A 55,573-nucleotide genomic window follows, 5' to 3' on the forward strand; every position below is an offset into this window, starting at 1 on the left:
TCTTTCTTCTCTCCTATTTTGCGAAATCTTCGACATACTCTATCGCTGGCGCGAAGACTTCATCTTCAAGGCCGAGCGTAGCTCCTCGTGCCTCAGGACAATAACCTGAAGGGTGAGCCGCGCTCGAGCATAGCTCGAGCGGACAGCCACTCGACTGTCCCAAGCAACAAACGTCGCAAAGAGGGCCAACAAAACCGACTCAAATTGCCAAGTCGCGCAGATCGGCCGCCCAATGAGGCGGCCTTTTTGCGTTCGTGAGCTCTGATGGTTGCGCCCTCCTCACTCATATCGCTCGGGCGTTTCGTCCGAGCTTCGCGGCCCCGACCGCAAGGCCGCCTATGGCGATACATGCGAAGGCGAAGCCACACATACCGTTCCAACCTTGTGCCGCCCACATGATGCCAGCCCCCGCGCTCCCGCCCGCTCCGCCGGCGAAGGTGAAGGCCATGTAGATCGTGTTCAGGCGACTGCGAGCTTCAACACCGAGGGAAAAGATGCGCGCCTGGTTGGCGATCTGCCCGGCGGACAGCGCGAAGCTCAGGAGGTTTCCGCCGATGACCAGAGCCAGATAGCTGTCCGGCTTGACGAGGACGACGCCGAAACTGACAGCAGCGAGCAGGATCGCTCCGGCGCTTACGCAATCCTCCCCGAAACGGTCGATCAGCCCGCCCGCGAACAGGGATGCCAACCCTCCGATACCGCCCCAGAGGGCGAACAGGCCGACACCCGCAAGGTCGAGACCAAATGGCGGCTGGCCGAGCCGGAAAGGAATCGTCGTCCAGAACGCCGAGAAGGCTGCGAACACTGCCGCGCCAAGCAGGCACGACAGGCGCAGATCCCTTTCCCGCCGAAACAGTCCCCACAAGGAACCGAGCAGTGACACGTAGGGCATGGTTGCGGAAGCCGCCCCACGTTGCGGCAACACTGCCGGAAGGATGACGGCTGACGCAGCCATGAAACCGGCGGCGATCCCGTAGATCGGCCGCCACCCGAAGCTGTTGGCGCCGATGCCTGCCAGCGTGCGCGACAGGAGAATGCCGACGACGAGGCCGGTTTGCACCGATGCAACGACGTGGCCACGCCGCTCGGGGCGGGTCAATCCGGCCGCCAGAGGCAGGACGATCTGCGGGACGCAGGTTCCCATGCAAATGACGACGCTGAGGCCCGCCAAGATGCCGAGCTTCGGGGCGAAGGAAGCTGCTGCCAGGGCGATGGCAACGCCGATGAGCAGGATGCGCACCAGCGAACGCGGCTCGCTGCGGTCGCCTAGTGGAACGATCAGCAGGATGCCGAGGGCGTAGCCGAGTTGGGATAGGGTGGCGATAAGCCCGACATCTCGCGGGCTGACGCCGAAATCCGCCGCGATCGCGGTGAGCAACGCCTGATTGAAGTAGACATTGGCGACAGTAAGCGCCGCCGCGACCGCCATGACGACGATCGCGGTCGTGCCCAGTTCGCGTGTAGGCGATGGCGTGGTCATGCGTTTGCCCCGTCTGCGGTCGTATCGGCCTTCGGCATGACCTGCGCCGCCGTCGTGATGGCCGCCAGCGCCGTGGGAATCCCGGCGACGATCGCCACCTGGATCAGCGTGCCGAAGATTTCTGCGCGCGTGGCCCCGGCCCGGAGCGCATTTGGGACATGGAATTTGATAACGTCGATTCCGGTTGCGCCCAGCGCCGCGCCGGCAGCGATAATGATGAGTTCCCGCGTCTTCAGGTCGAGATCGTCGCGTCCGTACACATCGGCGAAGACCCACTCGATGAGATAACGCCCGAAGTCGGGAGAGCTTTCGGCCAGGCCGTCAAAGAAAGCCTGAGCGGGAAAGCCGGTCACGGCTGCGAAACGCTCGCAGCCTTGCATGAAACGCGCGTCGGATGGGGAAATGGTGGAAATTGTCTCTGGCATCCTGTATCTCCTATGCACTGCACAGTGCAGTGTCATTCAATTACACTGCACTGTGCAGTGCAGTCAACGGGAGAAAAATGCCTTGGCAGATCCGCGTAGCCGTGTACCGAAAACAGTGCCTTCGGACAGCGAGCCGGCTGTGCGCGCCGACACGCCCAAGCGCGACGCCATTCTGGACGCGGCGACGCGCGTGTTTCTCACGCATGGTTACGAGGGGGCGAGCATGGACCTCGTGGCGAAGGAATCCGGCGCGGCGCGGCGCACGGTCTACAATCAGTTCGAGAGCAAGGAAGCATTGTTCTCGGCCGCCGTGGAACGGGTCTGGCGGGATTTTCCTGTCGTAGAAATCACCGCCGACGAGCAGGCGCTACGCGATCCTTCTGTCGGCCTCGGCAGGATCGGGAAGGCGATCGTCGATTTCTGGGAGCCGCCGATCGCGGTGGCGTTCCTTCGCATGGTCATCAGCGAGGGCGCGCGCTTCCCCGATCTGCCGCGCAACTTCTTCGAGGCCGGTAAAGCCCCTGCCATGCGGGCGCTTGTCGGCTATCTGAAACAACTCGATCAGAACGGGGCACTCGTTCTTCCCGACGCCGAACTTGCCGCCCGCCAGTTCCTCGGCCTGCTCAACGAACCGCTGCTCTGGCTGCGAGTGGTTGGTGTTGGCGAAGCCTCTTCGGTCAGCGAGCGCCAGCGCGTCGTTGACGAAGCCGTGGCGATGATGATTGCGCGGTATGCGAAGAGATAAAAGGCGATGCAAGGGCGCGCTTACGCCGCCCGTCGGGATCTTCCAAGCCGGCAACGGTGAAACCATGTGATCCGCCTCGCAGCACATTCGCGAGCAGAGGTGGGGGTCAATTAGCCACCGGCTCGATCTGCGGTAATGATCCATGCGCGGGAGTCGAAGAGCACGCCTTCGGAGGTCATGTGTGCCTCCAGCAGATCATGCAGACGCTGCAGTGATTGGTCGGCTGTCCCGTCTGTGTGCGAGAGCGCGTCCTTTACCATATACAGGTTACTCAAGGCATCGACGGCGGAATCGACGTCAGGTCCATAGAAGACCGGTTCGTGCACATCGATAAAGTCGATCGCGGTGAAGCCAGCGGTGCTCAATAGCTTCGTGGCTATGGCGGGATCGCCGAGCGAAAATGCCTTGCCGGCTTTTTCAGAGATTGTGCTTCCTGGAGCCAGCGCCTGCCTGATGGCGCTGGACCATTTGTTGTGCTCTTCGCTTTGCCATACCATCCAGGCAATGCGTCCAGCCGGACGCATCGTGCGGGCGATATTGGCAAATGCTACCGGCGGATCGGCGAAGAACATGACGCCAAAACGGCTGATGCATAGATCAAAGGCGGCAGCTGGAAAGGCGTAGGTTTGTGCGTCGCCCAACTCGAAGCTGACGTTGCGTAATCCCGCTTTAGCGCTGCGTTGACGCGCAATCTCAAGCATCTCGGCGGAAGTATCCACGCCGACCGCGCTGCCTTGTGTTGCGGCAAAAGCTGCTTGCCGGCTGGTTTGCCCGGCGCCGCAGCCGATGTCGAGTATCCGGTCATGCGTCCGGACGTTGGCGGCGGCTCGTAAATGCCGGTTATGCCGCGAGAGTTCAGCGTCGTAAAAATCAGCACATTGCAGCACTACAAGCCTCCCTCATCTCGGAATTTCTTTGACGGAAGTCGATACCCGGTGATGTAGCTTCCTCATAAACTGATTGCACAATAAGATCAGTCATGCAATATGGATTCCAGTTGCAATTTGCAATCGGATGGATTTGTCATGGAACGAATGGAATCATTCGCCGCCACCGAGACGTCAATCGAGGTCAAGGGAGCGAAACTGCAGACCCAGGCTTTCGGTGATCCCTCCAGCCCGCCCATCATATTGATCATGGGAATGATGGCTTCGATGATGTGGTGGCCGGACAGGTTCTGCGAGACACTTGCCGCCCGCCAACGCTATGTGATCCGGTACGACCAGCGCGATACCGGCCTCTCGACGCATTATCCGCAAGGCGAACCCCATTATTCGTTCAGCGACTTAGCCGACGATGCCATCGCAATTCTCGACGGCTACGGATTGGAAACGGCGCATGTGGCGGGCATGTCGATGGGCGGCGCCGTTGCGCAAGAAGTCGCGTTGCGCCATCCCCGGCGCGTGCGGACGCTTACGCTGATCAGCACATCACCGCTCGGCGTCGAGGGCTTGCCCTCTTCGACGGAGGCCTATCAGGAGCATTCCAGGTCGGCCGAAGCAGTCGACTGGTCGAATCTTGAGGTTATTGCCGATTTCCTGCGCCGCGAGACGGCCATGCTTGCCGGCACCAGGCATCCGCATGATCCTGACGCTGCAAGTGCCTTGATCGCCCGCGACATGGAACGGGCGCCGTCATTTGCCAGTGCTACGAACCATTTCACGCTCGTGAGCGAGGAAAGGCCTGCAAGGCTTCAAGCCTCCGATATCAAGCTGCCGGTCCTTGCGATCCATGGCACAGCCGATCCGTTGTTTCCCATAGGGCACGGAGAGGCCTTCACCAAGGTGGTGCGGAATGCGCGGCTGCACCGAGTCGAAGGTGGAGGGCATGAAATCCACGAGCGCGACATTGACGAGATCGCGCAGGCCATCATCGATCATACAGGCTGACAGACGACCGGCCCGACAGACAACCAGAAAGCCAGGCATGACCTCGCTTTCCGGTTCGTTAGAGCAATTGCAGGAAAAGTGCGTAGCGGTTTTCCGTCCGGAATTGCGAGACAACAAAGAGATAGAGCGGTTCAGAGATTCCGTGAAAAACTGAACCGCTCTAGAAATCAGCTTCTCGGCTTCAGGTTCTCCGCGTCATAGAGCGGCTTGTAGCCGACGCCGGCGACTTCGACCGGGTAGGTTTCGCCAAAATATTCGACCGTCAGCTTGCGGCCTTCCTGGGCATAGGACCAGGGGAGGTAGGCGAGTGCGATATTCTTGCCGATGGTGGGGCCATAGGCGATCGAGGTGGTGAAGGAGCGGCGGCCGAGCTCATCGACGAGGGTTTCGCCGGTTTCGGGATCCATGACCGGCAGGATGCCAACGGGGTAGCGGGCAATGCCGTTGGAGTCGATGTTATCGGTCACGACGAGCGTGCAGAGCATAGCCGGCTGATGCTCGCGGGCGCGATATTCGAGGTGCTTCGCCTTGCCGCGGAAATCGGCGTCCTTGACCTTCGGGCGGGCGAGATCGGCTTCGAGGAGGTTATATTCCGTCAGCAGGTCGGCATTCTGCAGGCGCAGGCTCTTTTCCATGCGGCGGCTGTTGGCATAGGTCTCGACGCCGACGGCGATCGCGCCGGTCGAGCGCAGCGCATCCCAGACGGCCAGCGCGTCACCATAGGCCATGTGCAGTTCCCAGCCCTGTTCGCCGACATAGGAAATGCGGAATGCGGTGACGTTCTTGCCGGCGATGCGGATCTGCTTGATCGCGGCGAAGGGGAAGTTTTCGTGCGCGAGGTTTTCCGGGCTTTCGACCACCTTCTGCAGGTTGGTGCGAGCATTCGGTCCCCAGATGCCGATCGTGACATAGCGTTCGGTGACATCGGTGAAGGTGACGTCGAAGCCCTTATCCTGGGCAACACGGCGCATATAGTGGAAATCGCGCGGACCGGCATCGGCGCCGTCGATCAGACGGCAGCGGTCAGCCATGCGGATGACAGTGAAGTCGGCACGCACCATGCCCTCGTCGTCGAGGAAGTGGGTGTAGATGCCCTTGCCGATATTGGCGTCGCCACCGATCTTGGCCGCGCAAAGCCATTCCAGCAGTTCGACATGGTCAGGGCCTTCGATGTCGTACATGGCGAAATGCGAGAGGTTGATGATGCCGCAATCCTCGCTCAGTGCCAGATGCTCGGCATTGGAGACGCGCCAGAAATGGCGGTTGTCCCATTCGTTTTCACGCACAGGGATGCGATCGCCGTATTTCTCGAGCAGGTGCTCGTTGGCGGCATAGCCATGAGCACGCTCCCAGCCGCCGAGCTCCATGAAATAGCCGCCGAGCTCTTTTTCTCGTTCATAGAAAGGCGAGCGACGGACATTGCGGCCGGTCGCATAGGGTTCGCGCGGGTGGACGGCGGGATTGTAGATCTTCTGCGCAGCCTCGGTGCAGCGGCCTTCGATGAACTTTTCTTCCAGCATGTGCGGATAGAAGCGGGAATAATCGATCCTGTTGTGATCGATCGGCGTGCGGCCGTCCGTCATCCAGTCGGCGACGAGCTTGCCGAAGCCGGGACCGTCCTTCACCCAGATGGCGACGCAGTACCAGAGACCGCGGACCTTCTGGCTTTCGCCGACGGAGGGGCCGCCATCGGTGGTAACCTGCAGCAGGCCGTTGAAGGAATGGCCTTCATTGTAACCGAGTTCGCCGAGGATCGGCGTCAGTTCCATTGCGCGTTCGAGCGGCTCGATGATCTGTTCCATGTCGAGATCGCGCTGGGAAGGCGAAAGGCGGGCCTCATGTTTCTCGAGGAGATCGCGGGGATGGCAGAGGCGCGGGTTCTTCTCTTCGTAGTAACCCCATTCGATCTGGCCGCCTTCGGCGGTCTTCGGGTCGCCGGTGTCGCGCATATAGGCGGAGTTGCCCTGATCGCGCATCAGCGGGAAGCCGATTTCCTTGCCGGTATTGGCGAATTCATTGTAGGGGCCAAAGAAGGTCAGCGGATGGTCTACCGGCATGACCGGCAGGTCTTCGCCGACCATTTCGGCGATCAGGCGGCCCCAGAGGCCAGCGCAGACGATGACATATTCGGCTTCGATCGTGCCGCGATGCGTAACAACGCCGGAGATGCGGCCGTCTTTCACGATCAGCGACTGGGCCGGCGTGTTGGCAAAGGATTGCAGCTTGCCGCTCTTTTCGCCCTGGTCGATCAGCTTGCCGGCAACGGTCTGAGAGCGGGGGATGACGAGGCCGGCATCCGGGTCCCACATCCCGCCCTGAACCATGCTTTCCTCGATCAGCGGGAATTTTTCCTTGATCTCGGCGGGGTCGATCAAGCTCACGCGCGTGCCAAAGGCCTTGCCCGAGGTTACCTTGCGCTTGATTTCGGCCATGCGGTCGTCATCGCCGACGCGGGCGACTTCGAGGCCGCCGACGCGGGCATAGTGGCCGAGCTTGTCGTAGAAATCGATGGAGTAGAGGGTCGTCCAGCAGGAGAGGAAATCGTGGCTGGTCGTGTAGCAGAAGTCGGAGGCATGGGCCGTCGAGCCGATATCCGTCGGGATGCCTGATTTGTCGATGCCGACAATATCGTCCCAGCCGCGCTCGATCAGATGATGAGCGATCGATGCGCCGACGATACCGCCAAGCCCGATGATGACGACCTTCGCCTTTTGAGGAAATACTGCCATTGCGTGCGACCCTGATTGATACTGAAAACGGATTTTATGATGTGTGCGGCGGCGACCAGAGCCTGTCTACGACATATTCAAGATGCTTGCACGACGACCATCACGCTGTCCTATCAGGAAATGGCTGGGTTTGTCGGCGACATATGCTGATCGGAGATGTCGCAAAGGCGATGGCATCTCCTGAATGCGCTTATTGCGGGATCGACTGCATCATGATCTCGCGTCGCAGGATCGGGCCTTCCTGGCCGAAATAGGTCGTCAGCAACTTCGCGAAATCGTCCGACTGGTAGGTCTCGGTCAGCGTCTGATCGACGAGCAGCCGGAAGGCAGAGTCATCCTGCCGGAGGGCTATGCCATAGGGCTCATGCGTGAAGAGGCGGTTGCCGATCGCGAGCGTGGACGGACTATGGGCATGGGAAGCGAGATCGAAGAGCAGGGCGCGATCGGCGAAATAGGCATCGATCTTATGGTTTTCGAGCGCGACCAGACCGTCCTGATGCGTGGCGAAATCGGCGATCCGCGTCTTCGGCACGTCGGAACCCAGCGCCTCGCGCAGCGTCGCGCCCGTCGTCGTGTCGGCGCGAACGCCGATCGTGCTCGTCGCGGGGGCCGGCTTGGCGGAGACCTGCGCCAGCCGCTTGTCGAGGAACAAAGCCATTAGATAATCGGGCGAATCCCTGCGCAGTAGAGCGCTGGCACCGGTGATGAAGATCGGCTGGGAGAAATCGACATTCTGGCGTCGGCCGAGACTGATGGTCAGCGCGCCGCAGAGAAGATCGACCTGGCCGCTTTTGACTGCGTCGAAGCCATCGGCAAGCGTGGTTTCGACATAGTCGCGCTTGAGATCGGTGACCTTGCGCCCGACGGCATCGGCGATCTTGCCGCAGAGATCGATGGCGTATCCCGCCGGGTTGCCATCCTTCTTCTTGAAGGAGAAGGGTGCTTCGTCGCTGATATAGCCGATCCGGATCGTGCCCTTTTGGGCGATGAGATCCAGCGTTTGCGCGGCCGTAGCCGTATAGGCGGATATGCCGAGGATAATGCCTGCCAGAACCAGTCGTCTCATGCAATGTGCCGGCATGATCCTGATCTCCAAAAGAAAATTGGGCAATCGCAAAGGCTTAGGCGCAGATTATGGCCTGACGGTTTTTTGTCAACGATGGATTGTCCTTGATCGCCTGCCGTCGAGCAGAGGTGGCGGCCTTTCCTGTCGCGAAGATCGGCTTTTCAGCGAGACAGACTATGACTCGCGGTCCAGCTGGAGATGGCGGCCGCAATCGCTTGGGGCTGATCTTCCGGCGCGATGTGCCTTGCCGGTCCGCAATTTTCGATCGCCAATCCGGCAATATTCTCGCGGCACCAGTCTATCATCCTTTCGCCGACCAGCAGCGTCTCCGCCGGACCATCGAAAGTCAGCAGCAGTTTCGGGATATCTTTGCTGCGGGCAAGCCAGGCATCATAGGCTTCGATGCGCGCGACGACATCGGCGGGTTCGCCTTCGATCGGCATCGCGCGCGGCCAGGCAAGCAGCGGACGGCGGCTTTCGCGCGTCGGGTAGGGCGCGCGATAGACGCCATGATCCTCGGCGCTCAATTCGTTCAGGACCGTGGCTTTCAGTGCCTGCTCGATGAAGAAATTCTCGTCCAGAACCTTCGCTTCGCCCGTGCCCGGTGAGCGCAGCAGTTCATAGCGAGCCCGTGCATTCGGCAGGTCGTTCCAGGTCAAAGGCCTGATGATCGTTTCCATGAAGGCGATGCCGCGCACGCGTTCCGGATGGCGGGCGGCCCAGTCGAATGCGAGTGCGCCGCCCCAATCATGGCCGATCAATACGACATCATCGAGCGCGAGTTTGTCGAACCAAGCTTCGAGATAGCGTGCATGGTCGTCAAATGAATAAGCGATATCAGGTTTGCCGGACTGGCCCATGCCAATGAGGTCGGGAGCCAGGCGGCGGGCACGCACGGCAAGGGCCGGGCTGATATGCCTCCACAGGTAGGATGAGGTCGGGTTGCCATGCAGGAAGACGAAGGGTGTTCCCGTTCCGGCATCCTCGTAGAAGATCGACGAGTCAAGCACATTGAGGGAGGGCATGTGGGTATCCTTTCGTGAAATAAAATGGTAAGGTACCTGTCTATTTAACATAATAGTCAGGTACCTGTCTATATCATGGAAGATTGTGTTCCCACTCGCCCGTCCCTGGGCCTGCTGCTGCGGCTCGTGCATCAACATTGGACACAGGATGTCGAAGCCGCGCTGGAAGAGGCCGGTTATGGCGATATCCGACCACCGCATGCCAATGTGTTTACCTTCATGCGTCCGGAAGGAATTCAGGTGAGTGAGCTCACTCGGCTTGCCCATGTCCGCAAGCAGACGATGACGCAGGCGGTGGAGGAGCTGGAGCGCCTGGGTTATGTCGAGCGCCGACCGGACCCTGACGATCGACGTGCAAGACTTGTGTTTCTGACCGAGCGCGGCAGAGGCGTGCGGCCAATAGCAGCGGCAACAGGCCGCCTTGTAGATCAGCGCTGGTCTGATATCGCCGGTTCTGAGGAGATTAATGCGCTGAAGCAGGCCTTGCAGGAGGTGCTCGGCAAGCTCCGAAGCGACGGGGATTCCGCAGGGCTGATAGACGAGGCGGCGACATAGGAGGTGGGTTGATCCGCCTCTGGTATGGGAACCCCGTGCTTCGGAGTGTTATCACGAAGAGTTTCGTTACCCCGTCCTGGTTTATGGCCTATTTCTCGTGCACGACCGTCAGCCGAAAGGGATGCGCCGATGCAGGAGTGGAACTTGATCAGGAAGACAACGGGTTGGATCCGGAAAGCTAGTCTTGCTTTCGGCTTCGGTTTTTCTGTTCTTTGTGGGACCTTTGGTTTCGCGGTGACCTCGCCGGCAGCAGCGCAGACGATCATCGATGATTGGCAGAAGGTGAAGCCGCCAGCGGCGCCGGAGCTGAAGATAGTTACCGTCGATCCGAAGACGACGGCGTTGCTGGTCCTCGATTTCAACGGTGCGCAGGACCCGACCAAGGGACCGTGTAACGTGAAGACCAAGCCTCGTTGCTTGGCATCCGTCCCGAAGGTGAAAACTCTGCTCGATCAGGCGCGCGCCAAGGAGATGCTCGTCGTCTTCAGCCTGGCCGGCGTTGGCGAGCCGCAGGATATCGCAACGGCGCTGGCGCCCCTGGCGAGCGAGCCGATCGTCAAATCCGGGGCGGACAAGTTCATCGGTACCAATCTGCGCAGTATTCTCTCGGACAAGGGCATCAAGACCATCATCGTGACAGGCACGGCCTCGGAGGGGGCGGTGCTCGATACGGCGACGGATGCGGCGCTCAACGGCATGAACATTGTCCTGCCCGTCGACGGCATGTCATCGACAGAGCTTTACGGTGAGCAATATGTGGCCTGGCACATGGTCAATGCGCCCGGCGTTTCGCAGAAGACGACGCTGACCAGCATCGACAGGATCAAGTTCTGATTTGCTGCAGCCCGCCGGCCAGCACGCCCTCAAGCGCGCCATTCTCCAGAAGTGCCACGACCGATAATCCATCGATCAACATCTCTTGAGTTTCGGCGCTTGTCGTCTGTGACATAGTATCGCCGGCAACGACAGCTATGCGATGATCCCTTTGGAGGATGCGTTTCATGTCTTTTCGCCAGATGGTTCCCGGCCTGGCGCTGGCCCTTTCGCTGATATCGGCAACGGCATCCGCCGCTCCGCCCGAGCAGGGCCACGGCGCGCCTGCCAGTGCGAGCGGCGTGCTCTCGCTCCTGCCGCCCGATGCCGTGAGCGACCATGTGCTGACTACGGATGGCAAGACCATTCCCTATACGGCGACTGCGGGTACGCTCGATCTTTTCGGCCAGGATGGCCAGCGCAGCGCCGCGATCTTCTACACCGCCTATGTCGCCAAGAGCCGGGATGCGAACCGGCCCGTGACCTTCGTGTTCAATGGCGGGCCGGGTGCTGCTTCGGCCTTCCTCAATCTCGGGCTCGTCGGTCCGCGGATCGTCGATTTCGGCGCAGACGGGCGCGATGGCGCCCATGCCAAGCTGGTCGACAATCCGCAAAGCTGGCTGGAATTCACCGATCTCGTGCTGATCGATCCGATCGGCACCGGCTGGAGCCGCGCTGCCAAGCTCGATGATCAGAATGATTTCTACAGTGTCGACAGCGATGCCGAAAGCCTCGCCAAGGCGATCGCCCTTTACGTTGCCCATAACAGCCGGGCGTCGTCGCCGAAGTACATTCTTGGAGAAAGCTATGGCGGGTTTCGCTCGGTCAAGATTGCCAACAGCCTGCGCGAAGATCAGGGCATTCTGATTTCCGGCATCGTCATGCTGTCGCCGCTGCTGGAGGGCCGGTTCGTCTTCGGGGGCGGTGAGGATGCTCTTGGTGCAGCCCTGCAGCTGCCGTCACTGGCGGCGGCCGAACTGGAGCGTCAAAACGCCTTCAGCGAGAAAGCAGTCCAGGATGCCGAGGCCTTCGCCTTCAACGAATATCTGCCGACCCTTGCCAGACGGCCGCCGTCGGGAGATTCCGGCCAGGCCTTCTACGGGCGCGTCGCGAAGCTGACGGGCATACCGCAGGATGTCGTTGCCAAGAACCAAGGTTTTCTCGGCGGGGTCTACCGCAAACATTCCGATGGTGACGGCGCGGACGTGGCGAGTGCTTATGACGCCTCGTTTCTGGCGCCGGACCCCTATCCGCAGTCGGAGGCCGAGCATGGCGGCGACCCGATCCTGGATGGCTTTGTTCGCGCCTATGGCGGTGCCTTTTCGGGCTATGCCCGTGACGAGCTGGGCTTTCATACCGACATGACCTACACGCTTCTGTCGACATCGGTGAACAGGGAGTGGAAATGGGGCGGGCACAATGGCGGCTCGCGCGGGACCGCCGGTGTTGGCGACGATCTCAAGGAGCTGTTATCGCTCTCGCCATCCTTCCGCGTGATGATCGGGCAGGGTTACAGCGATCTCGTCATCCCCTTCGGCGTGAACAAATATGTGCTCGACCACATGCCCCCCGCCTTTGCTGATCGCGTGGCGATGAAGCTCTATCGCGGCGGCCATATGTTCTACACGCGGCCGATGTCGCGCGAGCAGTTCACGGGTGATGCCAAGGCGTTTTATGCCGGGCAGATCAAGGCAGCGCCGGCAGCGCAATCGAACTGACTGGTTGGCCTCGATGCGCAACGTGGACGGCGGGGTGCGAGACCGGCCTCTACTTGTTTCTCGCGACCATGGCCTTGATGGTTTCGCAGAGCTCGTCCTTCGCCTGCTGCGGGCTGATGTCGCCCGTCGTGGCGGCATAGGACAGCGCTTCGGCCGCACCCAGCATTGCCCAGAGGCCCGCTGATTTGACGGAGCCTGCATCGGCGAAAGGAGCGAGCAGCGCGCGACACTTCTCGATGAAAGCCGTGTCGTATTCGCGTTTGATTTTTTCGAGCTCCGGCGAGCCCGCGAGCGCGGCGATGATGCCGGGTATTTCGCGCCCCTGCAGCAGCACGCAATCGACATAGGAGGCGGCTATCACCTCAGCCCTGCCTGCCAGCGTCGCGCTGCTTGCATCAAGCGCCTTGTCCATCACTGCGGTCTGTCTGATATCGTATTCGCGATAGAGCGCAGCCAGTAGGCCGGAACGAGTTGTGAAGTGGTCGTAGACCACGGGTTTCGTCACGCCGGCACGCTCCGAAAGCTGTCCCAATGTCAGGGCTTCCGTTCCCTCTTCGCCGATGATTTGCCAGGCAACCTGGATGAGCTGCCGGTATCGCTCCTCCCGCGTCAGACGGGTGCGGGGCTCCGGTTTATTTGTCTGCGCGCTTGACATCGCTATATACCAAAAGTAACTTACTAAAAGTATATAAGATTGAGCCGCCGCTCACAATGAGCCAGCAGGAGTTTTTCACATGCATGCGCTTATCGTCGTCTCCAATCCGAATCCCGATTCGTTCAGCCACGCCGTCGCGGCCAAAGTCGCCGAAGGTATAACGGCTTCGGGCGCCACGTTTGAAATCGCGGATCTTACGGCGGAAGGTTTTGATCCGAGGTTCAGCGCCGCCGATATCGCCGCTCATCTCAGAGAAGGCCCATCGCCTGATGACGTCGTTGCCGAGCAAGCGCGAATCGATCGTGCCGATGCGGTGGTGCTGGTCTATCCCGTTTATTGGTGGTCCATGCCCGGCCTGCTCAAGGGGTGGATCGATCGGGTGTTCACCAATGGCTGGGCCTATGACGACATGCCCGGTGACAGGCCGATCAAGAGATTACGCCATCTTCGCGTCCATCTGATCGCTATCGGCGGTGCGACCATGCGCACCTATGCGCGCCACGGTTATTTCGGCGCCATGAAAATGCAGATCGATCATGGAATTTTCGGATATTGCGGGGCTCCCGTCGCGACCTCCGAATTGCTGTTGACGGAAGCACAGGATATGAGTTCCCATCTCGATACCGCCCGCGCCATCGGGCAAAATCTCTTTGCCACTTCACGATCAAAGAAGGCGGCGGATGCGACCTAATGGTGCTGCTGGAGCGGTTCAGTTTTTCAGGGAATCTCTGAGCCGCTCTATCTCTTTGTTGTCTCGTAATTCCGGACGGACAACCGCTGCGCACTTTTCCTGGAATTGCTCTATAGCTGAAAGAGATGCCTGATGCGCGAGCTCAGCGTGCTGACTGGATTGCCGTGTGCCAGCATGTCGGCATTGGCGAAGAGATGCTCCTCCTCCTCTATGCGTTTTGCCAGGATGGCGCCGAGCTCTTCGGCAAGGGTCGGCCGGTCGTGCAGCAGCGGCGCCAGGCACTCATCGCCGATTTCGTAGGTGACGACGAAGGTGAGGGCGCGAACCGTGCCGACCTCACCGGATCCCATCAGCAGCCCGTTCTCACCGAAATAATCGCCTGGGGCAAGGCGCGTCAGCTCGATCTGGCGATGCCCTTCGCGGCGGGTGATGCTGACGACGCCCGAGCGGACGATCGTGAGCGCCCGCATGCGGGCATCCTGTTCGGCGATGACGGCATCCTTGCGATAGGTTCGGCGCTGCATATGCGATGCCAGATGTTCCTTTTCATCCTCGGTCAGTGAAGAGAACAGCGGGATATTGCTGACAAGCCGCCAGGGCGTTCCAGGTGCATGTTGCTTCTCCTCGGCCGCTTCGGGCTTTTGCTCCATGGGAAGCATGATCGTGCCGGGAGAATCGGCGAATTTCAGGTTTGCTGCCTTGGCGTGACGAAATAGCAGATCATAGATCTCGTTCTTTGCGGCTTGTGTCAGCGACATATCGCGCACGCGAAAGGACAGCTGCAGTTCGATCGCCTGCCCATCGATGGAAGTGATGGCGACACTGGGTTCCGGGTTCTTCTGGATCGAGTTGCAGCTGAGCAAGACGTTTTGCATCACATCCGCGATGATGCGTGGCAGGGTGGTGGGCTGAATGCGTACGGTGACGGTTGCACCGTGGCTTTCGTCAGGCGAGGAAAGATTGGTCAGCCGCGTCTTGGCAAGGATACTGTTCGGAATGACGATCAGATCGTTGGTGCCGCTCAGCAGTTGCGTGGCGCGCCAATTGGTTTCGACGACGCGGCCCTGGACATCATTTTCGAGGACGATCCAGTCGCCGACGGAGTAAGGACGGCCGAGATTGAGGGCGATCCCGGAGAAGACGTCGCTCAAGGTGCTCTGCAAGGCAAGGCCGAGAATGATGGCGAAGACACCCGATGTCGCGATCAGTGTACCGATCGGGACGCTGAAGACATTACCGACGATGGAGAGAATGGCGCCGAGATAGATCACGCCGACGATCAGATCCTGCAGCAGCCGGCCCTCGCGGGGCTTGCGCTCGAAAATCAGGAACAGCCGCACGCAGGCAATCAGCACCCAGGCGCCGTTGACCCACCAGACGATCTTGGCAAAGCCCGTGAAGGTGCGCAGCGTCACCGATTCCAGCGGCGGGCTCGGTTCATAGGGCACGATGCCGTGATAGAATAAAAGTGCAGTCAGGCAGACGAAAAAGGCCATCTGACCGATCAGGCGGCCGGCCCGCTGATGACGCAGCATGACGCGGCTGACGAATGTGCCGACGACAACCAGAATGAAGAACTGGACGATCGGATCGCCAAGAAGCGCAATGGACATGGGATTCGGTCGCACTCGATCTTTCGGATGGGGCTAAATTGGCATGAAAGAGGCCGCAGCGCCATATGCAGAAAAAGTATGATTAATTGACGTTGCCGCCTTGATCTCAGGACATGCACCTTGATAATTAGATGACGATTATCATCTTATATCTGTCATCCCATCCTGCTATCTGCTCTCGCAGCGCAACGCCCTAGCGCTCCGACATCCTTAAGGAATACCCATGACACAGTCTTTCGAGATTCGCGGCGATCTGTTGATCGGCTCAGATTCTACCGGCGGCAACAGAACCGTGCGTGCGATCAACCCGGCAACCGGCGCAAATCTGGAGCCGGCCTTTGCGGTCGCCAGCGAGAGCGATGTTGCTAAAGCCTGTGAGTTGGCGGCCCAGGCGTTCGACGTCTACCGCGCCACCAGCCCCGAGCAGCGCGCAGCATTTCTCGAAAAGATTGCCGACAACATCATGGAGATTGGCGATACCCTGATCGAGCGCGCGACGGAAGAGACCGGCCTGCCGGTGGCGCGCCTCCAGGGCGAGCGCGGCCGTACCGTTGGCCAGCTCCGGCTCTTTGCGCAGGTGGTTCGCGCCGGCGAGTGGCTCGATCTGCGCGTCGATCCGGCCTTGCCGGAGCGCAAGCCGCTGCCGCGGCCGGACCTGCGCCTGCGCCAGATTCCGCTCGGCCCGGTCGCCGTTTTCGGTGCCAGCAATTTCCCGCTCGCCTTCTCGGTTGCCGGCGGTGATACGGCGTCGGCACTCGCCGCCGGCTGCCCGGTCGTCGTCAAGGGCCACCTTGCCCATCCCGGCACGGGCGAGCTTGTCGGCCGCGCCATCCGCGCCGCCGTCGCCCAATGCGGCCTACCGGAGGGCACATTTTCGCTGCTGACCGGTGCCAACGAGACCGGTGCCGCGCTGGTGCGCGATCCCCGCATCAAGGCCGTCGGCTTCACCGGATCGCGCGGCGGCGGCCTGGCGCTCGGCGCCATTGCCGCGGCTCGTCCGGAGCCGATCCCGGTCTATGCCGAGATGAGCAGTGTCAACCCCGTTTTCCTGTTCCCCGCCGCTCTCGCAGCACGCGCCGAGGCGATCGGGACGGGCTTCATCGATTCCCTGACGCTCGGCGCCGGCCAGTTCTGCACCAATCCGGGCCTGCTTTTTGCGATCGAGAGCCCTGATCTCGACCGTTTCGTCCAGGCAGCCGGCGACGCCCTGAGCGGCCGCGCGCCAGCGCCGATGCTGACACCGGGCATTCACGCCGCCTTCGACAAGGGCGTTGCGGCATTGGCGGAACATGAGTCTGTCAAGACCGTCGCTCATGGCGCTCCGGCCGAAGGCGTCAATCGCAGCCCGGGCATCTTCTTCGAGACAGAAGCGGAGGAGTTCCTGGCGGACGAGCGCTTGGGCCACGAAGTTTTCGGCGCGGCAAGCCTTTTGGTACGCTGCAAGGATGTCGACCAGATGATTGCCGTTGCGGAAAAGCTCGAGGGCCAGCTGACCGCGACCCTGCAGATCGAAGCGGATGACTATGCCACGGCCGCCAAGCTTGTGCCGGTGCTGGAACGTAAGGCCGGGCGCATCCTCGCCAATGGCTGGCCGACCGGGGTCGAAGTCAGCCATGCCATGGTGCATGGCGGGCCTTTCCCGGCGACCTCGGACAGCCGCACGACCTCGGTCGGCACGCTCGCCATCCGCCGCTTCCTGCGTCCGGTCTCCTATCAGGATCTTCCGGAAGGGCTGCTGCCGGCGGAATTGCGCGATGATGGCGTCAGGGCGCTGCCGCATCTGCTGGATGGTGTGCGCAAGGGTAACTGAGTTACCGTCCCGATGGGATGGAATAATATCCTTGGAGCGGGCCATCTTGGCCCGCTTTTTCTTTGCGCTGTTCTAGGCGGCGGAGCCTTGAAGACGGGCGTCGAGATGCGCCTGGTAATGTTGAAGGGAGAGTTCCGCGCCGAGATGGGAGAGTTCTGTGGCGACGGCTTCCGCAGCATCTTCGGCCGCCGCGACGACGCGTTCGAACATCTCTGCTTCATAGGCTTTGACGGCGCCTTTCCAGTCATCGTTTTCGAGAAGCTGACGGCCAAGCTCCGCGGCATCCAACATGGCCATATTGACGCCCTCGCCGCCAAAGGGCGACATGACATGCGCGGCATCGCCGAGAAGTGTGATGCCGATTCGATTTTGCCAATGGTGGCCGACCGGCAGCGCATGGATCGGCCGCGGGACGATATGGTCGTTGCCGGCTTCGATAAGGCCGACGATTTCCGGCGCCCAGCCTTCGAATTCGGCGGCAAGCCGTGCGCGAGCCTTTGCCGGTTTTGCAAAGTCGAAGGTTTTCTCGGCCCAGTCGGCCGGCACGCGAAAGATCGCATAGGCGCGCAGATGGGCGTTGCCGTTGCGCTGGACGATCAGGCCACGTCCGTCGGCCTCGACGCTGATCTTGCCGCGGCCGACGAGGGTCGCAAGATCGGGGTGACTCGCGTCGACATCGTCGATGCCGAATTCGATGAAGGTGATGCCGCTATATTGAGGGCGGTACGACGACACCAGCGGTCTGACCTTGGACCAGCTGCCATCGGCGCCCACAACGAGATCGAAGGGACCGGCCGTGCCGCTTTCGAAGAGCAGCTCGTATGTGCCGTCGTCGAGCGGACGCACCTCACGCAGAGCATGGTTCCAACGGACGGTTTCAGCCGGCAGGGAGGCGAGCAGCGTTTGCCGCAACGCCGTGCGATCTACCTCCGGCCGGTCGGATGTCTCAGCATCGTCATCCGCAAAGATAAGCGTGCCGTCTTTGGCGTAGAGTCGGCTTCCTTGGTCTTCATAGCGTGCGATCTGCAGGAATTCTTCGTAGAGGCCGGCGCGGTGCATCGCCAGTTGGCCGGATTCGACATGCAGGTCGAGCGTGCCGCCCTGCGGCCGGGCAAGGGCATGTTCTTCCCGTTCGAAAACGGTCTTCGGCACGCCGGCCTGGTGGAGGATGCGGGCCAGCGTCAGGCCACCGGGCCCGGCGCCGATAATGGCAATGCGGGGATAAGATCTCATGGACAGTGCTCTCATAATTTTGTACATAGGTGCCTATATAAATTAATATAGGTACCTATTCAAGTGATGGGGAAATGACAGATTGGGATTTGTTCGATACGCCGGCGCCGCTGATCAACATGGCGGCGCGCGCCTTTTCGCGACTGGGCGAGCGGCGGGTGAAGGCGCTAGGTTTCAACATCGGCCAGCTGCCGGTGCTGTATCTGCTTCGGAATGGGGCGCAGATGTCGCAGAAGGATTTGGCGAAATTTGCCAAGATCGAGCAGCCATCAATGGCGCAGATGCTGGCGCGGATGGAGCGGGACGGATTGATCCGGCGCACGCCTGATCCGGCCGATGGCCGCAGTAGCCTCATATCACTGACGGATGCGGCAGTTGCCAAGCTCCCGGCTGCGCGCCAGGCTCTGGAGGAGGGGCGAGAGCAGGTTCTTTCGGGCTTCAGCGCCGATGAAGTTCAGGCGCTGGTTCAACTGATGCGCCGGCTGAACCAGAATCTGGATCGGATGGTGGCAGACGAGGATGGGATGTAGACGCGCCTGCCTGCGCGCCTACATCGATCCGCTACTCAGGTTTCGGCGTAAACAATCCCCGTAAAGGAGCCGGCATGGTGCAGCAGCTCGCGCTCGCCTGAACCATCGAGGCTTGCGGAATAGAGATTGCCGCCGATGTCGGTGAAGAACATGCGGTTGTTGGGTAGATCGAGCGAGAGGCCGATGCCTTCGTCCAGACCTTCGAGGACCACTTCGGACGTTGCGGCGATATCGTCCATCGCTGCGCGGTTGACGGTATTTCCGCGGGGGAGATTGCCACGGTCCGTCCAGTAGATCGTGCGGGTGGCGAGATCCAGCTCAAGATCGATCGGTTCCGGCAGCTTATCCAGCAGAATTTCGATATCGCTGCGGTTTGTTGCGGTTTCGCCGGCCGGGATATTGATGCCGGCACGGAAGATGCGGCCGAGGCCGGCATCCGGCGGCCCTTTCTGGGTCCAGTAGATCTGGCCGAGCGGCAGGTCGAGGGCGATGCCGACGCACCAGCGTTCGATATCGGCGCTGTCTCCCGGGCTGTCGCCGTTCTGCACCAGAGTTTCGATGTTGCTGCCATCGATATTGGCGCGCATGACGCGCATGCCTTCGCGGTCGCACCAATAGAGCTTGCCGTTGTCGCGGTCGAACTGGATCTGCTTCGGCGTGACGAGCGTGCTGCCCGGCGGAATCAGCGTGATATGGTTGCCGCCGTCGAGGTCCATGCGCTCGATGGAGCCGTCATGGGCGTTGTAGTCGTTGCCCATTTCGGTCCAGTAGATCCAGCCGTTCTCGCTGTCGACGAGAATGCCGTCGGGGCTGCGGCCCGCCCGCTGGACGATGAGCTTCAAATCGGTGCCGTCGATGGCGGAGGAGAGGATTCGTCCGTCGTTGATATCGAGGAAAAACAGTCTTTCGGTCTTGTCGTTGGTGGTGGCAGGCGTCCGTGCTTCTGACATGAGAGCATCCTTTCGAGGGGCGGATCTGCGGATCACAGCGCGGCAATCATGGCATCGGTTGATGACAGCATCATTCGCCGCTGCGATCGGACGAGCATCTGCTGCGCTGCAGCAAAGATCAAGGGCCGGAATGTCGCGGTGTGCGGGGAGGGCTGTCAAATAAGTGTCATCGGCCTGATATAAATCCCGGACATTTCCATAAGACTGCGCCAGTCCAGGGCTGAAACCGAAGCCGGAGGTGATTGATATCATGTCGACGCTCCAGCAGATCGCCTTTCGCGCCGGCTGTTCGGTTGCGACCGCCAGCCGGGTCATGAATCGCAGCGGTCCGGTCAGCGACGAGATGGTACGGCGCGTGCGCCGGGCGGCGGCGGAGCTCGGCTATCGGGCAGGTGGGCGTAACGGCACCGGGCGGCCGGCGATCGGCGTGCTCATTCCGAGCATCACCAATCCGGTTTTCGCGGCTTCGCTTTCCAGCATCCAGAACCGAGCTCTTCACGCGGGGCACAGCGTGCTGATCGCGCAATCAAATTACGATCCGGCACAGGAGGTCGATGCCGTCGCCTCGCTGCTCCAGCAGCAGCCGACTGGGTTGATCCTGACGCTCTGCGATCCCGAGCGCAGTCTTGTTCTGTCCTCCGCCCTGCCGCCGACCGTATTGCTCGGTAACCTGCCGACCGCCCGCTTTACCGCCGCGGTCGCGACCGATAATTTCGGCGCGGGCCGGGATCTGACCGATCACCTCCTAGGCAAGGGTCATCGCCGCATCCTGTTCATATCAGGCCACTTCTCCGCGTCGGATCGGGCCAAGCTGCGCCATCTCGGCTATATCAGGGCGATGGAAGCGGCGGGGCAACAGCCCCTCGATGTGCTCGAAATTTCCTTCGTGAACAGCCTGGAACAGCTCGATCTTTCGGATGCGATTTCGCGGTTCGACCCGACAGCGATCATTGCTTCCAACGATCTTCTGGCGCTCGGTGTCATGGGCGCGCTTCGGCGTCAGGGTTTTTCGATTCCGCGCGATATTTCGGTCGCCGGCTTTGACGGGATTTCCCTCGGTTTTCTGGGTGAAGTGTCCCTGACGACGGTGGAAATTCCGGATGGAACCATGGGGGCGGCTGCCGCCTCGTTGCTGCTCGATATGGCTGAAAATGCCGCGCCGCCGCGTCATCTGACCGTACCCTATCGGATGCGTGCGGGCGGTACAGTGCGCGACCTTGCCATTCAATGCTGACCCTGCCTGCGAATGAAAACGCCGCCTCTTGTTGGGAGGCGGCGCGGATTGTTCAAATCGGTCCGAAAGATCAGCTGCGCGGCAGCAGGCCTTCGATGTCCGAAGCGGCATCATCGAGCGCTTCCTTCGGAGCGGCCGAACCATCGACAATGCGCGAGAGATTGTCGACGATGGTCTGCGTGACCTTGACGCCGTTGGCGCCCGGGAAGGCATACCAGGGAACCATGATCGACATCTGGCTGAGGCCAGCCTGGAACAGCGGGTTCTTCTTGTAGAAGTCACCGAGATATTCGGCCGACTTGGCGGCAAGCTCGTTGTTCGGAACATAGCCGGTGCCGGGAACGACGACCGAGGCGCCATAGGGGCCGGCGGCGAACTTGGCGAATTTCCAGGCGGCTTCTTCCTTGACCGGATCATGAGTCAGGATGACGACGGCGTTGCCGCCTGTCGGCAGGCGGCCGTTGACCGGGTCGATCAGCGGCAGCTTGGCGGTGCGCAGATCGAACTTGGCGCCGACATTCTTGATGGTGTTGACGAGAGCACCGGTCGTCTGGAATTCGAAACCGACCTTGCCGGCAGCGAAGGCCTGCTCGCCGGCAGCCTTGGTGAAGACCGGCATGCCGCCTTCCTTGACGAAGCGCTGGATCAGTTCGACAGCCTTCTGGCCCTCGGGACCGTTGAAGGCAACCTTGCTTTCGTCGTCGTTCAGCATCTTACCGCCGGCGCCGAAGAGGAGGGCGGAGAACATCCAGTCGTCACCCTGCCAGCGGAAGTCCATGCCATCGACGCCGTTGCCGAGCGCCTTGATCTTGCCGGCGAGCGCAATGACCTCATCCCAGGTCTTCGGCGGGTTGTCCGGGTTGCCGCCGGCAGCCTTCACCAGGTCGGCGTTGTAGTACATGATCGGGTTGGATGTCGCGAAGGCGAGGCCGACCTGCTTGCCCTTGACCTGGGCGAGCTTCAGGATCGTGTCCGAGAAGCCCTTCTCGGCCATATTGCCCTCTTTCTTGACGAGAGGGCCGAGGTCGACGGCGACGTTGCGCTCGTCGATCATGCGCAGGCGGTTGAGGCCGATGAAGGTGACATCCGGCATTTCGCTGGTGCCGGCCTGGCGCAGGATGGTCTGGATGCCTTCCTCATAGGTGGCCGAAGGAGCAGCGAACTGGATCTTGATGTCGGGATTTTCTTCCATGAACTTCTTCGAGATCGTGTCCATCACGTTCTTGAAGAAACCCGGCATGGGATAATGAACCGTCAGGGTGGTTTCGGCATAGGCCGGGACCGTCACGACCATAGAAATGGCCGCAGCGGCGAGAATCTGGGTGATATGCTTCATCGCTCGTTCTCCGTTGTCGAATTTCGAACCGATCAGCCTTTGAGACCGGTCATGGTGATGCCCTCGACGAAACGCTTCTGTGCCAGAAGGAACGCCGCGACGAGGGGAAGGGTGATGATCAGGGTTGCCGCCATGAGTGCGCCGTAGTCGTCGCCGGCTTCGGCGGCGCGGAAATACATGAGGCCCAGCGGCGGCGTGAAATATTCCTGCTTGGTGATGACGATCAGCGGCCAGTAGAGGTCGTTCCAGTGCGCGACGACCGAGAAGATCGCAAAGGCGGTGACTGCCGGCCAGGCATTCGGCACGATGACGCGGGCGACGATGCCGATTTCCGACATGCCGTCGAGGCGGGCGGCATGGATCAGATCGTCGGGCATGGAACGGAAGAACTGCAGGAACATGAAGATCGCGAAGACCGAGATCGAGAAGGGTGCGACGAGAGCCGTATAGCTGTTCAGCAGCGACAAGCTGTTGAAGCCGACATAGAGCGGCAGCGCCGTCGCATGGATCGGGACCAGCAGGCCGAGCATGACCAGCACCATCATCGTGCGCGCCGCCGGGAATTTCAGCTTCGCCATGGCATAGGCGCAGGGGATGGCGATCAGCACCTGGAAGAAGAAGATCAGGCCGCAGACGAGGACGCCGTTGAACAGCAGCGTACCCATGTCAACCTTGCTCAGCGCCTTGGCGATGTTCTCGACGTAATAGAAATGCGTCGGGATCAGCTTCAGGGCTGAGGTGAAGATATCGTCTTGCGCCTTGCCGGCGGTCGAGATCATGAAGATGTAGGGCGCGAGGAAGATGAGCGAGCCCAGGATCAGCAGAGAGAGGCGCAGGATGCGGCCGGGAGTGAAGCCTGTCGAGGTCATGTGTAATGCACCTGCCGGTCTTGGACGCGATATTGCAGGAAGGTCAGCACCACGAGGATGGCGAGGAACACCGTGGTCATCGCCGAGGCATAGCCGACCCGGAGATAGACGAAGCCTTCCTGGTAGATGGTGAAGAGCAGGACTTCCGAGGCATGGTTCGGCCCGCCTTCGGTCAAGACCCTTACGGTGTCGAAGACCTTCACCGCATTGATGATGCTGATGGTGGTCACGAACAGCGTCGTCGGCCCGAGCATCGGCCAGGTGACGAGCCAGAAGCGGTCCCATGCCGATTTCGCGCCGTCAACTTCGGCTGCGGCATAAAGCTCGCGCGGGATGGCCGTTAGGCCGGCGAGGAACAACACCATGTTGAAGCCGACCGACTGCCAGACACCGATGATCGACAGGCTGTAGAGCGCTGTTGCCGACGAACCGAGCCAGTTTGGGCCATGCACGCCGATCTCGCCGAGCAGCGCGTTGATCGGGCCGATGGTGGGGTGGAAGAGATACTGCCAGACAGTCGCCATCGCGACGATCAGCGAGGCAACGGGCAGGAAGTAGGCCGTGCGGAAAAAGCTGCGGCCGATGCCTTCGCTCTCGATCAGCAATGCGACGCCGAGGCCGAGCGCGATCGAGACCGGCGCGACGATGGCGGTATAGGTCGCCGTGTTCCAGAGTGACTTTACGAAGGCGCGGTCACGCAGCAGATGCGCATAGTTTTCGAAGGCGACGAAGCGCAGGCTCTTGTCGCCGAGCTGGAAGTCGGTGAAGCCGAGCACGACGACGGCGACGATCGGCACGATGATAAAGAGCACGATCAGGATGATGGCGGGCAGGGCGAAGAGCAGGGCCGTGCGGGCCTCGCTTCGCTCGCGGGCCGCGGCCGCCTGCATCGGCAGGGAGGTGGCAGCGATGCTAGCCATGCGCCTTCTCCCGCGTGGCGTCGACCGTCGACGGGCTCGCGCGCAAACGGCGACCGTCTTCAGCGAAGACCATCGCCTGTTGGGCCATGAGCGTCAGCGCAACGGGCATGCCGGCGGAAAGGCCGGCAGCTTCGGCCGGCGAGAGCTTGACGACCATGGTCTCGCCGATGGCATCGAGCTTGGCGTAGAGGATGACTTCGGAGCCGAGGAACTCCATCCGCTCGATATGGGCGGCGAGCGCATCCTGGCGGCCCTGAGAGAGCTGCACGAATTCCGGACGGATGCCGAGGGTGACATTACTGCCGGCAATACTGCCGTCCTCCAGCGCAAGCCGGATGCCACCGAACGCGACGATGCCGTTTTCGGCGAGCGCCGGCAAAAGGTTGATGCGCGGCTGCCCGACAAAACGGGCGACCTCGACATGGGCCGGGTCGTCATAGATCGTCTGAGGAGAGGCAAGCTGCAGCAGCTGACCGCCGATCATGACGGCGACACGATCGGCCATCGACAGCGCCTCGGCCTGATCATGGGTGACGTAGACAGTCGGCACGCCGGCGCGGCGGTGCAGATCGACGATTTCGCCGCGGGCATGGACGCGCAGATTGGCATCGAGATTGGAAAGCGGTTCGTCCATCAGGAAGACGGCGGGACGGCGCACCATGGCACGGGCAAGCGCCACGCGCTGACGCTGGCCGCCGGACATCTGCCCGGGCTTGCGGTCGAGCAGGTGATCGATCTTCAGCGAGACGGCCATTTCGCGGACGTCGCGGATGATACCGGTGCGGGCCGCGCGCTGGCCGGGGATCAGCGAGCCGATGAAGGGCAGGCGCTGGACACGCGACAGGCGGCGCATGGCGAGCGGCACCGCGATGTTTTCCGAGGCCGTCAGATGTGGATAGAGTGCGTAGGACTGGAAGACCATGGCGATGTTGCGGTCCGCCGCCGCGACGCCGGAAACGTCGCTGCCGCCGAGGATGATTTCGCCGCTGTCGGCATGATCGAGGCCGGCGAGGATGCGCAGCAGCGTGCTCTTGCCGCAGCCGGACGGGCCGACGAGCGCAATGAACTCACCGGGTTGGACATCGAGATCGACGCCCTTGAGAATGGCGTTGCCGCCGAAGGATTTGGCGATGCCGCGAAGCGAAAGCGCACTCATTCGGTCGGCTCCTTTGCCTTGGGGGCGGCCTGCGGATAGACTTCCAGGACGACGTCATCGAGGAAGTAGGCGGTCATGCCGGGAACGGCGACGAGTTCGGTCGAGACCGTCTCGCCAAGTTCGTGAATCGCTGCACCGATCAGGCGTTCGCCCGGCATTTCGCGCTCCATCTCGCCGAGGATGAAGGCTGCGGGCGGTGCCCAGACCAGGTTGGTATCGTTGAAGCGGCCTTCCCAGGTCCAGTGCAGGTGGCCGCTGCCGAAGAGAGCCACGTCATGGGCCGCGATCAGATCATAGAGCCGGCGGCGCTGTGCCGGACGAACGCTCCAGTAGCCGGTATCGCCCTCATCGGGCGCATCGACGAAGAGCGGCTTATGGGCAAAGAGAGCAATGCGGCGCTCGCCACGGCTCTCGAGCATATCCTGCAGCCAGTCGAACTGCTTCTGCTCCTCGGCGTCCTCGAAGCCCATCAGGAGGCTGTTGAGGCCGATCAGGCGCCAATTGCTGATATCCTTAGCCCAGTAGTCCGGACCGACGAGGCGACGCCAGCGGTCCAGCCGCTCCGGACTGACGGGCTGATAGGAGCCGGGCAAGTGGCCGACATCGTGGTTGCCGGGCACGATCAGCATCGGCACGGAAATCTGGCGCATCAGATCCATGGAAAAGAGGAGATCTTCGTCCTTGTCGGCACCATCGACGCTGAGGTCGCCGGTATGAACGACGAGATCGGCGCCGCTTGCCTCGATCCATTTCGCCAGCGGCTCCCAATTGCCGTTGAAATGCGGCTTGTTGGGGCTCAAATGCGTGTCGGTGATCTGGATGATCTTCAAGGCGCTTCTCCGCAGTCTTCAGAAAGGGTGCGCCCGCGGAAGGAATAGCCTTCAAAACCGGCGCGTCTCTGCGCTCTCTTTAGAAGGCCGCCATGTCATTTAGGTAACGGGTCTTTTCAGCTGTTTTTCAGTTTTGTCACATTTCCGTCAAACGACGCTGCAGCTCGCCTTATGCGGAATGGAAGGGCTGTACGCGACGGTACCGGTGCTGTAGATCGTTGCGAAAGGGATCAGACATGTCAGACGAAGAGAGCCGCATCACCAAACTTGAGGAAACGGTCGCCTACCAGGCCAAGACGATCGAGGAGCTTTCCGATCAGCTCGCCGAGCAATGGAAGGTAGTCGAGCAGACCAGGCAGAAGCTGGACCGGCTGACCGAGCGGTTTCTGACGCTGGAGGAGCAGTCGCTCGACGCACCGGCCATTACCAAGCCGCCGCACTACTGAGCTGCGTCCGGCGTTCACGTTTCGGTGTTGCACGCGGGCGTGTGTAACAAAAATGCCCGTCTTCCCGTATTTCCTTGTGACTGTGGCATTTACAATCGCGGTCGAGAGGAAATCACCATGAAGATTTTATCGAAGAACACGATCCGCATTTATTCAGCGCGCGTCACCCGCTTGGCCGGCTTTACGGCGATCGCGGTATTGCTCGGCGGCGTTGCGTTGCAATTTGTCGGCCGCGCTTCGGCCGAGGATGCACGCGTCATTCCCGCGCCGAGTATGGATGAAAAAGCGATTACCGCCAGCACGGAAACAGCGGTGCTTGCCGGCGGCTGCTTCTGGGGCGTCCAGGGCGTCTTTCAGCACGTCAATGGCGTGATCAGCGCGACTTCGGGCTATACGGGCGGCAGCAAGGACGCGGCTCATTATGAAATGGTAAGCGCAGGTGATACCGGCCATGCCGAATCCGTGCGTATCGTCTTCGATCCCCGTAAGATCAGCTACGGGCATCTACTACAGATCTATTTCTCGGTGGCGCATGATCCGACGGAGCTGAACTATCAGGGGCCGGATACCGGCACGCAATATCGTTCGGCCATCTTCCCGACCAGCCAGTCGCAAGCTGATATCGCCAAGGCCTATATCGAGCAGCTCAACCACGCCAAGGTCTTCGATGCGGCTGTTGTCACCAAGATCGAGCCTGCGCGGCAATTCTATGCGGCCGAGGCCTATCATCAGGATTTCCTGACGACGCATCCGACCTATCCCTATATCGTCATCAACGACCTGCCCAAGATCAAGAACCTGCAACATCTCTTTCCCGGCGACTATCGCGCCGACCCGGTTCTGGTGACGGCAAGCGCCAGTGTGAAATGATGGCCGGCCCTGACCGGCGAACGATATCAGCCGGTCAGGGCCGCCGTGCAAGAAATGCTCGTTACTCCCGGCTCGTCTGGTGTATTGCTGCGCCGTCAGACATTCATCGAGAGTGCGTTTCGTCATGATCGTCCGCGACCGGCCGAATCTCTTCCAGCTTTTCTTCATCGTCCGCGGGTCGATCATCCGGCGCATCCTGCCGCAGATCATCGCCATCTTTTTGTTATCGGTGCTGATCGTCTGGGGTCATGAGGCTCGGCCGAACCTCATTGTTTCCTTTAACGGATCAGCGCTTTCGCTGCTCGGCATCGCCCTCTCGATCTTCCTCGGTTTCCGCAATAATGCCTGCTACGATCGTTGGTGGGAGGGCAGGCGTGACTGGGGGCAGCTCGTCCATCTCGCGCGCGGCTTCGCCCGGCAGACGCTGGTGCTGGAGAGTGCAGGGGAGGCCGGTATCGAGGCGCGCAATAACCTGCTGCGCCTGACCATCGCCTTCACACAGGCGCTCGTCTGTCTTCTGCGGCCCGGCAGCGACGAGAGCAAGGTGCTACGGCTGCTGACCCCGAGCGAGGCGGAATTCTATCACGCGGCCCGCAACAAGCCCGATCTCATTCTGCGTCTCATGTCCGCCGATCTCGCGCGGCTGAAAGCATCGGGCGCGATTTCGGATATCCAATATCAGATGCTGGATATCAGCATCGGCCAGATGGGTGCGGTGCAGGCGGCCTGCGAGCGGCTGCGCAACACGCCGCTGCCCTTCGGCTACACGCTGCTTCTGCATCGCACTGCCTATCTCTTCTGTTTCCTGCTGCCTTTCGGTTATGTCGATACGCTCGGCTGGGGCTCGCCCTTTGTTACGGCACTCATCGCCTACACCTTCTTCGGTCTGGATGCGCTGGGCGACGAACTGGAAGACCCTTTCGGCAAGCGCCCCAATGCGCTCGCCATCGGCGCGCTTGCCGATACGATCGAGATCAATCTGCGCGAAGCGCTTGGGGAAACCGACCTGCCGCCATTGCCGCAGCCCAAAGATTTCCTGCTGATGTAAAAAATCAGCAAAAAATATTCGCCGGGCGATGGAATAGAATCCGGAGTGCTTCCGTATATAGGTGTATGGAACGCAAAGGACGCACATTCGATGTTTTGGGGCAGCTCGGTTCGCTGAGACGCTATGCCCGCTCGCTCGTGCGCAATGCGGACGAGGCCGAGGATCTGGTGCATGACGCACTGGTCAAGGCCTATGAGCGTAAGGCATCGTTCAGGCGCGACGGCAATCTGCGCACCTGGCTGCTATCGATCCTGCACAATGTGCATATCGACCGCCTGCGCCAGAAAAAGTCGCTGAGCCGTCGTCACGAGGAGGCGGCGGCCGACCTCGAAACGGCGTTGCCGGCATCGCAGGATCACACGGTTCGCCTGAACCAGGTCCGCGAAGCTTTCTTCAGTCTGCCCGAGGAGCAGCGTGAGGCGCTACATCTCGTGGCGATCGAGGACCTCTCCTATCAGGAGGCGGCATCAGCGCTTGGCATTCCCGTCGGCACGCTGATGTCCCGCATTGCCCGGGCTCGCGCGACGCTTCGTAGTTTCGAGGAGACCGCCTCCAAGGTTTCGCATCTCAGGCTTATCGAGGGAGGTGGCAATGAAAATCGTTGATCCGATCATCGATACCGATCTCGACGCCTATGTCGACGGCGAGCTCACGCTTGCGCGCCGTGTCGAGGTGGAATCCTATCTTTCGGAGCATCCGGAGATTGCCGCGAAGGTGATGGCTGACATGAGCATCCGCGGCGAGCTGCGCATGGCTCTGGCCGGAGAAGGCCATGTGGTCCGGGCGGAAACGCGGGAAGCCGCACGGCGGCTGGAGCGCGGGCTGGCCTATGGCCGCGTGCTAGGCTCGTTTCAGCGTATCGCCGCCATCGCCGTGCTGGTGACCACCGGCTGGGTTGCACATACGTCCTTCGGCGCCTTCACGGCGAGCGAGGTTAGTGCGTCAACACGTCCACCGGCCTTCGTCGACGATGCAGTGCGTGCCTACCAGACGACCGCTATGCGCGAAGAGATCAAGCCGCAGTCGGTGGCTGCAAATTACAATCCGGATGAAATCCGCGCATCGACGGCAATCATATTGCCGGAGCTGCCGGGTGGCTGGCGTGTCACCGATACGCAAATCTATCCGTCCGAATTCGGTCCGAGCGTCGAAATGATGGTCGATGCCGGCGAAGACGGACATTTGTCACTGTTTGCCGTTCGTCCGGGCAATTTCGCCGTCCAGGATGTCAGTCACATCAAGCGTGACGATGTCCAGGCTGCCTACTGGCAGATTGGCGAAGTCGCCTATGCGCTGATCGGCAATGGCAAGGCGGGTCAGCTTGACGGCGATGCCGAAAAGCTTGCCCGCAGCCTCTACTAGTTTGGATTAAAGGAGAACGACCATGAACCCGACCAATCCGCGATACGGCTACGGAGCCGCCGCCGGCTCTCAGGCGCTCTTCGACGAAGGGCTGCGCCGGCATATGCTGCGCGTCTACAACTATATGGGTATCGGCCTCGTCGTGACGGGAATCGTCGCGCTGATCGTCGGCACGACGCCGGCGCTCTATGTGCCGATCTTCCAGAGCCCGCTGAAGTGGGTTGTCATGCTAGCGCCGCTTGCCTTCGTGTTCTTCTTCTCGTTCCGCATCCAGTCGATGTCGGCGGGAACGGCGCAGATGATGTTCTGGGCCTTCTGCGCGGTCATGGGCTTGTCGCTGGCCTCGGTCTTCCTGGTCTTCACCGGTACGAGCATTGCGCGCACCTTCTTCATTGCCGCGTCCATGTTCGGCGCGACCAGCCTCTACGGCTATACGACGAAGCGTGACCTTTCCAACATCGGCTCGTTCCTGATGATGGGTCTGTTCGGTGTGATCATCGCCAGCATCGTCAATATCTTCCTGGGCTCGAGCGCGCTGCAGTTCGCCATCTCGGTCATCGGTATCGTGGTCTTCGTCGGTCTGACCGCCTGGGATACGCAGAACATCAAGGAACAGTACGCCGAAAACTACGATCAGGAATCGCAGCAGAAGCTTGCCGTCTTCGGTGCCCTGTCGCTCTACCTGAACTTCGTCAACATCTTCCAGCTGCTGCTGAACTTCACCGGCGAGCGGGAGTAGTTTGAAATTGCCTGCTTGAGCATGGTCTGAGCTAAAGGGCACTCCACGCCTTTGGTGATCATGCTCCGGGAATGCGTCTCCCTGGGGGCTTGTTGAGACGCATGACGCGCCTGCAGTATCTGCGCCGATACTGCAGGCGCAACTTTTTTGAGGAGAGCGGCACACCGGATGTGCCGCGCTATTCGCCGCCTGGCGGCAAATGGGAGGGCGCCGGATTAAGAGAGCGCCGTCTAGAGCATTTCCGCTTTTCTTCGAATCGCGAAAACGCTCTATCTTCTTGTTTTTACGCCGTTCCGGACGCAAAACCGCTTCGCACTTTTGCTGGAACTGCTCTAAAGAAAAGGCCCGATAGCGCAGATCTGCTGCCATCGGGCCTTTTATCATTGAAGATATGCGATTTCTCGTCCGTCAGGAGACAGGCGTGGTCTTACCATTCGGCGACGCTGCCATCCTCGTGGCGCCAGACCGGGTTGCGCCAGCGATGGCCTTCCTTGGCGCGCTCGATGACATAGGTTTCGTCGACCTCGATGCCGAGGCCGGGACCCTGCGGGATCGAAACGAAGCCGTCGGCATACTGAAACACCTCTTTGTTGGAGATGTAGTCGAGGATGTCATTGCCCTTGTTGTAGTGGATGCCGAGGCTCTGTTCCTGGATGAAGGCATTGTAGCTGACGGCATCGACCTGCAGGCAGGCGGCAAGCGCGATCGGGCCGAGCGGGCAATGCGGGGCAAGTGCCACGTCATAGGCTTCCGCCATGGCCGCGATCTTGCGGCACTCGGTGATACCGCCGGCGTGCGACAGGTCGGGCTGCAGAATGTCGACATAGCCGTCCGACAGCACCGACTTGAAATCCCAGCGCGAATAAAGGCGTTCGCCGAGCGCGATCGGCGTCGAGCAATGATTGGCGATTTCCTTCAGCGCCTCGCGGTTTTCCGACAGCACCGGCTCTTCGATGAAGAGCAGCTTGTAGGGCTCGAGCTCCTTGGCGAGCACCTTGGCCATCGGCCGATGGACGCGACCGTGGAAATCGACGCCGATGCCGATATAGGGGCCGATCGCCTCGCGGATGGTGGCGATGGTTTCTACAGCCTTCTCCACCTTGTCATAGGTGTCGACGATCTGCATTTCCTCGCAGCCATTGAGCTTGATCGCCTTGAAGCCGCGGGCGACGACGTCCTTGGCATTGTTGGCAACGTCCGAGGGACGGTCGCCGCCGATCCAGGAATAGACCTTGATCTTGTCGCGCACCTGGCCGCCGAGCAGCGAATGGATCGGCTGTCCCAGCGCCTTGCCCTTGATGTCCCAGAGCGCCTGGTCGATGCCGGCGAGGGCCGACATATGGACGGCGCCGCCGCGATAGAAGCCGGCGCGGTACATGACGTTCCAGTGATCTTCGATCAGGAACGGATCCTTGCCGATCAGATAATCTTCCAGCTCGTGCACGGCCGCCTGTACGGTCAGTGCACGGCCCTCGACCACGGGCTCACCCCAGCCGACGATGCCTTCATCGGTCTCGATCTTCAGGAACAGCCAGCGCGGGGGAACGATATAGGTCGTGAGCTTGGTGATTTTCATGGGAATGATTCCGTTTGGCTTTGGGTTGTGTCAGCGGCGTGAGACCGCAGATCTCGGGGTTTCGGGATTTGTTTTCCGGCCTTTGTCCAGCCGTCGTTCGACGGCGAGATCACGGGCGGCAAGATCGAGCATACGGTGAGCGCAGGCGCGCGCTGCATCGCGGTCGCGAAGGCGCAGCGCTTCCACGAGTTCGCCGTGCACGGCGATTGCTTCGTCGCGGCTGTCGGCGGCGACGTTGGAAGCGTGCAGCGCATATTTGAGGCCGGCATGCATGGCGCTGGAGAGGCGCCGGAACACCTGGTTGTGGCTGGCGCTGAGCAGCAGCTTGTGAAAGGTCACGTCGGCTTCGGTAAAGCCTTCCGGATCATCGCCGCTGTCGCGCATGCGCTCCCAGGCGTTTTCCAGATCGGCGATCTCGCGTGCTGTCGCTCGTTCCGCCGCATATTCGGCAGCCGCGGGTTCGATGGTGCGGCGCGCTTCGAGGATGGAGCCGAGAATATCGAAATCGGCGATATAAGGGCCCATCCACTCCAGCACATCCTGGTCGAGAATGTTCCAGTCATCCCTGTCGCAGACAGTGGTGCCGATGCGTGGCTTGCCGCGCACGAGGCCCTTGGACTCCAGCACCTTGAGGGATTCGCGGATGACCGTGCGGCTGACGCCGTACATTTCGCAAAGATCGTTTTCGCGCGGCAGGGTCGAGCCGGAGGGATAGCGTTCCGCGCAGATGTCTTCGGCTATCGCCGCCGTCACATTCTTACGCACACGCGGACGACGCTCAGGCTTGGCCGACGCGCCATGCTCCTGCCCTTGCAGCGATTCCACGCTTTTTCCTCCGCACCATTCCGCATTCTCTGCGGAAACCTCTCGCTGCGAAGGAGCTGGGCGTATTGGCACCTTCCCTTTTCGCATTGAGATGAGGGTACGCTAATCATCATACATTGGCAATATTCTTGTATGATGATTTAGTTTGCTGCCTTCCAGCCGTTTGGGAACAATCCGCGACCACAAGGCTTTTCAAAGCCGGCGCGCCTGCTGTTACTGCGGCGTCGTCTTCGAGAGATAGAAGGATTATGGTGACGATGCAGGCGGCCATTCCGCCTGCCGTCGATCGTTACCGGGAGGCGGGACCGCCTCCCCAAGTTCATTCAACGACAAGGAGAACGACATGCAGATCAATCGTACGGGTTCGGCTCAATGGTCGGGCGGTCTGAAGGACGGCAAGGGTCAGATCTCGACCCAAAGCGGCGCACTCAATCATTATCCTTACGGCTTCGCCAGCCGTTTCGAAGGCGTTGCTGGCACCAATCCGGAAGAGCTGATCGGCGCGGCTCATGCGGGTTGCTTCACCATGGCCTTGTCGCTGATTCTCAACGAGGCCGGTTTCACCGCCGAAAGCATGGAGACGACGGCCAAGGTGACACTCGAAAGCGTCGAAGGCGGCTTCGCCATCACCGCCATCCACCTGACGTTGACCGGCAAGGTGCCTGGCGCCGATGAAGCGACCTTCACCGAGCTTGCCAACAAGGCGAAAGCGGGTTGCCCGGTTTCCAAGGCGCTTGCCTCCGTTCCGATCTCCCTGGAAGTTCACGCCGCCTAAGTGGCCTTTTCAGGCTCTCGCGTCGCGCTGGCTGGCGCGGCGCGTTTCGTATATATTCCGCATTCGGGGCGTTGGGCTGTCATTTCCATCGGAATGCAATGCCCCTTGGAGGGGCGAATGTCTGGAATTCTCTTGATTCACGTCGTCATCAGCTTGGTCGCCATCATCAGCGGCATCGTGGTAGCCTACGGCTTTCTCACCGCCGACCGTCATAACCGCTCGACGCTCGTCTATATGCTGACGACGGTTCTCACCAGCTTGACGGGTTTTCTGTTCCCGTTTCATGGCGTGACGCCAGCGATCATCGTCGGCATCATCTGTCTGCTGATCTTCATTCCGACGGCACTGGCGCGTTACACATTCCACCTTGCCGGCCTATGGCGTGCCGTCTTCGTGATCGGTGCGCTCGTGCTGCTGTTCTTCAACTGTCTGGTGCTCATCATCCAATCGTTCCAGAAGATACCGGCACTCAATGCGCTGGCGCCTACCGGTAACGAGCCGCCGATCCTTGCGGCGCAGGTGGCGCTTTTGGTGGTCATTGTCTTCGTCGGCTTTTTCAGCCTTCGTCGTTTCCATCCGACACTTGTGGGTGCCTGATCGCACAGGGATTGGCCTGCGACAAAATGCCGGACACTTTCAGCCCGTTCCGCAAGGAGCGTTGTTGAACGTTTAACTGTTGTTTCAAGTTCTTTGCCACATCATCGGTTTATTCAGTAGCATCTGAAGCTGCCTACGGTTGTGGGCGGCTTCTTGACATCGGCACTCTGATAGATTACGAGTGACGAAAATTGAAAATCGTCACTCGTAATCTATCAGGCTTCCTTTATGCTCGAGCTTTCCGATGTCAACGCCGATCCTGCCCGTCAGGAAAACATCACGCGCATTCTTGATGCCGCCGAAAAGCTGTTTCGCCACTACGGATACAACAAGACGAACGTAGCCGATATTGCGCGCGATCTCGGCATGTCGACGGCGAATATCTATCGTTTCTTCGGTTCCAAGACGGAAATCCATCAGGCTATCTGTGGGCGTATGCTCGGCCAGAGCTATCAGATGGCTCTTGGCATCCGCAATCAGCCGATCAGCGCGAGCGAGCGGCTGCGGACCTACGCGCTATCCCAGTACAAGATGATATTGGAAACCATGCTCGACGAGCAGAAGGTTCACGAGATGGTCGTTGTCGCCATCGAGCGCGATTGGCACGTCATCGAAAAACATATCGATCGCATCCACGATCTGATCGCCGAGATCATTGCGGAGGGTATTGCCGCCGGTGAGTTCGTCGAGCAGGACCCCTATGTCGCGTCCAAATGTTTCGGCGCGGCGACCATCAATCTCTGTCACCCGCAGATGGTGGCCCAGTGCCTCGCCAAGACAAACCGGGCCGAGCCCGAGGATCTCATCGAATTCGCCATCAGGGCCTTGAAGAAATAGCAATACGCGCACCGGATGGCCGGCGTGCTTCCACTCTTTTGTTCGACTTTAGGAGAGCGACATGGTTTCGCTGACGACCACCACCTTACGGACCATTGCCGGTGCGGCTCTCTTTGCCGCTTTCGGACTTGGGCTTACGGGCTGCAATGAGAAGAAAGAGGAGACAGCGGAGGTGGTCCGGCCGGTCAAGGTCGTTGAAATCGCGCAAGCTGACACGACGCGCAAGCTTGATTATTCCGGCGTCGTTCGCGCGCGGACGGACATGAATCTCGGCTTTCGTGTCAACGGTAAGATCGTCGAGCGCAAGGTGGATATCGGCCAGAGGGTAAAACCCGGCGATGTGATCGCCCGCATGGACGCCACCGACTATATTCTCGCGGTGCGCCGCTCGCAGGCCGATCTGGATGCGGCTGAGAAACAGGTGCAGACGACCGAGCTTGCCCGCACGCGTGCGCAGACACTCTTTAACAAGAATGTCACCTCCAAGTCGCAGCTCGAACAGGCGGAGCTTTCCTACGAGCAGGCCGTCTCGACCCGGGATTCTGCGGCGTCGGCCCTGACCGAAGCGAAGAACCAGGTCGCCTATGCCGACCTGACCTCCGACATGAACGGCATCGTGACCACAATCAATGCCGATGTCGGCCAGGTGGTCAGTTCCGGCACACCTGTCATCACCGTTGCCGTCGATGGCGAAAAGGAAGTGCAGGTCGCTGTCCCAGAAATGGACATCGCCCAATTCAAGGTCGGCAAGGACGTCAAGGCGCGCTTCTGGTCCGACGCCGCCCTCGTGCTCAATGGAAAGGTGCGGGAAGTGTCAGGGAGTGCCGATCAGTCGCGTACTTTCGCCGTGCGTGTAAGCGTGCCGAACGATCCGCGGGTGCTGCTCGGCATGACTGCGACGATCGAGGCGCTTGCCGACAATACCCAGTCCTATGTTTCCATTCCGCTGAGCGCGCTTGCGCAGAAGGACGGCAAGCAGATCGTCTGGATTGTCGATCGGAGCGGAGGCACAGTGCATTCCCGTGCCATCAAGGTTGCCGATTTCGCCGATGACGGCGTACGGGTCGCTGATGGCCTGAAAGCCGGCGATGTCGTTGTCGCTGCCGGTACGCAATTCATGACCGAGAACATGAAGGTCAAGCTTCCGGCTGCATCAGCCCAGCAGGCTTCCGCAGAAATCAACGCCGCCTCGGCGGATATCGTACGCTGACCCGGATCGAGGGGGACGAGATTATGTCCATCAATAGCACCTCCGGTGAGAGGAAGCGTTTCAACCTGTCGCGGTGGGCGATCGCCCATCCGAGCATCGCGCGCTTCCTGTTCGGGCTCATCATCATCGCCGGCGCGCTCGGCCTGACCCATATGGGTCAGAAGGAAGACCCGGATTTCACCTTCCGCGTCATGGTCGTGCAGACTGTCTGGCCCGGTGCCTCGCTGCAGGACATGGAAGACCAGGTGGTCAACAAGATCGAGCGCAAGCTGCAGGAAACGCCGCATCTCGATTGGGTCAAATCCTATACCCGCGCCGGCTTTGCCATCACCACTATCCAGATCAAGGGCGATACCAACACCGCCGAAGTGAAGGATGCCTTCTACCAGATCCGCAAGAAGGTCGGCGATATCGGCAACGAGCTGCCGTCTGGCCTGCTCGGCCCCTATTTCAACGATGAATTCGGCGATACCTTCATCACGCTGCATTCGATCAGCGGCGACGGCTACACCTATCCGGAGCTGAAGAAATTCGCCATCCAGGCCCGCGACATGCTGCTTTCGACGCCCGGCGTCGAGAAGGCGACCATCATCGGCGACCAGGCAGAGCAGATCTATATCGATGTCTCCTCCAAGGTTCTGGCCGAGCGTGGGCTGACGCTCAACGATCTGAAGAACGCCATTATCGGCCAGAACAACGTCGATCCGGCTGGTAATGTCGATACCAGCACCCGCTCCGTGCGCATCTCGGTCGAGGGCGATGTCAACAAGATAGAGGATATCAAGAACCTGCGGCTCAACGCCGGTGGCCAGGTGACCCGTCTCGGCGATATCGCCACCGTCACCGCCGGGCTGCAGGATCCCTATACGGCCAAGTTCCTCTACAACGGCCATCCAAGCGTGCAGCTCGGGGTCGTCATGGCTCCAGGCTTCAAGGTGACCGACGTCGGTACGTCGGTCGAGGAAACCTATAAACGCTTCGAAGCCTCGCTGCCGGTCGGCGTTCAGGTCGATCAGATCGCCAATCAGCCTGATGTCGTCACCGACGCGATCAGCGAATTCATGCATGCGCTCGGCGAAGCTCTCGTCATCGTGCTGATCGTCTCGTTCCTGTCGATCGGCTGGCGTTCCGGCCTCGTGATCGCCATCGCCATTCCGCTGGTGCTGGCCGCGACTTTCGCCATCATGTACGAGCTCGGCATCGATCTGCAGCGCATTTCGCTCGGCGCGCTCATCATCGCACTCGGCCTGCTGGTCGACGACGCCATGATCGTGGTCGAGCTCATGGAGCGCAAGCTGGAAGAGGGGCTCGTAAAGCTCGATGCTGCCAGCTTCGCCTATTCCTCCACCGCCTTCCCGATGCTGACCGGCACGCTGATCACGACAGCCGGCTTCATCCCGGTGGGATTTGCGGCCTCGACAGCAGGCGAATATGTCCGTTCGCTTTTCTACGTTGTCGGCATCGCGCTTGTGGTCTCCTGGTTCGTGGCCGTCTATTTCACGCCATGGCTCGGCTACATGATCCTCAAACAACGGCATCATGCCGGTGAGCATCATGATGTGTTCGACACGCGATTCTATCGCCGTCTGCACGCCTCGGTCGCCTGGGCCGTACGCCACCGCGTTATCGTTCTGCTCCTGACGCTCGCCGCCTTCGTCGGCAGCCTCTGGTCCTTCCAGTTCATTCCGCAGAACTTCTTCCCGCAGTCGTCGCGTCCGGAAATCCTTGTGGACTTGTGGCTGCCTGAAGGCACCAGCATCAAGGAAGTCGAGCGGCAGGCGCAGGCCCTGGAAGCCCGCATGGCCGATGATCCGGACAAGCGCTTCATCGCCACCTATGTTGGTCAGGGCGCACCGCGTTTCTTCCTGCCGCTCGATCAGCAGCTCACCAATCCGAACTATGCCCAGATGCTGGTCATGGCCAAGGACGAGCCGGCCCGCGAGCGGCTGATCACCAAGATGCGCGGTATCCTGGCGGCGGATTTCCCCTCCGTCCGTGGCAAGGTCGACCGCCTGTTCCTCGGTCCGCCCACCGGCTGGCCCGTACAGCTGCGCGTCATGGGTCCCGACCGGCAGGAGGTTCGCCGTATTGCCGACGAGGTGAAGCAGCGCTTTACCCAAAATCCGTTGCTCGGCGCCATCCATGACGACTGGCTCGAACCGGTGCCGGCTATGAAGCTGGTGATCGATCAGGACCGTGCCCGGGCTCTCGGCGTCACCTCGCAGCGCATCCGCCAGATGCTGCAGGCCTCGATGTCCGGCTTCACGCTCGACAATTATCGCGAGGGTGAGGAAACCGTCGGGATCGTTGCCCGCGAGCCGGAGGCAAGCCGCCACCTGCTGACCTCCGTGAACTCGGTCTATATTCCCACAGACTCCGGTGGGTTCGTGCCGCTGTCGCAGGTCGCCAAGATCGTGCCCGTCATGGAGCAGAGCATCGAATGGCGCCGTGACCGCCTGCCGACCATCTCAGTGCGGGCAACCTTGCCCGACAACGTGCAGTCGAACGACGTGACGGCCAAGCTCTACAACGACATGGCCGATCTGAGGAGCAGCCTGCCGGCCGGCTACAAGATCGAAATCCAGGGCGGTGCCGAGGACAGCGCCGAAAGCCAGGCCTCGATCGCTGCCAAGGCGCCGATCATGCTCGTCATCATCGTCGTGCTCCTGATGGCGCAGCTGCAGCACTTCGGCAAGGCGATGCTGGTGCTGGCCACCGGCCCGCTCGGCATCATCGGCGCGGCCGGTGCCCTCCTGATCAGCGGTGCGCCCTTCGGCTTCGTTGCGATCCTCGGTGTCATCGCGCTGCTCGGCATCATCATCCGCAACTCGATCATCCTTGTCGACCAGATCGACCAGGATATCGCGGCAGGCATGGACAGGAAGGAAGCGATCATCGGATCGGCCGTGCGTCGTTTCCGGCCGATCATGCTAACGGCGCTGACGGCTGTGCTGGCGCTGATCCCGATCTCGCGCGGTGTCTTCTGGGGGCCGCTCGCCTACGCCATGATGGGCGGCATTCTGGTCGCGACCGTGCTGACGATCTTCGTCCTGCCGGCCGGCTATGCTCTGTTCTTCGGCCGCGATCCCAAGAGCAAGTCGGCGGAGCCGGTTGCCAGCGAGCAGGCCGACGAGGAAGAGGGCAATACGGTTCAGTTGCCGCCGGCGGTGGCAGCGGAGTAGGACGCCTGAAAGAAACAAATATCCCGGCTTCGAGCCGGGATATTTGTTTGAACCGTTCAGATCGACTGGAGGATCGTCGGTCTGCCCTCGGCGATCTTGAGGATCGTCAGGCTTCCGCCCATGGAAACCGCGGTGTCGATGCCGATGCGGCCCGAGCCGAAGGTGGCGTGCGAATGCGGTGTGTGGCCGTGGATGACCAGTAGCGGCAGTTGCGGCCCTTCCGACAGGAAGGGTTCACGGATCCACATCAGATCCTCGTCCGTCTGAATGCTTAAGGGGATACCGGGCTTAATGCCGGCATGCACGAAGAGCGTCGAGTCTAAAATGACGGCTACGGCCAATGAACGCAGCAGATCGACATGCGCCGGCGGCATGGCGTTCAGCGTCATGTCGCGCAATTGCCGGATGCTATAGCCTAGATCGAAGAGAAGATGTCCGGCATCAATGCCGTAGGATGCGAGTGTCGGCAGCGCGCCGAATTCGAGCCAGTGGCTGTTGGTTTCGGGATTATCGAGAAAGCGCAGGAAGGCATCGTCGTGATTGCCGCAAAGCGCATAGCGGTCGAAGCCCTCGGGTGGCGGCGCGCTGAGATGGGCCAGCACGTCACTGGAGCGCGGGCCGCGATCGACATAATCGCCGAGGTACATCAGGAGCTTTCGGCCGGGAAGGGTGCGGGCATCCGCAACGATGCGCCTTTCCGCTTCCACCATTTCGTCATAGGAGCCGTGGATGTCGCTCAGCGCATAGATCGCGGCATAGTCGCGTCCGGTGAGATCGATGCGGTCTCTTTGCTGCTGCATGGAATCCGCCGTTTCCTGCCGGGTCGTGCCTGAACGGCGCGGCAGTCCAATCGCTTGAATGGTATCGAGAAACCCGCCTTTGACGAGCCTATAACGGACGGTATTCCAAGCATCGAGTTGCTGCAAGTCTTACGGGCGCCGGCATTGGTCTGAACCGCTGAAATTGCAGAAAGATTCGGGATCATCTTCGGGAGGTCGCACCTTGTGTAACCTCCCGAAGGGTTACCCCGCTCAGCCGCGATAGGCGGCTTCGAGGCCGGCAATGTCGAGTTTGACCATCCCCATAAGGGCTCGCATGACGCGGGCCGCCTTGGTCGGATCCGGATCGGCGATATACTTGCGGAGCACCGCCGGCACGACTTGCCAATAGACACCGTAGCGATCCGTCACCCAACCGCATTCCACCGGCGTGCCGCCATCAACAAGACCGTCCCAAAGGCGGTCGACCTCAGCCTGGTCGGCGCAATCCACCTCCAGCGAGATCGCATGATTGTATTCGATGCGGTCGCCGCCGTTCAGTGCCATGAAGCGCTGGCCGGCGAGCGTGAAAGTAACGACCAGAACCTCATCGGGCTTGCCGGCAGGCGTATCGACGACGTTCTTCTGCACATGATCGATCCGGGAGTCGGGGAAGAGCGAGACATAAAAATTCGCTGCTTCCTCCGCTTCTCGTGCAAACCACAGGCATGGGGCAATCTTGGACATTTGGTACTCCTCTCTCCAATTGGACGCCCTGAGGACGAAGGAGGAGCGGCAAGGCCGACAGGATTGCGAAAATTTTTTCGACCCTATGTCGGCCGCCGGCCATTAAACGAGGCGGCCGCCGCCATCGATGTGCAAGACCTCTCCCGTCACGAAGCGGTTCATCATCAGGAAAAGGATCGCCTCGGCGATATCCCCCGGCCTGCCGATATTGCGGCTCGGCAGCGTCGAGGCGGTCTGTTCGAGCACCTGCCGCTTGGCCTCGCCCATCAGGCCATCGAGCAGCGGCGTATCCACCCATCCCGGCGAGATCGCGTTGATGCGCATCGGCGACAGTTCGAGGGCAAGCGCACGAACCGTGCTTTCTACCGCGCTGACGGCGGCGGCCACGACCGCACCGATGGCGGCTGGGCGGGAGGCGAATTGTCCGGAGGTCAGGGTAATCGAACTTGCGCCATGCAGCAGGGGGAGAGCGGCCTTGACGGCGAGTAGCGGCCCGATCAGGCGCTCGCTCATGACCTTCGAGAGATCCGCCTCGGACTGATCCTTCAGCGGCTGCAGGTGCACGGTGCCGGCCGTGATCAGCAGATGGTCGATCCTGTCGATCCCGGCGAATATCGTTGGCTGCGGTGCGGCGATGTCCGCGACGATCTGGGTCGCGCCGCCGATCGCTTCCGCAGCTTCGTGAAGACGCTGCGGATTGCGGGATAGCAGAAAGAGATTTGCGCCGGCTTCCTTGGCCCGCCTGGCGGTCGCCAGGCCGATGCCCGAAGAGCCGCCTATGATGACGACATTCTGACCCTGGAGAGATTGAGGCTGGATATTGCCCGATTGAATGGTGCTGGTCTGCAAGACTGGTTCTCCGATTTGGATTGTTGACCGGTCTCTAGTTCGTCGATCGGCATTTTCTTTGGAAGAGAGCGAATGGCGATGTCATTTATCGTAAAAGACGATAGAATTTTGTCATGGACATGCTTTCCGCCATGCGCATCTTCATCCGCGTCATCGAACGCGGCAGCCTTTCGGCCGCCGCGCGCGATCTTGGCCTTGGCCAGCCCACTGTCAGCGAACGTGTCGAGAAGCTGGAAAAACATCTGAGCGCGCGGCTCCTCTACCGCACGACCCGATCGGTGCAGGCGACCGATGCGGGGGCGCGCTTCTACGACTATGCCAAGCGCGCTATCGAGGCCGCCGAGGAGGCGGAGGCTTCCGTCGCATCGGCCGAGACATCGCTGACCGGAACCTTTCGGATCGCTGCGCCGCACGGGCTAGGCGAGATGACCTTGCCCAGGTTGCTCATCGATTTTCAAAGGTTGCATCCGGCCCTGGCCATCGACGTAACCCTGAACGACCGCTTCGTCGATCCGCTGACCGAAGGCGTCGATCTGTCCATCCGCATCGGTGAGATCGGCAGCGGCAATTTCATCGCCCGTCGGCTGGGGACGATGCGCCGGCTCATGCTGGCCGCTCCCGGCTACATCGAACGATGCGGGCAGCCGCGCGAACCGGCGGAGCTCGCGGCGCATCCTTTCATTCGGGTCGCCGGTTTCGCGGCGGATGAGCGACTGCAACTGATCGGCTCAGATGGTGGGACGGTAGAAGCGCCGATCCGCACCACATGGCGCGTCAATCACTGGAGGCCGCTCATGGAGGCGGTGCTGGCGGAAAGGGGAATAGGGTCCTTGTTCGCTGCCGTCTGCGGCAGGGAGATCGCCGAAGGCAGGCTCGTTCCCGTGCTGCCCTCCTATGAGTTCAGGCGCGTGGACGTCCATGCAATCTATCCGCCGGGTCTGCGGCCTGCGGCGAGGACGAAGGCCTTTCTTGCGCTGCTCTCCGAGCGCACCGATCAGCTCTTTGGCGAGACATCGGCGGCTTAAGATTCTTATCAGCCGCCCGCCAACCTCTCAGCGAATTCGATGGCCTCGATCAGGCTGTGTTCATTGGCGATGCCTCTGCCGGCGATGTCGAAGGCGGTGCCGTGATCGACCGAGGTGCGCACGATCGGCAGGCCGAGCGTGATGTTGACGCCGGAAAGATCCATCCATTTGCCCGTCGCGGGATCGATCTCGAAACCCAGCAACTTGACGGGGATATGGCCCTGATCGTGATACATGGCGATGACGGCGTCATACTGGCCTGCGCGCAGCTTGACGAAGACGGTGTCGCCGGGGACGGGGCCGACGATATCGAGCCCATCGGAGACGGCCTTGGCGATAGTAGGCGCGGAGATGTCGATATCCTGCCGGCCGAAGAGACCGCCTTCGCCGGCATGCGGATTGAGCGCGGCAACGGCGATCTTGGGCCTGGCGATGCCGAGGTTTTTGAGAGCCTTGTGCGTGAGGTCGATGACGAGCCGCAGGCGCTCCGGCGTCAGGCGTTTCGGCACGTCCTCCAGCGCGACATGGGTGGTGACATGGCTGACACGCATATTGCCATGGGCGAGCATCATGACAGAGCCGCGCGCGCCGGTCAGTTCCGCCAACAGCTCGGTATGACCGGCATAATGGAAGCCGGCCTTGTTCAGCGCTTCCTTGTTGAGGGGCGCTGTGACGATGCCGCCGACCTTGCCTGACATGGCGAGTTGAACGCCCTTTTCGATCGCCTTGAACGCCATGCGTCCACCGTCTGCAGAAAGCCGGCCAGGCAGGATCGGCTCTCCTTCGGCATCAGCCTGGATGAAGCAGAGGTTCGGCCAGTCGCTCTCCATCTCAGTCTCGGGAATCTCGATATCGAGGCCAAGCTGCTGCTCGGCAAGCCGCAGGGCCGGGCCGCTGCCGATAATTGTAAGTTTTAACTTACCTTCTTCAAGCCGATGCTTCAGCCGCATCGCAGCCTTGACGATGATTTCCGGGCCAATGCCGGCGGGGTCGCCCATGGTGATCGCCAGATGCCGCGTCATGGTTCTTCTCCTCCGGCAATCAGCCCGTTTTCACTCAAGAGGTCGCGCCACAGGGTCGGGCCGCCGAAGGCCCCAGACTTGGAGATGACCGTGGTACCTTCCCACGGGCCGCCGACGATCGTCGAGCGGGGGAGGCCGGGTGCGGCCTGGCCGGTGATGCTGAGGGCTGCCACATCGAGCGCCGAGCAGAGATTGCGCAGGGTCTCGCCGCCGGCGACGATCAATGTGCCCGGGGCGGGCAGCGCCTTGGCCATGCCGCCGAAGCTCGCCGCGATCCGCCTTGCTGCATCATCGCGCTCAAGCCCCGTCGGTAGATCAAGGCTTACCATGGCGACGCCACTTTGCTGAATTTGATGATGGATGGCGTCGGCATCAGCGCCTTCCGCAAGCTTCAGCCAATTAGGGCCGCAGGCCTGGAGCTGCGCCAACGTGATCGGCTGATCCGAGCCGAAGAGGCCGAGCACCGGCCTTTGCAGCTTGCGCGAGATGGGGACCGATGGCGTTGGGTAGCGTTTGCCCTCGTTTTTCCTGGCGGGAGAGCGGTGGTGCGTTGCCCGGTCGATATTGCGTGCCAGAGCGCGGGCGAGGCCGCCGGTGCCGCTCCAGAGGACAGGTCCTTCCAGCCGCGACGATACCCATCCGATGACGGCATCCAGATCGTCATCCGTATGCGCATCGAAAACATGGATGCCATCCGGAATGGGCTGGTTTTCGAGATTATCGAGGGTCGTGTTGAAGGCCGGCAATCCCTCGGCTCGCAGATGCGTGACGAGATCGCCGCTAATGTCGCGCCAGGCGTCCTTGCCGGCATAAAGCACCTGCCGGCCGCCGCGTGTATGCCGCCCGTGATGCGGAAAGGCCGGCGCGAGGATGCAATGCCGCCAGTGGCCGAGCTGGAAGCAGGCGGCCAACTCCGCCGCCCAGGGGCCGCGAAACAGGCTGTCCACCTTCTTGAAGGCGAGATCGGCGCCTTGCAGCAGCGGCGCGATGCCGCCGACGATATCAGCTGCTTCGGCGGCCGTTTTCTCTCGGGTGCCGCTGTCGATCGCCAGGCAATCCGGCAGCTTCATGGAAAGCGCATCGCTGCGCTCGACCGCGATTGGCCCGTAGACACCGACGAATTCGACGGCGGTATCGAGCGCGCCGGTCAAATCATCGGCAATGAGGCGGAGGGTGGGCATTGGCGGAAAAGCCTTCAGCGGGCCTTGCGGGTATCGGATGTGGACATGGGCGGCCCTTGCGGCGGCTCGGACGAAGCGCAATCTTCAGCCTTCTATGAAGGATGTCAACGGGTTGCTTTGTCACCGAGTCATGTCGGGCCGTCGCCTATGAGATCGCGGTCGCACAACCCCTTCCGCCATTGGAGTAGGCGATTGGAGTAGGCGATTGCATATGAAACAAAAAGCGCCCCTCACCCCAGCCCTCTCCCCGTTTTGACGGGGAGAGGGGGCGACAGTGCCAAACCCCTTCGCCCCGCGTGCGGGGAGAAGGTGGACTAGAAGAGTTGAGCGAAGCGAAACTGTGAGAGGACGGATGAGGGGCCAACCTGTCCCTATGCAACTGCCTGCCATTTCATCCATCCGGGCTGCGACGTCTGCCCGCGTTTACCCACTGGCGCATATGCGGATATGCTTGTAAGTGAACGGCGCGGCGGATCGCTTCAGTCGCTTCAAGGAGGGCAGGGTGAGTTACGATTTCCATGTGGGCCAGAAGGTCGTCTGCATCGACGACAAATTCAAGCATGTCAGCATCGATCAGCTGATCCGCAAGGGGACGATCTACACCATCCGCTGGGTCGGCGAATACACGCATTATGTCGACGGCACCTTCATCGGCGTGAAGCTGGAGGAAATCCACCGCGGCAATGACGACGGGCCGGAAGGCTATGGCGCCGCCGACATGCCCTATCGCGCCAGCCGCTTCCGCCCGCTGGTCAAGGACAAGATCGCTTCGCTCAGAAAGCTGCTCGCGCCGACACCGGATGCGCCCGCCGAGCCGAAGGTCAAGACCAAGAAGAAGGAAAAGGTCTGACGGGCGGGCGGCATTAAAGCCAGCCGCCCCTTTGCATTACCCCTGCTGCGCCCGCGCAATCCCGTGCTCGATCAGGCGGCTGATAAGCTCCGAATAGGAAATGCCCGAGGCGCCCATGGCCTTGGGATACATGCTGATATTGGTGAAGCCTGGCATGGTGTTGATCTCGTTGATGACGGCGCTGCCATCCGGCCGCAAAAAGAAATCGACGCGCGCCAGCCCTTCGCATCCGAGCGCGCGAAAGCCATCCGCCGCCATGCGCTTCATCGCGTCTGCCGTGCCAGCCGGAATATCCGCCGGCACGGTGACGACGGCGCCGTTCTGATCGAGATATTTCGCCTCGTAGGAATAGAGCTCGTACGTTGCTGATGTCGCGATCTCGCCCGGCACGGAGACGAAGAGCGCGCCATCCGGCTGCTCCAGGACCGCATATTCGATCTCGCGGGCGCGCACGAATTCTTCCACCAGCACCTTTCGGTCATGCCGGAAGGCCTCAGTCAGTGCGCTCTCGAAGGCTGTCGCATCCTGCACCTTGCTGACGCCGACCGACGAGCCCTGGCGCGTCGGCTTGACGAAGACTGGCGAGCCGAGCCTGCTCACGATCTCATCGAAATCGGGCTTTTCGCCACGCGTCAGCGTCACGGAGCGGGCAACCGGCAGGCCGGCCTCGCGCAGCAGGCGCTTTGCCATATCCTTGTCGATCGCGTTGGCCGAGCCCAGAATGCCGCAGCCGACGAGGGGTAGGCCGACGATCTGGGCAAGACCCTGAATGGAACCGTCCTCGCCATTCAGCCCATGCAGCACCGGAAACAGCACATCGACCGCAGGCAGCTCGCGCGCGCCAGCACCCTCCAGCGCCATCAGCCGCCCCTCGCCGCCCGGCACCAGGCAGACTTGCCGGCCCTCATAGGCAATCGGCTCCGGAAGCACGCCACCCTTTTCCTCCACCAGCAGCCAGCGCCCGGCGCGATCGATCAGGATCGGCACGATCTCATATCGTCCGCCATCAATCGCCTTGACGACATTGCGGGCCGACATGACGGAAACCTCATGCTCAGTGGACTGACCGCCAAACAGAACGGCGACGCGTAGTTTCGACATTGAGGGTTGCTCTCCCGGGCTAGGATGGGTGTGATAGGAGAAGGGGTTATACGGGGGATTGCAGCGGAATTGGGGTCGTGACGGCCGCTTTCGCGCATACTCGTCAGCCGAAGTTAAGATCCCGATGTCATAGCCGATTTAGTTTTGAGGCGTCTGGCTTAATTGGAGACGGCTTTGGCGAAGAAATTCTTCATATAGCGATCCACGCCGAGCTTTTTGGGTTGCCGGATTCCATGAATAGAAATTGTCGTTGTGGGAAACTGCGTACAATTCAGGATTTTCAGTAACTGCGACGACAGCATACAACGCACCAAAAACCCGGACGCCCACTGTCAAAGATGGGCCTACCCGCATTATAAACACGAGGTGCGAATCTGGCTCGGAGGACCATGCTTTGCCAAATGGTATCTTTTCGCTCCAACCTATCGTTCCCGCCAATGAATCTTCGGCACCTTCTAAGATAAAGTGTCGGAGAAGTCGCGCTCTTTTGTCTTCGAGAAAGGTATCTCCCAGCCAGAGATGAGCCGCTTCATAGGCGATTTTCGCAATCCCTCGCCTGTAGTTCTCCAAATCAACTTTTAGCGTGTGGACGACTTCAGCACGCTCGATTTGCTGCCTTTGAATGTCCTTGATTACTGAAGACATTTGTTCTTCGGTCAAGGGCGGGAGTTTAAGTTCTTTTCTACGGCGATTAACGATTTTAGAAACATCTTCAACGTTTGCGGCATCAACGCGTATGTTGATCAACTCTTCGCCGTTTTCGCCAGCGAGCGGATGTTGGTTCGTTATCAGACGAAGATTGAAACGGCCTGACTCTAGGTGGTTCTCTATTCTAATGCGAGAACCGGAGCCATCCTGCAAGACACCTAATCCTAAGACGTCATGCGGTGACAAAACTTTTCCGTATCTGTTGGCAATCTTGTATTGGAGACGCTTAAATTTGCAATGCAAATGATCAACCAGAGGAGCGTCAACTTGTGAGCCGAGCTTATCATTACACGGTTTGCAAACGCGATTAATTGTCAAAGTGCCGCCGATCGCATCGGGGAAAACGTGCTCTAAGGTTGGCTCGCGTTCTTCATAGCAGAAGATACATTGCACTCTGAATCACCTAAGCCTAACTGGAATTTGTTTAATATGAAGATTATGTACTCGGCTCTCATCAACGACAATACGCAATAAGCTTGGCCACTGTTAATAAACCGAGGCTTGTCTATCAGACCCGGCTTAACTGTAGAGAAATATAGTTTTTTCCAATTGCCCGAGCGCGAGCATTGGAACTCTATGGAGTGAATGTTCCACAAACTCTTGAATAAGCGAGGTTATGTAAGACCCTTCACGAAGTTCTTTTATCCAATATTGTGGATAGTATCTGGACAGCATGCCGGTTATATACAGACCTATATAGAAATAACCGAATTCATTCAGGGGGGGATGTTGAGGAAACTATGTAGTAAATATTTCGACTTTCCAGAAATATTTCAGCTACCGACCAATTTTGCCACGGCTGGTTTGCCGTATCAATTTCAATTTGTATGGAAACTCCCGTTGAATTATTTAATCCAAAGATATCTATGTTTTCAACCATTGCGGAATTAAAATTGTATTGTGATATAACGTCGTCAAAGATTTGCTGTGGGGCAGGATGAATTATATATCGAATTTGACGGGATACCTCGGCGCCGTTCGTATCCACGATACTCTGCACTTCGTTTTGGCCTCGCGCTAGCTTTGGTTGTTCTCCAAAGGAGCGGATACTGTTTATCATTGAGGGGATGTGTCTCATACACTCACCAAGAGTTATGGCATTATCTGGTGGTGGCAGCGAGCGTAGCGGTGTCCCGGCGTCACCAGCGGCGAGATTGGTTCTCGATGTCGCGCCATTGACAGTCGTCCAGGTACAATAAACGGGAAAATGGGAAGCATACTGATGCCATAGGCCGAAGAGTCCCGAGATTGAGCTGTTACCCCTTTTAAGAGTATGCGCGGCAAAATCCCAGAGGGATTGGTTTCGCGTGAGCTCAAGACCATGGCCATTGAAGTGCGACGGTCGCCGTTCGAAACTATCGTCCCCGCTTCCTTTCCACAGGATCTCTGCATTTGCCAATGCAGTAATCGAATAATATGCAAGTAATGCTCGTGTTGTGTCCCCTCCTGATCGTGCTGCGTCCGAAAATTCTTTAGCTTGTGCTATAGTGTAAGAAAGTTGTTGCATCTGCTTTCTAACATTTTGCTTTTGTGATTGAGGTAACATTCTGCCGGACATCAGCATTTCTGTAGTTCTTTGGGTATCTTGAAAACGCGAAAATCTGCGCCACACAGCGTCGTATGCCTTGCTCTCGCCTAGTTCCACAAATTGAAATGACATCGCATCCGACCTCCGTTGGGAAGGTCAAGATACAGGTTCTTCGTGGATTGGATCAGATGTGAGACCTATGGACGTAATTGACCCACAAGATTTTTCTACTATTCTTATATTTTACGATCGCCTTGGAATAAGTTATTCGAAGGATGGTATAATTTACTTGGACTTAACTAGTTTCTGAAGCTGTGTTGCTCTTCGTGTCGTGCAGTGCGACCTCATGAGGCAATGAGCGAGTATTTTTGGATTTAGGTTAAGTCAAATGAGTCCGTTACCGGGCATTGCTGAATTTCAGCAAACTGCAATTTACACTAAGCTTTGCGTAATCAAAAACTGGTGCTGCTAGAGAGATTTGAACTCTCGGCCTCTCCCTTACCAAGGGAGTGCTCTACCCCTGAGCTATAGCAGCAATCCGTGGCGCCGCTTGGTGCGCCGTATTGGGCGAGGCGGCTATTGCCATAGGTCGGGGCGGAGTGCAAGCCGCAAATTGCAAGTTCTGTGAAAGATAGTTGGAAAAAATGTGTCGGTCTTTTGACGCCTAGGGTTTTCCGCTATGAGAAAGCCATGGGTGCGGACAAGACGAAAATCGATGAAGGGCAGGCTTTGCAGGGCGGTTCTGCTCCAAGCGGGGTCGGCGGCGAGGCGGGCGAGCCCGTGGGCGGCAGGCAGGTGACGGAAGCGGATCGGCGGCGCGAGCGTGCCGCGCAGAAGCTGCGCGAGAATCTGTCTCGGCGCAAGCAGCAGGTGAGGGCGCGGCGCGCAGGCCAGGCCGACGAGACGGATGGGCTGCCGGCCGCAAAGCCTGTGGATAGTGCTGAAACCGCCGCAAAAAGGGACGAATCACAATGATTGATGTCGCCCATCATCAAACGAATTGATGCGTTAATCTATTTCGTCTAAAGAGCGCGTTTTACCAGGTGCACGAAACCTGGCGCCCGCGACTTCAAGGCGCCCGGAACTATCAGGAAAGGCGGGCCTCGCCCGTATTGCTTATATGGATCGTATCAGGATTGTCGGCGGCAATGAGCTCAACGGTATCATTCCGATCTCCGGCGCCAAGAATGCCGCCCTGCCGCTGATGATCGCCTCGCTGCTGACCAGCGATACTCTGACGCTCGAAAACGTGCCGCATCTCGCCGATGTCGAACTCCTGATGCGCATTCTCGGCAATCACGGCGTCGATGTCGCCGTCAACGGCCGGCGCGAGCGCCAGGAAGACGGCTATTCCCGTACGATCCACTTCACCTGCCGCACTATTGTCGATACGACCGCGCCTTATGAGCTCGTCGCCAAGATGCGCGCGAGCTTCTGGGTCATCGGGCCGCTGCTCGCCCGCGAGGGCCAGGCGCGCGTTTCGTTGCCCGGCGGTTGCGCCATCGGCACGCGCCCGGTCGATCTCTTCATTGAGGGCCTGCAGGCGCTCGGCGCCACCATGGAAATCGACGGCGGCTATATCAATGCCACGGCGCCGAAGGGCGGCCTCATCGGCGCCCGCTATGACTTCCCGAAGGTTTCCGTCGGCGCGACGCATGTGCTGATGATGGCCGCCACGCTTGCCCGCGGCACTACGATCATCGGCAATGCAGCCCGCGAGCCTGAGATCGTCGATCTCGCCAACTGCCTGATCGCCATGGGTGCCAAGATTTCCGGCGCCGGCACCAGCACGATCACCATCGAGGGCGTTACCTCGCTCTCCGGCGCGCGTCACCGCGTGCTGCCCGACCGTATCGAGACCGGCACCTATGCCATGGCCGTCGCCATGGCCGGCGGCGACGTCACGCTTGAGAATACCGATGTGGCGCTGCTCGACACGGCGCTCGAAAGCCTGCGTCGCGCCGGCGCCACGGTTTCGCCGACCAACAACGGCATCCGTGTCATGCGCAATGGCGGTGGCATCCAGCCGGTCGACGTCGTCACTGATCCGTTCCCCGGCTTCCCGACCGATTTGCAGGCGCAGTTCATGGCGCTGATGACCCGCTCGTCGGGCGTCTCGAACATCACCGAGACCATCTTCGAAAATCGCTTCATGCATGTGCAGGAGCTCGCCCGCCTCGGCGCCAAGATCTCTCTTTCCGGTCAGACCGCCCGCGTCGAAGGCGTGCAGAAGCTGAAGGGCGCGCCCGTGATGGCGACCGACCTTCGCGCCTCCGTCTCGCTCGTCATCGCCGGCCTTGCCGCCGAAGGCGAGACGCTGGTGTCGCGCATCTATCATCTGGATCGCGGTTTCGAGCGGCTGGAAGACAAGCTGACGCGCTGCGGCGCCATCGTCGAGCGCATCAGCGACTAAGCTCGCTGCGCTCTCCACCCGAGCAGCCCCCGGTTTTTGCATTCCGCTGTCGTAAAAGCGCGACAGCATTTTGGATGATCGGGCTTATTTCCATCCATCGGCGCGAAGAGAGCGGGCAAGCCCGCTTTCTTCGGTTGCGTCTTTTGCGCTCGCATTTTATGTCCATCACAAGGAATTCTCGGCAATGGCACTTGCCGGCCGTTTGACTGGCGCGATTAGGGATAAAAGGACGAATGAGCGATCTCAAGCTAATGGCACTCGACACCGAGGATCTGGATGTCATTTCTGCCTATATGCAGGATAGCGTCTTCAAGGTCGGCGACATGTCCTTTGCGCCAAAGCAGGAGCAGTTCTCGCTCGCAGCCAATCGTTTCGTCTGGGAGCAGTCGGACCAGCGCAGCAAGCCTTACGAACGCCATCGTTCGGCGTTGGTATTCAAGCGCGTGCAGGCCGTGCGTTCCAACGGCTTCGACCGGCGCAACCGCGACGAAGTGTTATCGCTGCTTGCGATCCGTTTCGAGCAGAAGGGCGAGGGGCCGGACGGCACGATCGAGCTTGCCCTTGCCGCCAACGCTACGATTGCGCTCGATGTCGAATGCATCGAGGCCCAGCTTGCGGATATCGGCGGCGCGTGGGAAACGGCCCATAAGCCTCGACATCCCGACGCGGGCGAATAGATAGCGACGGTTGGATTTTTGCCGCTGCAGGCGGCCGCAGTGAAAGAGGAATATCAGTTTGGCTATCTGGCTGGATCAGGCGTCGGAAGGGTTCGAGCAGCAGTTCGCCGCATTCCTGACGACCAAGCGGGAAGTGTCCGAGGATGTGAATGCGGTCGTGCGCGGCATCATCGATGATGTGCGGGCGCGCGGCGATGCAGCCCTTGCGGACTATTCCAAAAAATTCGATGGCGTCGATTTTGCCGTAACGCCGATGCGCGTCACCGAAGCCGAGATCGATGCTGCGATCGCGGCCGTTCCGGCGGAAGTTCTGGGCGCGCTGAAGGTCGCCGCCACCCGCATCGAATCGCATCACCGCCGGCAGCTGCCGAAGGACGATATCTATGAAGATGATCTCGGCGTCGGCCTGGGATCGCGCTGGACGGCGATCGAAGCGGTCGGCCTCTACGTGCCGGGCGGCACGGCGAGCTATCCGAGCTCGGTGCTGATGAATGCCGTGCCGGCCAAGGTCGCCGGCGTCGAGCGCATCGTCATCGTCGTGCCGGCCACGGGCGGCGCCGTCAATCCGGCCGTGCTTGCCGCGGCGCGTATGGCCGGCGTCGAGGAAATCTATCGCGTCGGCGGTGCGCAGGCGATCGCGGCCCTTGCCTATGGCACGGAGACGATCAAACCCGTCTACAAGATCACCGGCCCCGGCAATGCCTATGTGGCCGCAGCCAAACGCCAGGTGTTCGGTACCGTCGGCATCGACATGATCGCCGGCCCGTCGGAAGTGCTCGTCATCGCCGACAAGAACAACGACCCGGATTGGATCGCCGCCGACCTGCTGGCGCAGGCTGAGCATGACGAAAGCGCGCAATCCATCCTGATCACCGACGATGCTGAATTCGGCAGGGCAGTGGAGGCGGCGGTCGAGCGACAGCTGAAGCGGCTGAGCCGCTCGCAGACGGCGGCGGCGAGCTGGCGGGATTTCGGCGCCGTTATCTTAGTCTCCGATCTGAAGCAGGCGATACCGCTTGCCAACAGAATCGCGGCCGAGCATCTGGAGCTTGCGGTCGATGATCCCGAGCCGCTTTTGGCCGGTGTTCGTAACGCCGGTGCCATCTTCGTCGGCCGTCATACGCCCGAAGTGATCGGCGATTATGTCGGTGGCTCGAACCATGTGCTGCCGACGGCCCGCTCGGCGCGTTTCTCGTCCGGGCTCTCGGTGCTCGATTTCGTCAAGCGCACCTCGATCCTGCGGCTTGGGCCGGAGCAGCTTCGCGCACTCGGGCCGGCGGCGATCGCGCTTGCCAATTCCGAAGGGTTGGATGCTCATGCGCGGTCGGTCGCGATCCGCCTCAATCTCGAGGGGTAAGGCATGGCAAAGGGCGTCTTCCGGCTGAGCGACGTGGTCCTGGACGACACGATCGGCCGCTCGACGCCGGATGTCGAGCATGAACGCGCCGTCGCCATTTTCGACCTGATCGAGGAAAACAGCTTCGCGCCCGTCGGACACGAGGGCGGGCCTTATCTGCTGAACCTGTCGCTGGTCGAGCAGAAGCTGGTCTTCGACATCCGCATGGAAGATGGCGGCGTTGTCGCCACCCATATTCTGTCGCTGACGCCGTTTCGCCGGATCGTGAAGGACTATTTCATGATCTGCGAGAGCTATTACGAGGCGATCCGCTCGGCCACGCCGAGCCGTATCGAAGCGATCGACATGGGCCGGCGCGGCATCCACAACGAAGGCTCCCAGACGCTGATGGACCGGCTGAACGGCAAGATCAGCGTGGATTTCGATACGGCGCGCCGGCTCTTCACGCTCGTCTGCGTGCTCTATTGGCGCGGGTGACTGCCATGGACGAGCCGCAGGCGATCGAGCACAATGGCAGGTTGTCCGGGGGGAAATCCCCCGGCGCCATCCTCTTCATGTGCGGCCTGAATACCATCCGTTCGCCCATGGCCGAAGCGATCGCTCGGCAGATGCTGCCGCAGGGCACCTATATCGCCTCGGCCGGCGTGCGTGCTGGCGAGCGCAATCCCTTCGTTGATGTCGTGCTTTCCGAGATGGGGCTTTCGCTCGGCCGGCGCCAGCCGCAGACCATGGAGGAGCTGGAGGACGATTTCTTCGATGTCATCATCACGCTCTCTCCCGAGGCGCATCACGCCGCGCTGGAACTGACGCGGGCTAATGCCGTCGACGTCATCTATTGGCCGACGATAGACCCCTCCGCCACGGACGGAACGCGCGAGCAGATTCTCGATGCCTATCGCGGCGTGAGGGACTATCTTTTAGGCCTGATCGAGAGCAGGTTGGTGGAACATCGCGGCTCGCTTTAGAGCTGCGAATGAAACAAATGCAGAAACCCTTATCAACGTGGTTCACAAAACCGCGGCGATTGTGTAGTTTCCGCGCAAATTTCCGGCGACCCCCGCTTTTTTGGCATGGGCGCTGGCCCCAACCGACAGGAAAAGAAGCTTTAATGCCGAAAGAAGAAGTCCTCGAATTTCCCGGTGTCGTCACCGAACTCCTGCCGAACGCGACCTTTCGCGTGAAGCTGGAAAACGAGCACGAGATCATTGCCCACACCGCGGGCCGCATGCGCAAGAACCGCATCCGCGTTCTGGCCGGCGACAAGGTGCTGGTGGAAATGACCCCTTACGACCTGACCAAGGGCCGCATCACCTACCGTTTCAAGTAGTCCGCCGCTCGCTGGAGCCGGATGCCGCCGATATTTTCGGCATCATGCTCCGGAGCCGGCTCTCATTCCCGCATGACAGGTCGAGATCTGATGGCGTTGAAACACAAGCTGATACTGGCCTCCGGATCGCCACGCCGCGTCGAGCTCCTGCATCAGTCAGGCATTGAGCCCGCGCGTCTCATGCCGATGGATATCGATGAGACGCCGAAGAAATCGGAGCATCCGCGCTCGCTGGCGCGGCGGCTTTCGACGGAGAAGGGTGATGCAGCCTTTGCGGCTATCAAGAGCGAT

The 55,573-nt window shown here is 60.4% G+C and carries 57 protein-coding genes and 1 tRNA gene (1 of these 58 cut by a window edge); 30 read left to right on the plus strand and 28 right to left on the minus strand.

Annotated features, from left to right (window positions below):
* Positions 1-283: 283 nt before the first annotated feature.
* Both AC13RE_RS27065 and AC13RE_RS27070 read right to left on the minus strand, forming a co-directional pair.
* Positions 284-1,480, minus strand: coding sequence for an MFS transporter (locus AC13RE_RS27065; RefSeq protein ID WP_132717677.1), 1,197 nt, complete (start codon positions 1,478-1,480; stop codon positions 284-286).
* Positions 1,477-1,905: a carboxymuconolactone decarboxylase family protein gene (locus AC13RE_RS27070; protein WP_488565211.1), complete on the minus strand. Its 429-nt coding sequence runs from the start codon at positions 1,903-1,905 to the stop codon at positions 1,477-1,479. Before AC13RE_RS27070 ends, AC13RE_RS27065 begins: the two co-directional genes overlap by 4 nt.
* 82 nt (positions 1,906-1,987) lie before the next feature.
* On the opposite strand from AC13RE_RS27070, the gene AC13RE_RS27075 reads away from it, so the two are divergent.
* Complete coding sequence (locus AC13RE_RS27075; RefSeq protein ID WP_488565212.1) at positions 1,988-2,650, plus strand: TetR/AcrR family transcriptional regulator; 663 nt, start codon at positions 1,988-1,990, stop codon at positions 2,648-2,650.
* Between the two features lie 110 nt (positions 2,651-2,760).
* Here AC13RE_RS27075 and AC13RE_RS27080 read toward each other — a convergent pair whose 3' ends face one another.
* Positions 2,761-3,537 (minus strand): class I SAM-dependent methyltransferase, encoded by a 777-nt coding sequence (locus tag AC13RE_RS27080; RefSeq protein WP_488565213.1) that lies wholly within the window; start codon positions 3,535-3,537, stop codon positions 2,761-2,763.
* Positions 3,538-3,675: 138 nt separating this feature from the next.
* On the opposite strand from AC13RE_RS27080, the gene AC13RE_RS27085 reads away from it, so the two are divergent.
* Positions 3,676-4,539: an alpha/beta fold hydrolase gene (locus AC13RE_RS27085; RefSeq protein WP_488565214.1), complete on the plus strand. Its 864-nt coding sequence runs from the start codon at positions 3,676-3,678 to the stop codon at positions 4,537-4,539.
* 167 nt (positions 4,540-4,706) lie between these two features.
* Here the strand turns inward: AC13RE_RS27085 and AC13RE_RS27090 are convergent, their stop codons facing one another.
* The 3 genes from AC13RE_RS27090 to AC13RE_RS27100 form a co-directional block, all read right to left on the minus strand.
* Complete coding sequence (locus AC13RE_RS27090; RefSeq protein WP_488565215.1) at positions 4,707-7,268, minus strand: GcvT family protein; 2,562 nt, start codon at positions 7,266-7,268, stop codon at positions 4,707-4,709.
* Between the two features lie 190 nt (positions 7,269-7,458).
* Positions 7,459-8,349 carry an amino acid ABC transporter substrate-binding protein gene (locus AC13RE_RS27095; protein ID WP_488565216.1) on the minus strand — a complete coding sequence of 297 codons (891 nt, stop codon included), beginning with the start codon at positions 8,347-8,349 and terminating at the stop codon, positions 7,459-7,461.
* 146 nt (positions 8,350-8,495) lie between these two features.
* A complete protein-coding gene (locus AC13RE_RS27100; RefSeq protein WP_488565217.1) occupies positions 8,496-9,410 on the minus strand; it encodes a haloalkane dehalogenase in 915 nt (304 codons plus the stop codon).
* A 24-nt stretch (positions 9,411-9,434) separates the two neighbouring features.
* Between AC13RE_RS27100 and AC13RE_RS27105 the strand changes: the two genes are divergently transcribed.
* Both AC13RE_RS27105 and AC13RE_RS27110 read left to right on the plus strand, forming a co-directional pair.
* Positions 9,435-9,914 (plus strand): MarR family winged helix-turn-helix transcriptional regulator, encoded by a 480-nt coding sequence (locus tag AC13RE_RS27105; RefSeq protein ID WP_488565218.1) that lies wholly within the window; start codon positions 9,435-9,437, stop codon positions 9,912-9,914.
* Positions 9,915-10,148: 234 nt separating this feature from the next.
* Positions 10,149-10,748, plus strand: a complete 600-nt coding sequence (locus AC13RE_RS27110; RefSeq protein WP_488565219.1) for an isochorismatase family protein — start codon at positions 10,149-10,151, stop codon at positions 10,746-10,748.
* Here the strand turns inward: AC13RE_RS27110 and AC13RE_RS27115 are convergent.
* On the minus strand, positions 10,738-10,917 hold the full coding sequence (locus tag AC13RE_RS27115) for a hypothetical protein (protein ID WP_488565220.1): 180 nt from the start codon (positions 10,915-10,917) through the stop codon (positions 10,738-10,740). The genes AC13RE_RS27110 and AC13RE_RS27115 overlap by 11 nt on opposite strands.
* Between AC13RE_RS27115 and AC13RE_RS27120 the strand changes: the two genes are divergently transcribed.
* The gene (locus AC13RE_RS27120; protein WP_488565221.1) at positions 10,916-12,445 is read left to right on the plus strand and encodes a S10 family peptidase; all 1,530 of its coding nucleotides are present in this window, start codon (positions 10,916-10,918) and stop codon (positions 12,443-12,445) included. The two genes, AC13RE_RS27115 and AC13RE_RS27120, sit on opposite strands and share 2 nt — an antisense overlap.
* Before the next feature lie 49 nt (positions 12,446-12,494).
* Here the strand turns inward: AC13RE_RS27120 and AC13RE_RS27125 are convergent, their stop codons facing one another.
* Complete coding sequence (locus AC13RE_RS27125; RefSeq protein ID WP_488565222.1) at positions 12,495-13,100, minus strand: TetR/AcrR family transcriptional regulator; 606 nt, start codon at positions 13,098-13,100, stop codon at positions 12,495-12,497.
* A 79-nt stretch (positions 13,101-13,179) separates the two neighbouring features.
* On the opposite strand from AC13RE_RS27125, the gene AC13RE_RS27130 reads away from it, so the two are divergent.
* Complete coding sequence (locus tag AC13RE_RS27130; RefSeq protein ID WP_488565223.1) at positions 13,180-13,791, plus strand: NAD(P)H-dependent oxidoreductase; 612 nt, start codon at positions 13,180-13,182, stop codon at positions 13,789-13,791.
* A 110-nt stretch (positions 13,792-13,901) separates the two neighbouring features.
* On the opposite strand, the gene AC13RE_RS27135 is transcribed toward AC13RE_RS27130, so the two are convergent.
* Positions 13,902-15,404, minus strand: coding sequence for a mechanosensitive ion channel family protein (locus AC13RE_RS27135; RefSeq protein ID WP_488565224.1), 1,503 nt, complete (start codon positions 15,402-15,404; stop codon positions 13,902-13,904).
* Positions 15,405-15,627: 223 nt separating this feature from the next.
* Between AC13RE_RS27135 and AC13RE_RS27140 the strand changes: the two genes are divergently transcribed.
* Positions 15,628-17,214 (plus strand): aldehyde dehydrogenase (NADP(+)), encoded by a 1,587-nt coding sequence (locus tag AC13RE_RS27140; RefSeq protein ID WP_488565225.1) that lies wholly within the window; start codon positions 15,628-15,630, stop codon positions 17,212-17,214.
* A gap of 72 nt (positions 17,215-17,286) precedes the next feature.
* Here the strand turns inward: AC13RE_RS27140 and AC13RE_RS27145 are convergent, their stop codons facing one another.
* A complete protein-coding gene (locus AC13RE_RS27145; RefSeq protein WP_488565226.1) occupies positions 17,287-18,447 on the minus strand; it encodes an FAD-dependent oxidoreductase in 1,161 nt (386 codons plus the stop codon).
* A gap of 74 nt (positions 18,448-18,521) precedes the next feature.
* Here AC13RE_RS27145 and AC13RE_RS27150 point away from each other — a divergent pair, with 74 nt between their 5' ends.
* A complete protein-coding gene (locus tag AC13RE_RS27150; protein ID WP_488565227.1) occupies positions 18,522-18,977 on the plus strand; it encodes a MarR family winged helix-turn-helix transcriptional regulator in 456 nt (151 codons plus the stop codon).
* Positions 18,978-19,012: 35 nt separating this feature from the next.
* Here the strand turns inward: AC13RE_RS27150 and AC13RE_RS27155 are convergent, their stop codons facing one another.
* Positions 19,013-19,927, minus strand: a complete 915-nt coding sequence (locus tag AC13RE_RS27155; RefSeq protein WP_488565228.1) for a 3-hydroxyacyl-CoA dehydrogenase — start codon at positions 19,925-19,927, stop codon at positions 19,013-19,015.
* A 250-nt stretch (positions 19,928-20,177) separates the two neighbouring features.
* Between AC13RE_RS27155 and AC13RE_RS27160 the strand changes: the two genes are divergently transcribed.
* Complete coding sequence (locus AC13RE_RS27160) at positions 20,178-21,161, plus strand: substrate-binding domain-containing protein (RefSeq protein ID WP_488565229.1); 984 nt, start codon at positions 20,178-20,180, stop codon at positions 21,159-21,161.
* A gap of 70 nt (positions 21,162-21,231) precedes the next feature.
* On the opposite strand, the gene AC13RE_RS27165 is transcribed toward AC13RE_RS27160, so the two are convergent.
* Genes AC13RE_RS27165 through AC13RE_RS27185 form a run of 5 tightly spaced genes read right to left on the minus strand, consistent with a single transcriptional unit; the run spans position 21,232 to position 26,272 of the window.
* Positions 21,232-22,497, minus strand: a complete 1,266-nt coding sequence (locus tag AC13RE_RS27165; RefSeq protein ID WP_488565230.1) for an ABC transporter substrate-binding protein — start codon at positions 22,495-22,497, stop codon at positions 21,232-21,234.
* A 32-nt stretch (positions 22,498-22,529) separates the two neighbouring features.
* On the minus strand, positions 22,530-23,366 hold the full coding sequence (locus tag AC13RE_RS27170; RefSeq protein ID WP_488565231.1) for a carbohydrate ABC transporter permease: 837 nt from the start codon (positions 23,364-23,366) through the stop codon (positions 22,530-22,532).
* Positions 23,363-24,286 carry a carbohydrate ABC transporter permease gene (locus AC13RE_RS27175; protein ID WP_488565232.1) on the minus strand — a complete coding sequence of 308 codons (924 nt, stop codon included), beginning with the start codon at positions 24,284-24,286 and terminating at the stop codon, positions 23,363-23,365. The genes AC13RE_RS27170 and AC13RE_RS27175 overlap by 4 nt, the downstream gene beginning before the upstream one ends.
* Positions 24,279-25,442, minus strand: coding sequence for an ABC transporter ATP-binding protein (locus AC13RE_RS27180; protein ID WP_488565233.1), 1,164 nt, complete (start codon positions 25,440-25,442; stop codon positions 24,279-24,281). The genes AC13RE_RS27175 and AC13RE_RS27180 overlap by 8 nt, the downstream gene beginning before the upstream one ends.
* A complete protein-coding gene (locus AC13RE_RS27185) occupies positions 25,439-26,272 on the minus strand; it encodes a metallophosphoesterase family protein (RefSeq protein ID WP_488565234.1) in 834 nt (277 codons plus the stop codon). Before AC13RE_RS27185 ends, AC13RE_RS27180 begins: the two co-directional genes overlap by 4 nt.
* A gap of 236 nt (positions 26,273-26,508) precedes the next feature.
* On the opposite strand from AC13RE_RS27185, the gene AC13RE_RS27190 reads away from it, so the two are divergent.
* From AC13RE_RS27190 to AC13RE_RS27215, 6 genes are all read left to right on the plus strand, one after another.
* On the plus strand, positions 26,509-26,718 hold the full coding sequence (locus tag AC13RE_RS27190; RefSeq protein WP_132717651.1) for a SlyX family protein: 210 nt from the start codon (positions 26,509-26,511) through the stop codon (positions 26,716-26,718).
* Between the two features lie 117 nt (positions 26,719-26,835).
* Complete coding sequence (msrA, locus tag AC13RE_RS27195; RefSeq protein WP_488565235.1) at positions 26,836-27,588, plus strand: peptide-methionine (S)-S-oxide reductase MsrA; 753 nt, start codon at positions 26,836-26,838, stop codon at positions 27,586-27,588.
* A 124-nt stretch (positions 27,589-27,712) separates the two neighbouring features.
* A complete protein-coding gene (locus tag AC13RE_RS27200) occupies positions 27,713-28,636 on the plus strand; it encodes a bestrophin family protein (RefSeq protein WP_132717649.1) in 924 nt (307 codons plus the stop codon).
* A gap of 65 nt (positions 28,637-28,701) precedes the next feature.
* Entirely contained in the window at positions 28,702-29,241 is a 540-nt protein-coding gene (locus AC13RE_RS27205; protein ID WP_015341246.1) for a sigma-70 family RNA polymerase sigma factor, read from the plus strand.
* Entirely contained in the window at positions 29,228-29,998 is a 771-nt protein-coding gene (locus AC13RE_RS27210; RefSeq protein ID WP_488565236.1) for an anti-sigma factor family protein, read from the plus strand. The genes AC13RE_RS27205 and AC13RE_RS27210 overlap by 14 nt, the downstream gene beginning before the upstream one ends.
* A 22-nt stretch (positions 29,999-30,020) precedes the next feature.
* Positions 30,021-30,737: a Bax inhibitor-1/YccA family protein gene (locus AC13RE_RS27215; protein WP_488565237.1), complete on the plus strand. Its 717-nt coding sequence runs from the start codon at positions 30,021-30,023 to the stop codon at positions 30,735-30,737.
* Between the two features lie 427 nt (positions 30,738-31,164).
* On the opposite strand, the gene dgoD is transcribed toward AC13RE_RS27215, so the two are convergent.
* On the minus strand, positions 31,165-32,313 hold the full coding sequence (gene dgoD, locus AC13RE_RS27220; RefSeq protein WP_488565238.1) for a galactonate dehydratase: 1,149 nt from the start codon (positions 32,311-32,313) through the stop codon (positions 31,165-31,167).
* A gap of 30 nt (positions 32,314-32,343) precedes the next feature.
* A complete protein-coding gene (locus AC13RE_RS27225) occupies positions 32,344-33,138 on the minus strand; it encodes a FadR/GntR family transcriptional regulator (protein ID WP_132717645.1) in 795 nt (264 codons plus the stop codon).
* Between the two features lie 343 nt (positions 33,139-33,481).
* Here AC13RE_RS27225 and AC13RE_RS27230 point away from each other — a divergent pair, with 343 nt between their 5' ends.
* From AC13RE_RS27230 to AC13RE_RS27250, 5 genes are all read left to right on the plus strand, one after another.
* Positions 33,482-33,913 (plus strand): OsmC family protein, encoded by a 432-nt coding sequence (locus tag AC13RE_RS27230; RefSeq protein WP_004117925.1) that lies wholly within the window; start codon positions 33,482-33,484, stop codon positions 33,911-33,913.
* A 117-nt stretch (positions 33,914-34,030) separates the two neighbouring features.
* A complete protein-coding gene (locus AC13RE_RS27235) occupies positions 34,031-34,510 on the plus strand; it encodes a hypothetical protein (protein WP_132717644.1) in 480 nt (159 codons plus the stop codon).
* Between the two features lie 228 nt (positions 34,511-34,738).
* Positions 34,739-35,347 (plus strand): TetR family transcriptional regulator, encoded by a 609-nt coding sequence (locus tag AC13RE_RS27240; RefSeq protein WP_132717643.1) that lies wholly within the window; start codon positions 34,739-34,741, stop codon positions 35,345-35,347.
* A gap of 61 nt (positions 35,348-35,408) precedes the next feature.
* Positions 35,409-36,557, plus strand: coding sequence for an efflux RND transporter periplasmic adaptor subunit (locus AC13RE_RS27245; RefSeq protein WP_488565239.1), 1,149 nt, complete (start codon positions 35,409-35,411; stop codon positions 36,555-36,557).
* A 23-nt stretch (positions 36,558-36,580) separates the two neighbouring features.
* Positions 36,581-39,739: an efflux RND transporter permease subunit gene (locus AC13RE_RS27250; RefSeq protein ID WP_488565240.1), complete on the plus strand. Its 3,159-nt coding sequence runs from the start codon at positions 36,581-36,583 to the stop codon at positions 39,737-39,739.
* A 56-nt stretch (positions 39,740-39,795) separates the two neighbouring features.
* Here the strand turns inward: AC13RE_RS27250 and AC13RE_RS27255 are convergent, their stop codons facing one another.
* From AC13RE_RS27255 to AC13RE_RS27265, 3 genes are all read right to left on the minus strand, one after another.
* Positions 39,796-40,539 (minus strand): metallophosphoesterase, encoded by a 744-nt coding sequence (locus AC13RE_RS27255; protein ID WP_488565241.1) that lies wholly within the window; start codon positions 40,537-40,539, stop codon positions 39,796-39,798.
* A 231-nt stretch (positions 40,540-40,770) separates the two neighbouring features.
* Positions 40,771-41,244, minus strand: coding sequence for a VOC family protein (locus tag AC13RE_RS27260; protein WP_488565242.1), 474 nt, complete (start codon positions 41,242-41,244; stop codon positions 40,771-40,773).
* 102 nt (positions 41,245-41,346) lie between these two features.
* Positions 41,347-42,093 (minus strand): SDR family oxidoreductase, encoded by a 747-nt coding sequence (locus tag AC13RE_RS27265; RefSeq protein WP_488565243.1) that lies wholly within the window; start codon positions 42,091-42,093, stop codon positions 41,347-41,349.
* Between the two features lie 113 nt (positions 42,094-42,206).
* Between AC13RE_RS27265 and AC13RE_RS27270 the strand changes: the two genes are divergently transcribed.
* Positions 42,207-43,118, plus strand: coding sequence for a LysR family transcriptional regulator (locus tag AC13RE_RS27270; RefSeq protein ID WP_488565244.1), 912 nt, complete (start codon positions 42,207-42,209; stop codon positions 43,116-43,118).
* Positions 43,119-43,126: 8 nt separating this feature from the next.
* Here the strand turns inward: AC13RE_RS27270 and pdxA are convergent, their stop codons facing one another.
* Together pdxA and AC13RE_RS27280 are read right to left on the minus strand one after the other, a co-directional pair.
* Positions 43,127-44,140, minus strand: coding sequence for a 4-hydroxythreonine-4-phosphate dehydrogenase PdxA (gene pdxA, locus AC13RE_RS27275; protein ID WP_488565245.1), 1,014 nt, complete (start codon positions 44,138-44,140; stop codon positions 43,127-43,129).
* On the minus strand, positions 44,137-45,321 hold the full coding sequence (locus AC13RE_RS27280) for a four-carbon acid sugar kinase family protein (RefSeq protein ID WP_488565246.1): 1,185 nt from the start codon (positions 45,319-45,321) through the stop codon (positions 44,137-44,139). The genes pdxA and AC13RE_RS27280 overlap by 4 nt, the downstream gene beginning before the upstream one ends.
* Before the next feature lie 502 nt (positions 45,322-45,823).
* Here AC13RE_RS27280 and AC13RE_RS27285 point away from each other — a divergent pair.
* Positions 45,824-46,171, plus strand: coding sequence for a CAP-Gly domain-containing protein (locus AC13RE_RS27285; RefSeq protein WP_113409068.1), 348 nt, complete (start codon positions 45,824-45,826; stop codon positions 46,169-46,171).
* A 36-nt stretch (positions 46,172-46,207) separates the two neighbouring features.
* Here the strand turns inward: AC13RE_RS27285 and AC13RE_RS27290 are convergent, their stop codons facing one another.
* The 5 genes from AC13RE_RS27290 to AC13RE_RS27310 form a co-directional block, all read right to left on the minus strand.
* A complete protein-coding gene (locus AC13RE_RS27290; protein WP_488565247.1) occupies positions 46,208-47,272 on the minus strand; it encodes a D-alanine--D-alanine ligase family protein in 1,065 nt (354 codons plus the stop codon).
* A gap of 138 nt (positions 47,273-47,410) precedes the next feature.
* A complete protein-coding gene (locus AC13RE_RS27295) occupies positions 47,411-48,373 on the minus strand; it encodes an HNH endonuclease (protein WP_488565248.1) in 963 nt (320 codons plus the stop codon).
* Between the two features lie 126 nt (positions 48,374-48,499).
* Positions 48,500-48,655 carry a hypothetical protein gene (locus AC13RE_RS27300; protein ID WP_488565249.1) on the minus strand — a complete coding sequence of 52 codons (156 nt, stop codon included), beginning with the start codon at positions 48,653-48,655 and terminating at the stop codon, positions 48,500-48,502.
* 37 nt (positions 48,656-48,692) lie between these two features.
* Complete coding sequence (locus AC13RE_RS27305; protein ID WP_488565250.1) at positions 48,693-49,640, minus strand: YaaC family protein; 948 nt, start codon at positions 49,638-49,640, stop codon at positions 48,693-48,695.
* A 328-nt stretch (positions 49,641-49,968) separates the two neighbouring features.
* Positions 49,969-50,043 (minus strand) — tRNA-Thr (locus AC13RE_RS27310).
* A gap of 245 nt (positions 50,044-50,288) precedes the next feature.
* Here AC13RE_RS27310 and AC13RE_RS27315 point away from each other — a divergent pair.
* The 8 genes from AC13RE_RS27315 to AC13RE_RS27350 all read left to right on the plus strand — a co-directional run.
* Positions 50,289-50,483, plus strand: a complete 195-nt coding sequence (locus AC13RE_RS27315) for a hypothetical protein (RefSeq protein ID WP_488565261.1) — start codon at positions 50,289-50,291, stop codon at positions 50,481-50,483.
* Between the two features lie 145 nt (positions 50,484-50,628).
* Entirely contained in the window at positions 50,629-51,921 is a 1,293-nt protein-coding gene (murA, locus tag AC13RE_RS27320; RefSeq protein WP_015341227.1) for a UDP-N-acetylglucosamine 1-carboxyvinyltransferase, read from the plus strand.
* 233 nt (positions 51,922-52,154) lie between these two features.
* Positions 52,155-52,598, plus strand: coding sequence for a DUF2948 family protein (locus AC13RE_RS27325; protein WP_015341226.1), 444 nt, complete (start codon positions 52,155-52,157; stop codon positions 52,596-52,598).
* A gap of 58 nt (positions 52,599-52,656) precedes the next feature.
* Complete coding sequence (hisD, locus tag AC13RE_RS27330) at positions 52,657-53,955, plus strand: histidinol dehydrogenase (RefSeq protein WP_488565251.1); 1,299 nt, start codon at positions 52,657-52,659, stop codon at positions 53,953-53,955.
* 3 nt (positions 53,956-53,958) lie between these two features.
* The gene (locus AC13RE_RS27335; protein ID WP_015341224.1) at positions 53,959-54,432 is read left to right on the plus strand and encodes a UPF0262 family protein; all 474 of its coding nucleotides are present in this window, start codon (positions 53,959-53,961) and stop codon (positions 54,430-54,432) included.
* Positions 54,433-54,437: 5 nt separating this feature from the next.
* Complete coding sequence (locus AC13RE_RS27340; RefSeq protein ID WP_132717634.1) at positions 54,438-54,920, plus strand: arsenate-mycothiol transferase ArsC; 483 nt, start codon at positions 54,438-54,440, stop codon at positions 54,918-54,920.
* Positions 54,921-55,063: 143 nt separating this feature from the next.
* Positions 55,064-55,282, plus strand: a complete 219-nt coding sequence (infA, locus tag AC13RE_RS27345; protein WP_004117876.1) for a translation initiation factor IF-1 — start codon at positions 55,064-55,066, stop codon at positions 55,280-55,282.
* A 90-nt stretch (positions 55,283-55,372) separates the two neighbouring features.
* Positions 55,373-55,573, plus strand: the 5' end (the start) of a protein-coding gene (locus AC13RE_RS27350) for a Maf-like protein (protein ID WP_132717633.1). Its footprint extends 420 nt past the window's final position; only the first 201 of its 621 coding nucleotides appear in the window; it begins with the start codon at positions 55,373-55,375; its stop codon lies beyond the right edge, outside the window.

Source organism: Martinezella sp. CNPSo 3959, from assembly GCF_057784355.1.

Excerpts from the sequence above, each read along its gene's own strand:
- murA (WP_015341227.1), top strand. The coding sequence starts at position 50,629 with ATGGATCGTATCAGGATTGTCGGCGGCAATGAGCTCAACGGTATCATT.
- AC13RE_RS27300 (WP_488565249.1), bottom strand. The coding sequence starts at position 48,655 with ATGCTGTCCAGATACTATCCACAATATTGGATAAAAGAACTTCGTGAA.
- pdxA (WP_488565245.1), bottom strand. The coding sequence starts at position 44,140 with ATGACGCGGCATCTGGCGATCACCATGGGCGACCCCGCCGGCATTGGC.
- AC13RE_RS27145 (WP_488565226.1), bottom strand. The coding sequence starts at position 18,447 with ATGAGATCTTATCCCCGCATTGCCATTATCGGCGCCGGGCCCGGTGGC.
- AC13RE_RS27070 (WP_488565211.1), bottom strand. The coding sequence starts at position 1,905 with ATGCCAGAGACAATTTCCACCATTTCCCCATCCGACGCGCGTTTCATG.
- AC13RE_RS27250 (WP_488565240.1), top strand. The coding sequence starts at position 36,581 with ATGTCCATCAATAGCACCTCCGGTGAGAGGAAGCGTTTCAACCTGTCG.
- AC13RE_RS27150 (WP_488565227.1), top strand. The coding sequence starts at position 18,522 with ATGACAGATTGGGATTTGTTCGATACGCCGGCGCCGCTGATCAACATG.
- AC13RE_RS27085 (WP_488565214.1), top strand. The coding sequence starts at position 3,676 with ATGGAACGAATGGAATCATTCGCCGCCACCGAGACGTCAATCGAGGTC.
- AC13RE_RS27335 (WP_015341224.1), top strand. The coding sequence starts at position 53,959 with ATGGCAAAGGGCGTCTTCCGGCTGAGCGACGTGGTCCTGGACGACACG.
- dgoD (WP_488565238.1), bottom strand. The coding sequence starts at position 32,313 with ATGAAAATCACCAAGCTCACGACCTATATCGTTCCCCCGCGCTGGCTG.
- AC13RE_RS27100 (WP_488565217.1), bottom strand. The coding sequence starts at position 9,410 with ATGTTAAATAGACAGGTACCTTACCATTTTATTTCACGAAAGGATACC.
- AC13RE_RS27095 (WP_488565216.1), bottom strand. The coding sequence starts at position 8,349 with ATGCCGGCACATTGCATGAGACGACTGGTTCTGGCAGGCATTATCCTC.
- AC13RE_RS27210 (WP_488565236.1), top strand. The coding sequence starts at position 29,228 with ATGAAAATCGTTGATCCGATCATCGATACCGATCTCGACGCCTATGTC.
- AC13RE_RS27125 (WP_488565222.1), bottom strand. The coding sequence starts at position 13,100 with ATGTCAAGCGCGCAGACAAATAAACCGGAGCCCCGCACCCGTCTGACG.
- AC13RE_RS27235 (WP_132717644.1), top strand. The coding sequence starts at position 34,031 with ATGTCTGGAATTCTCTTGATTCACGTCGTCATCAGCTTGGTCGCCATC.
- AC13RE_RS27105 (WP_488565218.1), top strand. The coding sequence starts at position 9,435 with ATGGAAGATTGTGTTCCCACTCGCCCGTCCCTGGGCCTGCTGCTGCGG.
- AC13RE_RS27305 (WP_488565250.1), bottom strand. The coding sequence starts at position 49,640 with ATGTCATTTCAATTTGTGGAACTAGGCGAGAGCAAGGCATACGACGCT.
- AC13RE_RS27135 (WP_488565224.1), bottom strand. The coding sequence starts at position 15,404 with ATGTCCATTGCGCTTCTTGGCGATCCGATCGTCCAGTTCTTCATTCTG.
- AC13RE_RS27115 (WP_488565220.1), bottom strand. The coding sequence starts at position 10,917 with ATGAAACGCATCCTCCAAAGGGATCATCGCATAGCTGTCGTTGCCGGC.
- AC13RE_RS27270 (WP_488565244.1), top strand. The coding sequence starts at position 42,207 with ATGGACATGCTTTCCGCCATGCGCATCTTCATCCGCGTCATCGAACGC.
- AC13RE_RS27130 (WP_488565223.1), top strand. The coding sequence starts at position 13,180 with ATGCATGCGCTTATCGTCGTCTCCAATCCGAATCCCGATTCGTTCAGC.
- AC13RE_RS27155 (WP_488565228.1), bottom strand. The coding sequence starts at position 19,927 with ATGTCAGAAGCACGGACGCCTGCCACCACCAACGACAAGACCGAAAGA.
- AC13RE_RS27280 (WP_488565246.1), bottom strand. The coding sequence starts at position 45,321 with ATGCCCACCCTCCGCCTCATTGCCGATGATTTGACCGGCGCGCTCGAT.
- AC13RE_RS27215 (WP_488565237.1), top strand. The coding sequence starts at position 30,021 with ATGAACCCGACCAATCCGCGATACGGCTACGGAGCCGCCGCCGGCTCT.
- AC13RE_RS27205 (WP_015341246.1), top strand. The coding sequence starts at position 28,702 with ATGGAACGCAAAGGACGCACATTCGATGTTTTGGGGCAGCTCGGTTCG.
- AC13RE_RS27190 (WP_132717651.1), top strand. The coding sequence starts at position 26,509 with ATGTCAGACGAAGAGAGCCGCATCACCAAACTTGAGGAAACGGTCGCC.
- msrA (WP_488565235.1), top strand. The coding sequence starts at position 26,836 with ATGAAGATTTTATCGAAGAACACGATCCGCATTTATTCAGCGCGCGTC.
- AC13RE_RS27120 (WP_488565221.1), top strand. The coding sequence starts at position 10,916 with ATGTCTTTTCGCCAGATGGTTCCCGGCCTGGCGCTGGCCCTTTCGCTG.
- AC13RE_RS27160 (WP_488565229.1), top strand. The coding sequence starts at position 20,178 with ATGTCGACGCTCCAGCAGATCGCCTTTCGCGCCGGCTGTTCGGTTGCG.
- AC13RE_RS27340 (WP_132717634.1), top strand. The coding sequence starts at position 54,438 with ATGGACGAGCCGCAGGCGATCGAGCACAATGGCAGGTTGTCCGGGGGG.
- infA (WP_004117876.1), top strand. The coding sequence starts at position 55,064 with ATGCCGAAAGAAGAAGTCCTCGAATTTCCCGGTGTCGTCACCGAACTC.
- AC13RE_RS27260 (WP_488565242.1), bottom strand. The coding sequence starts at position 41,244 with ATGTCCAAGATTGCCCCATGCCTGTGGTTTGCACGAGAAGCGGAGGAA.
- AC13RE_RS27325 (WP_015341226.1), top strand. The coding sequence starts at position 52,155 with ATGAGCGATCTCAAGCTAATGGCACTCGACACCGAGGATCTGGATGTC.
- AC13RE_RS27245 (WP_488565239.1), top strand. The coding sequence starts at position 35,409 with ATGGTTTCGCTGACGACCACCACCTTACGGACCATTGCCGGTGCGGCT.
- AC13RE_RS27090 (WP_488565215.1), bottom strand. The coding sequence starts at position 7,268 with ATGGCAGTATTTCCTCAAAAGGCGAAGGTCGTCATCATCGGGCTTGGC.
- AC13RE_RS27230 (WP_004117925.1), top strand. The coding sequence starts at position 33,482 with ATGCAGATCAATCGTACGGGTTCGGCTCAATGGTCGGGCGGTCTGAAG.
- AC13RE_RS27255 (WP_488565241.1), bottom strand. The coding sequence starts at position 40,539 with ATGCAGCAGCAAAGAGACCGCATCGATCTCACCGGACGCGACTATGCC.
- AC13RE_RS27140 (WP_488565225.1), top strand. The coding sequence starts at position 15,628 with ATGACACAGTCTTTCGAGATTCGCGGCGATCTGTTGATCGGCTCAGAT.
- AC13RE_RS27165 (WP_488565230.1), bottom strand. The coding sequence starts at position 22,497 with ATGAAGCATATCACCCAGATTCTCGCCGCTGCGGCCATTTCTATGGTC.
- AC13RE_RS27170 (WP_488565231.1), bottom strand. The coding sequence starts at position 23,366 with ATGACCTCGACAGGCTTCACTCCCGGCCGCATCCTGCGCCTCTCTCTG.
- AC13RE_RS27065 (WP_132717677.1), bottom strand. The coding sequence starts at position 1,480 with ATGACCACGCCATCGCCTACACGCGAACTGGGCACGACCGCGATCGTC.
- AC13RE_RS27200 (WP_132717649.1), top strand. The coding sequence starts at position 27,713 with ATGATCGTCCGCGACCGGCCGAATCTCTTCCAGCTTTTCTTCATCGTC.
- AC13RE_RS27240 (WP_132717643.1), top strand. The coding sequence starts at position 34,739 with ATGCTCGAGCTTTCCGATGTCAACGCCGATCCTGCCCGTCAGGAAAAC.
- AC13RE_RS27290 (WP_488565247.1), bottom strand. The coding sequence starts at position 47,272 with ATGTCGAAACTACGCGTCGCCGTTCTGTTTGGCGGTCAGTCCACTGAG.
- AC13RE_RS27180 (WP_488565233.1), bottom strand. The coding sequence starts at position 25,442 with ATGAGTGCGCTTTCGCTTCGCGGCATCGCCAAATCCTTCGGCGGCAAC.
- AC13RE_RS27175 (WP_488565232.1), bottom strand. The coding sequence starts at position 24,286 with ATGGCTAGCATCGCTGCCACCTCCCTGCCGATGCAGGCGGCCGCGGCC.